Raw genomic sequence first — 54,468 nt, 5'->3', positions numbered from 1 at the left:
TTCGGTCGGCGACGCGGTGGGCCTCATCGCCCGGGGTGTCGCGATCGCTGCCGCGGCCGTGCTGATCGGCCTGATCCCCGTGGTGGGTGCCGTGCTCAGCACCATCTTCGCGGTGCTGTTCACCGGCTGGCTGCTGGCGGACGAACTCTCCTCGCGCGCGCTGACGGCGCGCGGGATCGGTCGGGCCGCGCGGCGCCGACTGCTGCGGAGCCACCGGTCCCGCGTTCTCGGTTTCGGCGTCGCGACGCAGCTCTGCTTCCTCGTCCCGCTCGGCGCCGTCGCCACCATGCCGGCCGCCGTGGCCGGATCCACGCGTCTGGCACGTTCGCTGCTCGACGACGCGACCGCGCCCTGATCGAGAGGGGCGCGCTGTCGCGAGGCGGCACCCGCGTGCCCGTGGCGCACCGGAGGCCGCGGACTGCTCGGTCCGCGGCCCCGGTTGCCTGCTCACATCCGCGCGTATCGCGCCCGGGCGAAGCAGAAGAGGCCGTAGATGATCAGGCCCGCGGCGACGACCCAGAGGATCACCGCGCCGAACGGGAGCTCTGCGAGCGTGTGCAGCGCGGCATCCAATCCTCCCGCGGCCTCGGCATCGTGGGTCAGCGCCGCGACGACGAACAGGACCCCCGTCACGCCGACAGCGATCCCCTTGGCGACGTAGCCCACGATGCCGAAGGTGACGATGCCCTTGCGGGCGACGCCGGCCGGCAGCTCCAGGTGCTTCTCGAACGCGCGGGTGAACCCGCGGACGATGAATGCGATGCCGATGCCGAGCACGATGAGCCCGACGAGGACGAGGAGGATGAGCCCGCCCGGCGTGCTCATCAGCTGCGCGCTGAAGGTCTGCGTCGACTGCGACGAGTCCGAGCTGCCGCCGAGGGCGTAGACGATCGCGGTGATCGCGATCGCGATGTACACCACGGCGGTGCCGATGTACTTGATCCGGTGGCCCCACTTCTTCTTCGAGTCGGCCTCGCGCTCGAGGAAGGCCTCGGCGATCTGCCAGGCGGCGAGCGCGACGAGCCCGATCGCGATCGCCCAGAGGAGCAGTACGCCGGCCGGCGTGTCGCGGATGGTCTCCATGGCGCCGCCCTGGTCAGCCTCGCCGCTGCCGCCCATCGCGACGGTGATCGCGATCGCGCCGATGACGATGTGCAGGATGCCCAGGACGACGTAGCCGATGCGGGCGATGGTACGGAACACGGGTGATTCCTGCGCGGCCCGCGCCGCGCTTTTCGCAGTGGTCATGCGCGAAGCGTATCCAGGCGGCGCGGCGCGAAACGGGGGGTTGAAATCCAGCGCGGAACCACTCACGACTCCCGCGGCGGGGAGGCGGCCATGGCTCGCCTCACCCGCAGCGCCTGCACCGCGCTCCATACCAGTGTGGCGACCGCCACGCCTTCGAGCATGCCCGCGATCACGTCGCTCAGCCAGTGCGCGTAGAGGTACGTCCGGCTCCACATCATGAACAGGATCCACAGCGCACCGAGCAGCCACACGTACCAGCGACGCAGGAGCAGGCCGAGGGTGACCGCGAGGGTTGTCGCGACGGCGGTGTGACCGGACGGGAACGACGTCGCCACGGTCTCGGCCAGCGAGTTCTCCGGGCGCACGCGAGCGATGATGGCGGCCATCGGCGCCCCGATCGCGACGACGGTGATGATCGCGAGCGCGAGGTTCGCGGCATCCCATCGCCGTCGTCGCCAGAGGAAGACGCCCACCAGCACGATCCCGATGATGATCACACCGATCGTCCCGCCCACGATGGCAGGAACCCACGCGACGACGATGCCGACATCGCTGTAGGTGGCGACCATGAGGTCGTGCCACCACACATCCATCGGCAGCGGGTTGTGCCCGCCGAGCGCCACGATGAATCGCAGCACCACGAACGCCACGGTCGCCAGGACTCCGACGACCAGCACGATCCCTCGATGCGGATCCGGGTGCGGGAGCGACTGCTCGCTCTCCAGCGCCGCGGATCGATCGCCGTACTGCTCCTCGGTGTCGCTCACGGCACCATTGTCGGCGAGGCGCACCCCAGACGGGAATCATCAGCGCGCCCTTGCCCGCGAAGGGGTGCCTGGCGTAAGAGCGTCCTCCCTCACCCCTCCGACGCTGTCGTCACCCGCCCCCATTGACGCGTGCGCCGCACACTGCTCTGATGAGCGCATGGAGGCGGTCGTCGACGTCGACTACGTGGTCGTCGGGGCGGGGGCGATGGGGATGGCGTTCGTCGACGCCCTCACCGCTCACGATCCCGACGTCTCGGTCGCGATCGTCGATCGCCGCCACGGCGCGGGTGGCCACTGGCTCGACGCCTACGGCTTCGTCCGCCTCCACCAGGCGTCGGCCTTCTACGGCGTCGCCTCCACGCTGCTCGGCGGCGGCCGCGTGCAGGAGGACGGTCCCGAGCGCGGCCTCCACGAGCGCGCGAGCGCGGCAGAGGTGTGCGCCTACTATGACCGGGTGCTCGGGCGTCTCACCGCCACGGGCCGTGTCGCCTTCCACGGCCGTTGCGAGTACCTCGGCGACGGCCGTTTCGTCTCGCTGCTGAGCGGCGCGCGCTGCCACGCCCCCGGGGCACGCATCGTGGACGGGCGGTACCTGGCGCCCGACATCCCGTCGCTCACTCCCGCCCCCTTCGCGGTCGACGACGGGGCGCGGGTCGTCGCCGTCAACGAGCTGGTCCGGCTGACCGAGGCACCCGAGCACTTCGTCATCGTCGGCGCCGGCAAGACCGCCACCGACACCTGCGTGTGGCTGCTGCACAACGGCGTGCGGCCGGACGCGATCACCTGGGTGAGGGCACGCGATCCCTGGCTCTTGAACCGCGCGGTCGTCCAGCCCGACCCGGCGATCTTCCTCGGCATGGCGGCCGAGACGATGGCGGCTGCTGCGGCGGCCTCGAGCGCCGACGACGTGTTCCTGCGGTTGGAGGATGCCGGCGTCATGCTGCGCATCGATCGCGGGGTCACGCCGACCATGGCCAAGACCCCCACGCTCGCCACGTGGGAGCTCGACCTCGTGCGCGAGATCGGCGACGTCATCCGCCGCGGACACCTGCGCGCCGCCGCGCCCGGCCGCCTGCGATTCGCAGACGGCGACGTGCGCGTACCCGCCGGCGCGCTCGTGGTGCACTGCGCAGCCGAAGGCCTGAAGTACCCCGGGCTGCGGCCCATCTGGACCCCCGACGCGATCACGCCGCAGCCCGTGCGGGTCGGGTTCCCCTGCTTCGGCGCCGCCCTGGCCGGCTATGTCGAGGCCACGCGCGACGATGACGACGAGAAGAACCGCATCTGCCGGCCGTCGCCCTATTCCGACACTCCGGCGGACTGGGCGATGATGCAGGTGATCGGCGGCGACGCGTCGCTCGCGATGACGAGGGAGACGGACCTGCGCGACTGGTCGAACACCACGCCGCTCAACCCCTCCCGGATCCCGCCGGAACGCGCCGACGATCCGGCGGTGCTCGCGGCGCGCACGCGCCTGAAGGAGCACATCATCCCCGGTCGTGAACGCCTCGCGGAGTTCGCCGGCCGCGGCTGAGGAAAGCACCCACCGGGTGCGCGAAGCGCCCGCGTCGGCCAGGATGGTCTCCGTCACTCCCCCGACCGCGACGGTCACTCCTCCGACGAAGGAGCAGCTGCGATGACGAAGTACATGATCTCTTTTCCAAGCTCCGCCGTGGTGCTGACGGAGCAGGAGTTCCCGGCCGTCGCCAAGGCCTCGTATGCCGTGGTGCAGGAGGCGAAGGATGCCGGCGTCTGGGTCTTCGGAGGCGGGATCGACGAGAGCATCGCGCCGGTCATGGTCGATGAGTCGGGCAACGTCACGCAGGGCACCTACGCGGACACGACCCATCTCGAGGGCGGCTACTCGGTGCTGGAGCTACCCTCGTACGAGGCGGCGCTGGAGTGGGCGGCGAAGATGGCGGTCGCGACCCACTGCGCGCAGGAAGTGCGCGCGTTCCAGGACGACCCGGAAGGCTGAGTGCTCGGGCTTCCGCCGGGGCTCAGCGTCGCCGGGTCGGCGAGGCAGGTGCCTCAGTCCCAGTCGAGGTAATCCTCGATCGGCCACGCCGTCGCACCCACGTGCGTCACGGGGAACAGGTGGCCGGCGCCCTCGACGCTCACGACGCTGACGCGGTCGGGGGCCGACGCCCGCAGCTGCTCGCCGTTGGCCGGCGGCGTCATGCGGTCTTCCGCGCCCTGCACCACGAGCACCGGCACTGCGGGGGCCAGGGACGACCACTCGAGCTCGGGAGTGGCCAGCTGCGCGCCGCGCTGCAGCGACTCCACTGCCGCATCGCGGGCCTGCTCGGGGATCTCCGAGCCCTCGGCGTGCAGCTCGTCGGTGAGCTCGGCGCCCTCGACGCCCAGCAGGAGCACGCCGCTGACGAGTTCGGGGTGGTCGAGCGACACGGCGCGCGCGACGGATCCGCCGAACGCGTGGCCGCCGACCCAGGCGCTGCCGATGCCGAGGTGGCGCATCACATCCGCGACGTCCTGCGCGAGGTCGTGCATCGTGACGTCCTGGTCGGCCGCGCTCGAGGGGTGGCGCGGGCCGATCCGCACGATGTGGAAGTCCTCTTCGACGAGGGCATGGGCGAGCGGGCCGAGGTAGCTGATGTTCAGTCCCAGCCCGGGCAGCAGCACGAGGGTGGGACCGACGACCTTGTCGTCGGCGTACGGGATGGCGCGGCCCTCGGGCTCGAAGATCTGGGTGTCAGCCACGGTGTTCTGTTCCTCTCGCGGGGGCTGGACGGTACTCGGCGCCCGAACGGGCGGGGTGTCGGCTCAGACGTTGAACCGGAACTCGACGACGTCGCCGTCCTGCATGACGTAGTCCTTGCCCTCCAGGCGGGCCTTGCCCTTGGCGCGGGCCTCGATGACCGAGCCGGTCGCGACGAGGTCGTCGTAGGAGATGACTTCGGCCTTAATGAAGCCCTTCTCGAAGTCGGTGTGGATCACGCCGGCCGCCTGGGGCGCCTTCCAGCCCTTGCCGATGGTCCAGGCGCGCGCCTCCTTGGGGCCGGCCGTCAAGTAGGTCTGCAGCCCGAGCGTGTCGAAGCCGATGCGGGCCAGCTGGTCGAGGCCCGACTCGTCCTGCCCTGTCGACGCCAGCAGCTCCGCGGCGTCCTCCGGGTCGAGGTCGATGAGCTCGGATTCGATCTTCGCGTCCAGGAACACGGCCTGGGCCGGAGCGACCAGTGCCGCGAGCTCGGCCTTGCGCGCGGCATCCGTCAGCACCGCCTCGTCGACGTTGAACACGAAGATGAACGGCTTCGCCGTCAGCAGGCCCAGTTCCTTGATGGGAGTCAGGTCGATCCCCGACGCGGACAGCAGCTCGCCGCGCTGGAGCGCCTCGCGCGCCTCGACCGCCGTCGCGAGGACGGCCGGATCGAGCTTTCGCCCCTTGACCTCCTTCTCGTAGCGCGTGATCGCGCGCTCGAGGGTCTCGAGGTCGGCGAGCTGCAGCTCGGCGTTGATCGTCTCCATGTCGCTGCGCGGGTTCACCGCACCGTCGACGTGGACCACGTCGTCGTCGGCGAAGCCGCGCACCACCTGCGCGATGGCGTCGGCCTCGCGGATGTTCGCGAGGAACTTGTTGCCGAGCCCCTCGCCTTCCGACGCGCCGCGGACGATGCCCGCGATGTCGACGAACGACACCGCCGCCGGCAGGATGCGCTCCGAGCCGAAGATCTCGGCGAGCTTGTCGAGCCGCTCGTCGGGCAGGTTGACCACGCCGATGTTGGGCTCGATCGTCGCGAACGGGTAGTTCGCGGCGAGCACCTGGTTCTTGGTCAGCGCGTTGAAGAGGGTCGACTTGCCGACGTTGGGGAGACCGACGATTCCGATGGTGAGAGCCACGGGCATCCAGTCTAGATGGCCCGACCGCGACGCCTCGCCGGGCGGACGCTTCAGTGGCCTGCCGAGAAGATGACGACGGATGCCGCGGCCCGCGGCATCCGCCGTCCCCACGTCAGTCGGGGTCGACGCGCCATCTCATGAGCACATTGCCCGATTCCTCCCACGCTCGGGTCTCGAGGAGCTTGAGGGCGACGGGAGGGCGGGAGTCGAACAGCGGCACGCCCGTGCCGGCGATGAGGGGGAAGGTCACGAGGTGCAGCTCGTCGACCAGGCCGGCGTGCATGAGGTCGTTCCACAGGATCCGGCCGAGGAGGATCAGGATGCCGCGCCCGTCGCTCCGCTTGAGTGCGGCGATCTCCGACCGCGCGTCGGCGACGGGCACGATGCGGACGTTCCGATAGGGCGCGATGTCGTCCTCGGTGATCGTGTCGGACACCACGATCTTCTCGATCTCGAGGATCAGCTCGGCGAACTCGCGACGGATGGCGGTGGCCTCGGGATCCTCGCGCACGCCCGTCCAGTAGCCGAGGTTGCCGAGGGCCGAGCGACGCCCCGAGAGCACGAGCGTGTTCGAAGCGCGCATGAGGCCGGTGGTGTAGTGGTCGAAGGTGTCGGCCCCGCGATAGTCGGGATGCTGGTGCTCGAAGAAGGACACGATGTCGTGGTCGTCGTCTTCGTAGCGGCCGTCGACGGTGACGAAATTGCAGACGGTGAGGGTGCGCACGGCGCAACCGTACGCCACGGGCACGACACCGCGCTCGCCGGCCGCGACGCGACGGCAGCAGCCCGGCTGGTGCGGGCGGGGCCTCGGCCGCCCGGCTCGAGCCGTTGCCCCGACGCTGAGCCGGCGGGATACTGACCGCGTGGACGAGTGCTGCGCACCGCAGACGCCGGAGGACTTCGACCGCGAGTTCAACGCGCGGTTCGCCCGCCGCCTGGCGCGGCGCTACCGGCGCGAGGGTCTTACGCCCAGCGCCCGGCTCGTCCTCGAGTTCGCCGAGGCGGTCGGCCTCGAGGGCTCGTCGGTGCTCGAGATCGGCGGCGGCATCGGCGACATCCAGCTCGAGGCGCTCAAGCGCGGCGCGTCCCACACGACGAACGTCGAGCTGTCCTCCGCCTACGAGCCCGAGGCGACGCGGCTGCTCGAGGATGCGGGCCTGCGCGATCGCGTGACACGGATGCTGGGGATCGACCTGGCCGGGACCCCGGAGGCCGTCGAGCCCTCGGACATCGTCGTGCTGCATCGCGTGGTCTGCTGCTACCCGGACTACGAGGGTCTCCTCGGCGCCGCCGCCGGACGAGGACGGCGCGCCGTGGTGTTCAGCCACCCGACGTACAGCCTGTTCGCGCGCGTCATGGCCCGCGCGATCAACGCGGTGTACACACTGACCGGCAACCCGTACCGCGCCTTCGCGCACACGCCGGACGGGATGATCGCCGTCCTGCGTGGACGCGGCTTCGAGCCGCGCTACCGCGGTCGCAGCGGACCGTGGCACGTCGTGGGCGCGGTGCGGGCGTAGGCCGCCCACGTCGTCGCGGTGGTCCCGGGTGCACCGGACCGCGGTGCGCGCGGACCGCGTGCGCCGCAACTCGCCTCAGGGGCGGATGCCGCGGTAGGCGTGCGTGACGTACGGCAGGTCGACGACCTCCGCGCCGGTGGCGTCGGTGATCCGGCGCTCGTCGAACAGCGCTGCGACCGCGGTGAGGATGGCGGCGCGCTCGGCTTCGGGCGCGGTGATGATGTAGCTGCGCGAGGCGACCATGTCGAGCAGCGCCGCCCGCGAGATCGGGCGCGTCCAGGTCCACGTGCGGGCTTCCAGCCCTGCGAACGGGTCGGCGACCCGGGGTCCGTCGCCCGCGAGCATCTCCTCGGCGTGGCTGCCGTGCATCGCCGCGGTGAGCCGCGCGACCCACGGATCGGACTCGTCGCGGATGTTCCACACCAGTCCCAGCACGCCACCGCTGCGCAGCACCCGGCCGGCCTCGGCCGACGCGGCGACCGGATCGACCCAGTGCCACGCCTGCCCGAGGAGCACCGCGTCGACGGACGCGTCGGGCAGCGGCATCCGCTCTCCCGTCCCCACGAAGGTGGGAACGCCGTGCACGTGCTCCCGCAGGGCGGCGAGCATCTCGGCATCGGGGTCGATGGCGACGACTTCCGCGCCCGCCTCGACGATCGTGCGGGTGAGCTTGCCGGTGCCGGCGCCGACGTCGGCCGCCCGCACCGCGCGTCCGGGCTCGCGGGCCGGGCCGAGCAGCCACTCCACCGACTCGCGCGGGTAGTCCGGGCGTCCGGCCTCGTAAGCGCGGGCGGCGGCACCGAATGACAGCGACATCTCCTCGCGACCGGCCATGCCCCGACTCTATGACGGAGGTGGCCGCTCGGCGCGCCTTCCGGCGGACCGGCGGTGCCCGGGTGAGTCTGGGGAGGTGCCACTGGACTTCACCGCGATCGACTTCGAGACGGCGAACTCCAGCAACGCCTCGGCGTGCGCGGTCGGGCTCGTCCGCGTGCGCGACGGGCGGATCGTCGATAAGACCGGGTGGCTGATCCGTCCCCCGGCCGGCCACGACGTCTTCTTCGAGCTGAACGTGCGCATCCACGGCATCCGGTCCGAGGACGTCGCCGACGCCGCGACCTGGACGCAGCAGCTGGCTCCCCTCGCCGCCTTCGTCGGAGACGACATCCTCGTCGCCCACAACGCCGGCTTCGACATGGCGGTCCTCAAGCGCGCGTGCGACGCGACCGGCGACGAGTGCCCGCCGTACCGGTACGCGTGCAGCCTGCAGGTCGCCCGCAAGGTGTACCGGCTGGAGTCCTACCGGCTTCCCTTCGTCGCCGCCGAGGCCGGCTTCGCCGACTTCCCGCATCACAACGCCACCGCCGATGCGCTCGCGTGCGCCCACGTGATGATCGACGCCGCGCGCCGTCTCGGGGCCGCCGACATCGAGTCGCTGGCCGGGGCCGTCGGCGTGCGGGTGTCGCAGATCGCGGTCGCCGAGGCGCCGGCGGTCTCGTTCGCCGTGGCGTAGCCGCGATCGGATGCCGCCGCGCGGGGTCGCGGCGATGTCGGAGGCATCCTGCACGCTGGAGGCATGGACGCAGTCGTGATCAGTGTGGTGGTGATCGCCTGCCTCGCCATCGGCGCGGTGGCGGGGTGGGCGGCCGGACTGGCGCGCGCGGCCGCGCGGGGGGCTCGCGAGCACGCCGACCTCACCGCCCGTCTGGCGGCGTCGGATGCCTCACGCCAGGGCGTGCAGGCGCAGCTGGAGCATCAGCAGCTCCTCTACCGCGACCTCGCCTTGCAGGCCCGGCACGATCAGGCGGCCCGCGAGGAGCGCGAGCGGCGCGAGCAGTCGGTGCTGCGGGCGCTCGCGCCGGTGCAAGAGACTTTGGCTGCCATGCACAGCAAGGTCGACGAGCTCGAGCGCGACCGCCACACGCAGTTCGGCACGCTCGCCGAGCAGCTGCGGCGCGCCCACGAATCCGACGAGGCGCTGCGCGCCACCACCGAGTCGCTCGCCGGAGCCCTGCGCTCGGGCAGCACGCGCGGCGTGTGGGGCGAGACCCAGCTGCGGCGCGTCGTGGAAGCGGCCGGGCTCACGCGGCATGTCGACTTCGAGCTGCAGACGTCGATCACGACGGACGCCGGCGCCGGGCGCCCCGACATGGTGATCCGGCTGCCCGGTGAGAAGGCGATCGCCGTCGATGCGAAGGTGCCGCTGGACGCCTTCCTCGAGGCGAGCGCGATCCCGCTGACCGCCCAGGGTGCCGAGGCCGCTCGGCGGCGAGCGCTGCTCGACAAGCACGTCAAGGCCGTGCGGGCGCACGTCGACGCCCTGGCCCGCAAGACGTACTGGGCCGGGCTGTCGTCGAGCCCCGAGTTCGTGGTCTGTTTCGTGCCCAGCGAGTCGCTCCTCGCGGCCGCGCTCGAAGAAGACCCGTCGCTCCTCGACTACGCGTTCGGCAAGCGCGTGGCGCTCGCGTCGCCCGTCAACCTCTGGGCGGTGCTCAAGACGGTCGCCTACACCTGGACCCAGCAGGACGTCTCACACGAGGCCCGCGCGCTCTTCGACCTGGGCAACCAGCTCTACGAGCGGCTCGGATCCCTCGCATCGCACGCCGACGATCTCCGCCGCGCCATCGAGCGCACGGTCGACAGCTACAACCGCTTCGCCGGTTCTCTCGAGACCCGCGTCCTGGTCAGCGCGCGCAAGTTCCCCGGCATCGATGCGACGAAGCTCGACGCGGTGAGCGAGCCCGCGGCCATCGAGAAGAGCCCGCGACGCCTCACGGCCCCGGAGCTCCTCGAGGAGACGCTCGATGGCATCGACGACGCACCGGAGCACACCGTGACGGCCGAGCTCGGCGACGTGCGCGCGCGTCTCGCGGCCCCCCGGGACTGACGACCGGCGGAACCGCAGCGCGAGGTCAGGCGCCGCCGGGAACGAAGCTCAGCAGGACGATCACGGCCGCCGAGACGCCGACGAACGCGCCGATCATCCACCACGCGCTGATCTCGTGGCCCTCGTCGCGGCGCACGCGCAGCAGCACGTCGGGCCGTCGGGCAGGGTCGATGGCGTTGGCGACGACCGCTTGCGCGCCCGTCTGGGCCGACGGTTCAGCTGGCTGGGCAGACATCGTCAACTCCTCGCGTCGGAAACACTCCGTGCCTCCATCGACACCACAGACGATTCTGCCAGAGTTCGCGGCCGTGACGATCACGAAACCGTCACGGCAGCATCACGTGTCGCACGTGCCCCACCGGCCCGCTGGAGCCGCCGCGGGACGCCCGAGCTCAGAGCCACTTGGAGACGAGATGCTCCGACGAGATCCGGCGCAGGGTGCCCGAAGCGCCGCGCAGCACGACGCTCTCGGTGTAGACGTAGCCGCCTTCACGTCGGACGCCCGCCACCAGCGCGCCGTCGGTGACCCCGGTCGCGACGAAAATCGTGTTGTTGCCCTTGACCAGATCGTCGGCCTCGTACACATAGTCGTCGAGCCGCAGGCCGGCATCGATGCCGCGCTGCTTCTCATCGTCGTCGCGCGGCCACAGCCGGCCCTGGATGTGCCCGCCGAGCGCCTTGATCGCGCACGCGGTCACGATGCCCTCCGGGCTGCCACCGACACCGACGCACATGTCGGTGCGGGCGTTGTGGCGGGCGGCGTTGATGCCGCCGGCGACATCGCCGTCGCTCATCAGTCGGGTGCCGGCGCCCGCCTCGCGGATCTCCTCGATGAGCCGCTCGTGGCGCGGGCGATGCAGAACCGAGACGACGAGCTCGTCGACCGGCTTGTCGAGCGCCTTCGCGAGGCGGCGGATGTTCTCGCCGATGGGCAGGCGGATGTCCACGACGCCGACACCGGCCGGCCCCGTCACCAGCTTGTCCATGTAGAAGACGCTCGAGGCGTCGAGCATCGTGCCGTGGTCCGAGACGGCGATGACCGAGAGGGCGTTGTTGCGCCCGGCGGCGGTCAGCGAGGTGCCGTCGATCGGGTCGACCGCCACGTCGGCGCGAGGTCCGCGGCCGTTGCCGACCCTCTCGCCGTTGTAGAGCATGGGCGCCTCGTCCTTCTCGCCCTCGCCGATGACGATCGTCCCGTCGAAGTTCACGGTGGTGAAGAACGCCCGCATCGCGTCCACCGCGGCGCCGTCGGCAGCCTCCTTGGCGCCACGGCCGATGAACGGAACGGCGCGGATCGCCGCGGCTTCGGTCGCACGCACCAGTTCCAGCGCGAGGTTGCGGTCGGGGTGGAGGGGACTCATGTCCGCGGTCAAGCTCACCATGACGGTCAGCCTAGCCAGCCTGACGCCCGATTCCGCGGAATTTCACGTCGGAGCAACTGAAGGAATCCCGATTCTTTCCGATAGTGCAGGGACCGAGTTTTCCCCGGCAGGTGAGCCGCCGGGCGACGGTCGCCTCAACCGGGGCTTGGGTAGAGTTTGCGGTGACGCCCGCATCGATCACGAGGAGCACTCATGCCCGTCGCCACCCCGGAGCAGTACGCCGACATGCTGGACCGCGCGAAGGCCGGTGGCTTCGCGTATCCCGCCATCAACGTCTCCAGCTCGCAGTCGATCAACGCGGTCCTGCAGGGCCTCACCGAGGCAGGATCCGACGGCATCATCCAGGTCACCACCGGTGGCGCCGACTACTTCGCCGGCCACACCGTCAAGGCGCGGGCCGCCGGCGCGCTGGCGTTCGCGAAGTTCGCCACCGAGGTGGCCAAGAACTACCCGATCACGGTCGCCCTGCACACCGACCACTGCCCGAAGCCCGCTCTGGCGGACTTCGTCCTGCCGCTCATCGAGGCGTCCGAGGAAGAGGTGAAGGCCGGGCGCAACCCGATCTTCCAGTCGCACATGTGGGACGGCTCCGCGGTGCCGCTCGATGAGAACATCGAGATCGCGAAGGACCTCCTCCCCCGCCTCAAGAACATCAACGCGATCCTCGAGGTCGAGATCGGCGTCGTCGGCGGCGAAGAGGACGGCGTGAAGCACGAGGGCTCCAACGAGGCGCTCTACACGACGGTCGCCGACGTGACAAAGGCCGTCGAGGCGCTCGGTCTCGGCGAGAACGGCCGCTACATCTCGGCCCTCACCTTCGGCAACGTCCACGGCGTCTACAAGCCCGGCAACGTCAAGCTCCGCCCCGAGCTCCTCGGCGAGATCCAGGAGGGCATCGCCTCGAAGTTCGGCACCGGCCCGAAGCCGCTCGACCTCGTCTTCCACGGCGGCAGCGGCTCGACCGACGGCGAGATCGCGCTGGCGGTCGCCAACGGCGTCGTGAAGATGAACGTCGACACCGACACGCAGTACGCGTTCACGCGCTCGGTCGCCGGCTTCATGTTCCAGAACTACGACGGCGTGCTCAAGGTCGACGGCGAGGTGGGCAACAAGAAGGCCTATGACCCGCGCGCGTGGGGCAAGATCGCCGAGTCGGCGATGGCCGCCCGCGTGGTCGAGGCGACCCAGCAGCTCGGCTCGCACGGCAAGAGCCTCGCCGCGTAACGACAGCGAGAACAGCGGATGCCGCGACCCGGGCCTCACCAGAGGCGCGGGCCGCGGCATCCGTCGCCTCAGGGAGTGGCTCGGTCTACTCGGGGTCGGCGTAGCGATCGAGGAGCCCCGGCGCATCCTCGGGACGGTGCACGACGACGATCTCGTCGCCCGCCTGCACGTGCCCGGCGCGCACGACGCGCAGATACGGCCCGAGGCGACGCTCGTGCGAGAACCTCTTCACCCAGCCTCGGGCCTCCGGTCCGCCCACCCAACGCGCGAACGTCGCGCAGGGTGTGCGGGGCATGGTCACCTCGACCTCGACCCGCTCGCCGATGCGCCACCGCTCGCCGATGCGCGCGGCGTTGACGTCGAGGCCCTCAACACGCAGGTTCTCGCCGAACCAGCCGGGCGGGAGCTCACGTCCGAGCTCGGACTCCCAGTACGCGGCGTCCTCCGTCGAGTACGCGTAGAGCGCCTTGTCGAGGCCGCCGTGGTGCTTGCGGCTGGCCTGCACGTCGCCGCGCACGCCGTAGGGACCGATGCGCACCGCCCCCTCGACCGGCCCCTTGTCGATGGCCGTCACGCCCACGCTCCCCGAGTCCGGACGCAGCTGACGGACGGCGCAGACGGCGACGAGGCGGGGCATCCGCTCATCCTAGCGACGGCATGCCCGGCAGCAGCCGACCTCGCACGGTTCACCCGGGGGGCCCGACGGCGCGCCGCTTCCGCACGACTCAGCGCGGCTCGCCGCGCAGCAGCACCCGCCCGTCCGAGACGGCGCGCACCTCGATCGAGGCGATCTCATCGCGGTCCAGAGCGGTGCCGGCATCCAGCCGCGCGGTCGTTCCCGGACCCGCACGCCACGACGACAGCTCGCTCGACGTGCCGTCGGTCGAGGTGACCACGAGCACATAGGGCCATTCCTGGCCGGCGGAATACGGGTCGCTGCTGGGCGGGTAGTGGCACACCATCTCGATGCGCGTTCCCCACGGGGCTTCGGTCAGCTCGACCTGCGCCGTCAGGGCCACGTCGGTCACCGGCTCCAGCGCCACGACCTCCTCGGGGACGGCGACAGGGTCGACGGCCGAGGTCACCGCGAAGCCCACGACGACGGCGAGCGTCGCAGCCGCCACGAACCCGCCGCCCCAGGCCAGGAGACGCCGGCGCCGCGCATCCCGCGTGCCGCGCGCTACGACGCGCTCGCGTGCGCCCTGGGCCGGACCCGCGCCCACCGCCGGCTCCAGCAGCGATTCCGCACGCACTGGGTCGACGCGCGCCAGCAGGCCCAGCGTGGGTGCGAGCTCGCCGATCGCTTCGCGGCACAGGACGCACTCGTCAAGGTGCGCCTCGTAGCTGCGGCGGTCCTCGACGCTGAGCGCGCGCACGACGTACGCCGCATCCCAGTCGGCGAAGTCGATGTGCTCCGTGTTCATCGCGTCACCCCCTTCTCCTGCAGGGTGAGCCGGAGGGCGCGGAGCCCATAGTGGAGGCGCGATTTGACGGTGCCCTCCGGAATGTCGAGATCGCCGGCCATCTCGGCGACCGTTTGTCCTCGGTAGTACGCGCGGATGACGACGGCGCGATGCTCCGTCGTCAGTGCGGCGAGCGCCTCCTCCACGAGGATGGCTTCGAAGAGCGCGTCGGTGGCATCGGGCGTCGTCCGCTCGGGAACCTCGGCGACATCGATCTCACGACGTCGGTGCGCGCTGCGCGCCTCGTCGATGACGAGGTGGCGGGCCACCGTGAACATCCACGACCGCGTCGTCGACGGGTCCTGCTCGAGGATCCGAGGGGTGCGCCATGCCCGCAGCATGGTCTCCTGCACGATGTCGTCTGCGCCCGCGCGGTCGCCGGTGAGGTGCACGACATAGCGCCAGACCGGTGCCGCGTGGGCGTCGTAGAGCGCGGCGAGCCGCGTGGCGTCGCGGTTCGCGGCGCTGTCGCGGCGTTCCACGCTGTCGTGCGGCATCCGTCACCTCCCGCAGGAGACACGAGACGCGCCACCCGGAGGTTCAGGTGATCCGCGCGACCCCGCGCCGTCCTCCCGAGTATGCACCGCCCGCGGCGAGCGCGGGCGTCGGCGCGTCGCCGACGGGCTCAGCCGGCGCCGCCCGCCCTCTCGAAGAGCGCCTGCCACACGGCGGGGTCGTTCATGAGCGGAATCGCCATCAGGGCGCCCGCGAGGAAGATGAACGCGATGCCGCCGACCAGCGGGATCCACCACGTCAGACGCCCGGCCCGCATGCTCCACACCGAGACCGCGGCGGTCGCGCACCAGCCGATGATGAGGACGAGCACCGCCGCGATGCCCCACGCCCTTCCGGCGGCAGGATCGGACAGCTCCGCCTCGACGCCGAGCGTCGCCAGGATCGACTCCGCGTACGCGGCGTAGTCCAGGAACGCGGGCACCGTCGAGATGACGTTGACCAGGCCGTACGCGAGGAGCGCGAATGTGACGATGCGGTCGACGGGCCGCTGACGCTTCTCGACGACAGGTGGAGCCTGCGGGATGCCGGGCTCCGGAGCATCCGTCATGATCGGCGTCAGCGCCTCCAGCTGCCAGGGCGCGGGCTCCTGGATGCGCGCTCGCTGCTCCTCAGGGGTGGCGTACTCGCCGTACTGCGGGCGCGGCCGTGCGGTCTCGACGCTCGGCGTCGGCGTGACCGCGCGACCGACGTCACCGGCGGAGGCCTCGCTCATGCGCGGGTCCGGCCGCCGAGGGCGCGGTCGTCGCGCTTGCCCGCGGCATCCGTGCGGAGCTCCTTCGGCAGCGAGAACTGGAGGTCCTCTTCAGCCGTGCGCACCTCCTCCACGTCGCGGTAGCCCGCGGCCGCGAGGTCTTCGAGGACCTGCTGCACGAGCACGTCCGGAACGGAGGCGCCGCTGGTGACGCCGACCGTCTCGACGCCCTCGAGCCACGCCTGCTCGACCTCGTCGGCGTAGTCGACGCGGTACGCGGCCTTCGCGCCGTACTCCAGCGCGACCTCGACGAGCCGCACGCTGTTGGACGAGTTGGCCGAGCCGACCACGATGACGAGGTCGGCGTCCTTGGCGACCTTCTTGATCGCCACCTGGCGGTTCTGCGTGGCGTAGCAGATGTCGTCCGACGGCGGATCCTGCAGCTGCGGGAACCGCGCGCGCAGGCGCCGCACCGTCTCCATCGTCTCGTCGACGGAGAGGGTGGTCTGCGAGAGCCAGACGACCTTCGACGGGTCGCGCACCTCGATGGTGTCGGCCTCGTCCGGAGAGTTTACGATCGTGACGTGGTCGGGCGCCTCACCGGCGGTGCCCTCGACCTCCTCGTGGCCGACGTGGCCGATGAGCAGGATCTCGAAGTCGTCGCGGGCGAACCGCACGGCCTCGCGGTGCACCTTCGTGACCAGCGGACACGTCGCATCGATCGCGCGGAGACCCCGATCGGATGCCGCGTTCACGACGGCCGGCGACACCCCGTGCGCGCTGAACACGACGTGGGCGCCCTCGGGAACCTCGTCGACCTCCTCGACGAAGATCGCGCCCTGCTGCTCGAGCTCGGTGACGACGTGGATGTTGTGCACGATCTGCTTGCGCACATACACCGGCGCGCCATAGCGCTCGAGCGCCTTCTCGACGGCGATGACCGCGCGGTCCACACCCGCGCAATAGCCGCGGGGGGATGCCAGCAGCACCCGCTTCTGTCCGGTCCCGGCGATATCCTGGAGCGGTTCGCGCCGCCGCGGGATGCGGGGGACGGGCATGCTCACAGGGGGCCGACTCGCAGGGGTCTGTCCCACAGTGCTGGTGCTCACTCCTCGATTCTACGGGCGGCCCGCTGAGCGGAGCCTCGGTGCGGACACGCCCGCGCTCGGGCACGAAAGGACCGAATGACGAGTTTCCAGCCGGCCGCCGTCCCCGGCGAGCCGCCGCCCGCCGATTCGGTGCGCCCCCGCGACTCGACGCCGCAGGCCCCGACATCCGTCGCCCGTCTCAACGACACCATCCGCGGCTTCGTGCAGACGTGGGGGTCGGTGTGGGTCGAGGGCGAGATCACGGCGTGGAACCAGCGCGGCGGCAACGTCTTCGGCCGCCTCAAAGACCTCGCCACCGACGCCACCATCTCGTTCCGCATCTGGTCCTCCACCCGCGAGCGTCTGCCCGGCGACCTCAAGGTCGGCGACCACGTGATCGCGTGCGTCAAAGCGGACTACTTCGTCAAGAACGGCGATTTCAGCTTCTCGGTCTCGGCGATGCGCCACGTCGGGCTCGGCGACCAGCTCGAGCGGCTGGAGCGTCTTCGGGTGCAGCTGCGGTCGGAGGGCCTGTTCGATCCGTCACGCAAGAAGCCGCTTCCGTTCCTGCCGCACCTCATCGGCCTCATCACCGGCGAGAACTCGGATGCCGAGAAGGACGTGCACCGCAACGCCGAGCTGCGCTGGCCGCAGGTGAAGTTCGTGACGAAGTACGCCGCCGTGCAGGGCGAACGCTGCGTGCCCGAGACGATCGCGGCGCTCAAGGCGCTGGACGCGGCACCCGACATCGATGTCATCATCATCGCGCGCGGCGGCGGCGACCCGCAGACCCTGCTGGGATTCAGCGACGAGCGCCTCGTCCGCGCCGTCGCCGCGGCATCCACCCCCGTCGTCAGCGCGATCGGCCACGAGAACGACCACCCGCTCCTGGACGATGTGGCCGACCGCCGGGCGTCCACACCGACCGACGCGGCCAAGCGCGTGGTGCCCGACGTCGCCGAGCAGCGGGCGCTCGTGGCGCAGCTGCGCGCGCGGCTGACCTCGCGCCTGACGCAGCGCCTGACCCACGACATCGCACAGCTGGAGCAGCTGCGGTCGCGCCCGGTGCTGCGCACCCCCGACACGCTGCTGACCGCGCGCGCGCACGAGGTGGAACTGCTGGCCGCGCGCGGCCGGGACCGCGTCGACCGCGCACTGCAGACCCACGACCGCCGCACCGCCGAGCTGCGTGCCACCCTGCGCGCGCTCTCCCCCGCCTCGACGCTCGCCCGCGGCTACGCCATCGCCCACCTCGCCGACGGCGTCATCGTCCGCGACGCCGCGCAGGCACCGGCATCCACCCCCGTCGTCGTCACGGTCGGCCGCGGATCGTTCGCCGCGCACTCCGACGGGGAGGTATCCGAAGGTCGCGTGCCGCCGCATGCGGCGGGGCCCGGTGAGGACGGGGCCTCGCCCGCGCCGAACTAGACTGGGACCATGACCGAGCCCAGCGGCGCCCAGAGCGACGTCGCGACCCTCTCGTTCGAGCAGGCGCGCGACGAGCTGGTCCGCGTGGTCGCCGAACTCGAGCAGGGCGCACCCACCCTCGAGCACTCCCTCGCCCTGTGGGAGCGCGGCGAGGCGCTGGCCGCACGCTGCGAGGAGTGGCTGCTCGGCGCCAAGCGCCGGCTCGAGGCCGCGCGCACGTCGGCCGATCGCGGCGACGGGCATACGCGCGAGGACGGGGTGCTCTGATGGCTCGCGAACCCCGCATCGTCGCCGAACTCGGCCGGCCCGAGACGCCCGAGGAGACCGCCGACCGCAAGGCCGCGTCGTCGCGCGTCTACCGCTCGAGCCAGAACGTCCGCAACCTCATCGCCGCGCTCCTGGCGACCCTCGCGGTGGTGGCGGTCATCATCTTCGCAGTGCCCCGCGGCTCCGCCCCCGAGCGTGAGCCCGTCGATGTCGCCGCGGTCGCCGAGCGCATCGCGGCCTCCGAAGGACGCACCGTGATCACGCCGGAGATGTCGGAGGGCTGGGTGGTGAACCGCGCCGGCATCGAGGGCAGCGGCTCCGCGCGGGCGTTCACCGTCATCTACGCGCCGGAAGGCGAGGACGATCGCGGCTTCCTGCGCGTGGCGCAGGGATTCGACGCCGAAGAGTCCTGGCCCGCGCGCGTGCTCTCGGGGGCGGCCCCGCAGGACACGGTCACGATCGACGGCATCACGTGGGATCGTTACGACCTGGATCCCGACCGCAGCGGCAACATCTCGGTCGCGCTGGCGACCGATGCCGGCAACGACATCGTGCTCATCTACGGCTCCGCCGCCGAGGACGCACTCGAAGAGACGGCGCGCTCCGTCACCGAACAGATCACCGCATTGCGCGAGGAGGCCGAGTGACCGACCAGCCCACACCCGCGAAGGCCTGGCAGGAGATGCAGCGCGGCAACGCGCGATTCGTGGCCGGTGAGCCGCGTCACCCCCGCCAGGACGTCGACACCCGACACGAACTCGCGGGAGGGCAGCGTCCTCGCGCAGCCCTCTTCGGCTGCGCCGACTCACGCCTGGCGGCCGAGATCATCTTCGACAAGGGGCTCGGCGATCTGTTCGTGGTGCGCAACGCGGGGCAGGTGGTCTCCGACTCGGTCGTCGGCAGCCTCGAATACGCGGTCGCCGTCCTGGAAGTCCCGCTGATCGTCGTGCTCGGCCACGACGCCTGCGGCGCGGTGCGCGCGGCGATCGACAGCACGGACGCGGATGCCGACCCGCTGCCGCCCCACATCTGGCGGCTGATCTCCCCGATCGTGCCCGCCGTGCGCCGAGTCCAGCGCGCGTCCGCCGTCGACGGCGTCTTCCCCGACACCATCGACGCAGAAGAGGTCGGCCGCGAGCACCTCCGCGACACGGTCGGCGAGCTGCTGAACTCGTCGGAGCTGATCAGCGCCGCCGTCGCCGAGGGGCGTCTGGCCATCGTGGGCGCCAACTACCGGCTGGCCGAAGGCACCGCGGTGCCCGACGTGATCGTCGGCATCACCGAATCGGCCTGAGTACGACTCCCCCTACCCCCTGTACCGATACGTGAGGAACGACGACGTGACCGACACCGAGTACCGCATCGAGCACGACACCATGGGCGAGGTGCGCGTGCCCAAGAACGCGCTCTACGCCGCCCAGACCCAGCGCGCGGTCGAGAACTTCCCGATCTCGGGCGACCGCCTGGAGCCGGCGCAGATCGTGGCGCTCGCGCGCATCAAGAAGGCCGCCGCGCTGGCGAACAAGGAGCTCGGCACGCTCGACGGTGCCATCGCCGACGCCATCGCCGGCGCTGCCGACCGCATCATCGCGGGCGAGTTCGCCGACCAGTTCCCGATCGACGTCTACCAGACCGGCAGCGGAACGTCGTCGAACATGAACATGAACGAGGTGCTGGCGACGCTCGCGACGCAGTCGCTCGGCGCGACCGTCCACCCCAACGACCACGTGAACGCGTCGCAGTCCTCGAACGACGTGTTCCCGACCTCCGTGCACATCGCCGTCACGCAGGAGATCATCGACGACCTCATCCCCGCGCTCGACCACCTCGCGGTCGCGCTCGAGGCGAAGGCCGACCTGTGGAAGACGGTCGTCAAGTCCGGCCGCACCCACCTGATGGATGCGACCCCGGTCACGCTCGGCCAGGAGTTCGGCGGCTACGCCCGCCAGATCCGGCTCGGCATCGAGCGGGTGCAGGCGGTCCTCCCCCGCGTCGCCGAGGTTCCGCTGGGCGGCACCGCGGTCGGCACAGGCATCAACACGCCGCTCGGGTTCCCGCAGCGCGTGATCGAGCTGATCGTCGCCGACACCGAGCTGCCGATCACCGAGGCCAAGGACCATTTCGAGGCGCAGGCCAACCGCGACGGCCTGGTCGAGGCATCCGGCGCACTGCGCACCGTCGCCGTGTCGCTCACCAAGATCAACAACGACCTGCGGTGGATGGGCTCGGGCCCGAACACGGGTCTCGGCGAGCTGCACATCCCCGACCTCCAGCCGGGTTCGTCGATCATGCCAGGCAAGGTCAACCCGGTCATCCCCGAGGCGACGCTGATGGTGTGCGCGCGAGTCATCGGCAACGATGCGACCGTGGCGTGGGCGGGCGCGTCCGGTGCCTTCGAGCTCAACGTGGCGATCCCCATCATGGGCAGCGCGGTGCTCGAGTCGATCGAGCTGCTCGCGAACACGTCGCGCGTGCTGGCCGACAAGACGATCGCCGGCCTCGAGGCCAACGTCGAGCGCGCCGCCGCCTACGCCGGCATGTCGCCGTCGATCGTGACGCCGCTCAACAAGCTCATCGGGTACGAGGCCGCGGCGAAGATCGCCAAGCACTCGGTCGCCAAGGGCATCACGGTGCGCGAGGCCGTGATCGACCTCGGCTACGTGGAGCGGGGCGAGCTCACCCTCGAGCAGCTCGACGAGAAGCTCGACCTGCTTTCGATGACCCACCCGGGCTGAACGCCCGCACTGTGCCGGAAGCCCGTCGCGGGCGGGATAATCGGGACATGGCCCGCACGCCCCGCCCGGTACCCGCGCGTGTCAGGATCCTCGCAGCGATTCTGGCCGTCGCGTGCGTCGGCCTGGCCATCGTGGGCAGCGTGACGTTCCTGGTGCAGCGGGAGCAGGCGCTGAACAGCGTGAACGAGCGGCTCGAGAGACAGGTCGAGTCGCTCAAGGAGGTCGCGGGCGGCGACGCACCCGACGCCTCCGACGGTGCACCGGAGGCGACTGTCGATCTCAATGAGAATGAATTCCAGTCGATCGACGACTACCTTTTCGCCGTCGTCGGCCGGCTGGTTCCCGCACGCAACGAGGCAGCGGTCGCCCTCATCGACGGACAGCCGCGGTGGCGACCCTCCACCCTGTCGGGCTTCCGCATCGACGGGAACCAGGAGCTGATCGACCGCGCGATCGAGGTGTCAGCCGGCGGGGAGACCAAGAGCGGCACCGTGGTGACCGATGACGGCTCGCTCCGCTACATCGCCGTTCCGGTGACGATGGAGGGCGACCCGCGTCAGGGCCTCTACATCCGCGCCGTCGACCTCGGAGCCGAGCTGCAGCCCGTCACGCTCGCCATGACGACGTACGTCATCGCGGCCCTGGCGGTCCTCGCCGCGATCGGGGTGGTGGGCTGGTTCGTCACGGGTCGTCTGCTCTCCCCCATCCGCCACCTCCGCGAAACGGCGGACGCCATCTCCATCACCGACCTCTCGCCGCGTCTGAACGCGCAGGGCAACGATGACATCGCCGATCTGTCGCGTACCGTCAACTCGATGCTGGACCGGCTGGAAGGCTCGGTCGACGGGCAGCGCCAGCTGCTTGACGACGTGCGGCACGAACTGAAGACGCCGATCACGATCGTGCGCGGTCATCTCGAACTCATGGACCCGCGGGACTCCCTCGACGTGGCGTCGGCGCGCGAGATCGGGATCGCGGAGCTCGACCGGCTCGCACGTCTGGTCGAAGACATCGACCTGCTCGCAACGGCGGAGGCCGACTCGTACGCGCTGGCGGAGGTGGACCTGACCGCCCTGACCGCGCGCGTCGGCGAGCTCGTCGCCGTGATCCCAGGTCATACGTGGACCGTCGAGGCCAGCGCGGGCGGCTTGACCACCGGCGATCAGGACCGTCTGCTCCAGGCGTGGCTCCAGCTGGCCGACAACGCCGCGAAGTACACCCCGGTGGGCAGCCCCATCGAGATCGGAAGCGCCCACGATGCCGCCGGCAGCCGCTTGTGGGTGCGCGACCACGGCCCCGGCATCCCCGCCGACGCCCGATCCCGCATCTTCCGTCGCTTCGACCGAGCCCACGTCAAACGCGCCGTGGGCGGTTCGGGGCTGGGCCTTGCCATCGTCGACGCCATCGCGAAGGGTCACGGCGGTCACTGCGTCGTGACCGACACACCCGGCGGCGGCGCCACATTCACCATTCATCTCCCGCCGACCGAGGCGGAACTGCCGGCACCGGTGCGGGCAGGGGATGTCGTGCTGCAACGGGAGGCTGCGGGATGACGAAGATCCTCATCGTGGAGGACGAGCCGCGGATCGCCGCGTTCGTCAGTCGCGGCCTGGAGGCGGCCGGCTACGAGACGCTCGTCGTCGAGGATGGCGCCGAGGCGCTCGAGGCGGCACTGCGCGGGGATGGCGATCTGGTGCTGCTGGACGTCGGGCTGCCGACGATGGACGGCTTCGAGGTGCTGCGCGAGCTGCGTGCCCGCGGCTCGGCGGTGCCCGTCATCATGCTCACCGCGCGCTCGAGCACCCGCGACACCGTCACCGGATTGGATGCCGGGGCGAACGACTACGTGCCCAAGCCCTTCACGTTCGAAGAGCTCCTCGCCCGGGTGCGCTCGCGCCTGCGCGAGAGCGTGCCGCAACCCGGTGTCTCGATCGCGCACGGCGACGTCGTGCTCGACATCCTGGCTCGTCGGGCGACCGTCGGAGGCCGGGAGGTCGATCTCTCGGCGCGGGAGTTCGCGCTGGCGGAGCAGTTCCTGCGCAACCCCGGTCGGGTGCTCAGCCGTGAGCTGCTCCTGAGCCGCGTGTGGGGCCTGGACTTCGACCCGGGATCCAACGTCGTCGACGTCTACGTGCGTTACCTGCGTGGAAAGCTGGGCCCCGATCACATCGTGACCGTCCGCGGCGCCGGCTATCGCTGGGAGTGACCGGCGCCGACGGCCGCGTGCTGATCCCCGGGCACGAAGAAGCCCCCGGTGCTGGGGGACACCGGGGGCTGTGAAGGGCCGGACTGGGGGATCCGGCCTTTAATCAGTCGCGCCTGTCTGGGGAATTGCGCGACTGGTCTTTCTTCGCGTCGGGACCGGCGCCGTTGCCGTTTCCGACGTTCGATCCCGCGTGAGCGGGACGCTTCGCACTCTCCGCCGGGCGCTCGGCCGGGCGGTCGTGGACGTTCTTCTGCTGTTCGCGCGTGGCCTGCTGCTCGTGCTGCGCGCTCTGCTGCTCCTGCTCGACGCGCTGCTGTTCTTCCTGAACGCGCTGCTGCTCCTCCTGGACCCGCTGCTCCTCCTGGACCCGCTGCTCTTCCTGGACGCGCTGCTCCTCCTGGACGCGCTGCTCCTCCTGGATCCGCTGCTGCTCGAGCCGCACGACGCGTCGCTGCTCGAACTGCCGCCCGACCAACCCCCGACGCTCGGCGGTGAGGTCGTCCTGAGCCGGGAGCTCCGCGATCCCGCTCTTCTGCGTCTCGGCTTCGCGCTCGAGCCGCGCGACGAGTGCGTCGATGCGACCCGACGACCAGCCCTGCGCTGCCGCCCAGGCGCGCAGCGCGTCCCACGAGCCGGCGGCGCGCGCGGCGGCGATGGCCGACTCGAGATCAGCGGGCGCCGCAGGCGCCACGGGCGTGACGGTCGTGGGGATATCGGGGACGGTGGCGGGCGTAGCGGGCGTGCGGGCGGTGCTCACCGATGGAGCAGTGTCGACGACGACGGGTGCGGGGGCCTCGACCACCTCGGCTTCCGCCGAAGGCACGTGGAGATCCGGCACGGCGGACGGAGCCGCCGACGGCGTCGGGCGCGGAGTCGACGAAGGCGACGCGGCGGACGGCACGACGACGTGGTCGGCCGAGACGGTCGTCGCGGGCGAGTCCGACAGCGCAACGGTGTTGGTGAGGGCGACGACGGTGACGACGGCAACGCTCGCAGCGACGGCGGTCATGCCGCCGACCACGAGTCCCGTGCGTGCGTCCACGTCTCGCCTGACCTCCGTTGTGCGCGGATTCGTTCCCCTCACCAATGGTGACAGACCGATCGCGTCAGATGAGCCACTGGCCATGAGACTCTTCTCATGCTAGCGACCGGCAGCGGGCCGGGATGAGGCATCCCGGCCCGCTGCATCACAGGGGCGATTCCGCGCGGGATCAGGCGAGTTCGCCGGCCTCCAGCAGGTCGGTGACGAGTGCGGCGATCGCGGACCGCTCCGAGCGCACGAGGGTCACGTGGCCGAACAGCCCGTGCCCCTTCAGCGTCTCGATGACGGACGCGACACCGTCGTGCCGCCCCACCCGCAGGTTGTCGCGCTGACCGACGTCGTGGGTGAGCACGACCCGGGAGTTCTGTCCGATCCGGCTCAGCACCGTCAGCAGCACATTGCGCTCGAGCGACTGCGCCTCGTCGACGATCACGAACGCGTCGTGGAGCGACCGGCCCCGGATGTGGGTCAGCGGGAGCACCTCGAGAAGCCCGCGTTCGACCACCTCCTCGAGCACGTTCGCCGAGACGACCGAGCCGAGGGTGTCGAACACCGCCTGCCCCCAGGGATTCATCTTCTCCTGCTGGTCGCCCGGCAGGTAGCCCAGCTCCTGCCCGCCCACGGCGAAAAGCGGGCGGAACACGATGATCTTCCGCTGCTGCTGCCGTTCGAGCACCGCCTCCAGCGCCGCGCACAGCGCCAGCGCCGACTTGCCGGTGCCGGCCCGTCCGCCGAGAGACACGATCCCGACCTCGGGGTCCAGCAGCAGGTCGATCGCGATGCGCTGCTCCGCCGACCGCCCATGCAGCCCGAACACCTCGCGGTCGCCGCGGACCAGACGGTACTCCCCGTCGCCGACCACCCGGCCGAGCGCCGAGCCGCGCTCGGAGTGGATGATGAGCCCCGTGTTCACGGGCAGCCCGCGCACCTCGTCGCTGGATGCGACCTCGCTCTCGTAGAGGTCGCTGATGTCGTCGCCCGACACATCGAGATCGGAGATCCCGGTCCAGCCGGAGTCGACAGCCTGCTCGGCGAGGTACTCCTCGGCCGTGATGCCGAGCGACGCCGCCTTGACCCGCATGGGAAGGTCCTTCGAGACGACGGTGACCTCCTGGCCATCCTGCGCGAGGTTCATCGCGATCGCGAGGATGCGGCTGTCGTTGTCGCCGAGGCGCATGCCCGAGGGCAGCACCGTCGCATCGGTGTTGTTCAGCTCGACGCGGAGGGTGCCTCCTGCGCCCACCGGAACGGGGAAGTCGAGGCGGCCGTGCTCGACCCGCAGCTCATCGAGGTGGCGCAGGGCCTGCCGGGCGAAGTAGCCGATCTCGGGGTCATGTCGCTTGCCTTCGAGCTCGGTGATCACCACCACGGGGATCACGACGCTGTGCTCGGCGAAGCGGAAGAACGCCCGCGGATCGCTCAGCAGCACGGACGTGTCGAGAACGTAGGTGCGCAGATCCTGTTCGGATCCGGCGACCTGCTCGAGGTCCTGACTGCGCTGCTCGTGTGGTGCTCGTGTGGTCACAACCCACTCCCGCCCCGGGTGGTTCACCCGGCAGTCACGAGTCGACCATGGGTCACGAGTCGCGATCCGGAAGGCCGACTCGACCGGGCTCCTTGCCCGATGCGATCACGCTACGACCGCCCGACGACATCGGGGGCACCCGACACGCCCGAAGATGTGACGTGTCGGTTAACGGATGCCGTCACCCTCGCGCACAGCCCGCCCCCTGCCCGCACATCCACGGCCGGTGGACGACGGTCCGCGGAGCGTCGCCCCCCGCCGGGTCACCAGACGCGCGCGGAGGAGAAGGCGGCCAGCGCGTCGCCGAAGAGGCGCAGCGTGTCGGCGCCGGTGCCCACGTGCGGGGCGACGCGGATGCGGCCGGACCGTGTGGTCACCGTGAGGCCGTGGTTCGCGAGGGATGCGGCCAGCGGAGCCGCATCCTGCGCCGCAGGTTCCAGCGTCACGATGCCCGCCCGACGCTCAGCATCGCGCGGCGTGACCACGGGCACCTCGTAGCGGTCGGCAAAGAACATCACGTCGGCGGTCCGGGCCGAGAGCACCGACTCGATGTTCCCGACGCCGGCGTCGACGACTTCTCGCAGCGCCGTAGCCAGCCGGGCCGCGGCGAGTGTATCGGGACCGGAGATCGAGAACGCCTGAGCCGACGCCGACGGCGCCGGCACCGCGTCGACCGGCAGGTCGCCGTCGATCCCGCGGAACCCCGACAGCACCGGGGCGATCCGCTCCAGCGCCCGCTCACCGAACCACGCGAATCCCGTGCCGCGGCCGGCGCGCAGCCATTTGTAGCCGTGGCCGCACACGACGTCCGCCGCGAGGTAGTCGGCCTCGACCATGCCGAACCCCTGGATGGCGTCGACGATCAGGAGGCGATCGCCGATCACCTCACGCAGAGCCGACAGGTCGGCCCGGTAGCCGGTCCGGAAGTCCACGAGGCTGACGGCGACGGCCCGGGTGTCATCCGACAGCGCGGCGCGCACGACGTCAGGGGTCATGAAGCCGTCCGCCGGCTCCACCCACTGCAGCCGCAGCGAGCCGAACGCGTCGGAGGCGCGCGTCGCGGCGACCGTGAGGCTCGGGAACTCGCCGCGGCCGAGCATCAGCCCCCCTGCGAGTCCGTAGATCGCGTGCATCAGCCCGTAGGTCGTCGAGGGCTGCAGCACGACCTGTGCGGCATCCGTTCCGATCAGCTCGGCGACGAGCTCGCGCGCCTCGCGCACGTGGTCGCCGACGAGCTCGATGCTCGTTCGCCGTCCCGTGCCGAGCAGCTCGGTGTCTCCCTGCGCCTCGCTGCGGACCGCAGGCGAGAGCGGGCCGAAAGCCGCCCAGTCCAGATATCCCGGTTCCCCATCGAACGACGCCAGATACGAATCCAGATCGGTCACGCCGATCATTCTGGCAGAGCCGCGCCCCCGCGTGCGCGCGCGGTCCTACCCGCCGAATCGACGGTCCCGCGACGCGAAATCACGGATGGCGCGCAGGGAGTCCACCTCACGCAGATCGGGGCCCAGCGCTTCGACGAAGGAGAAGCTCCGAATGGGATAGACGCCGTCGGCCTATCCGCCGAATCGACGGTCTCGCGACGCGAAATCACGGATGGCGCGCAGGAAGTCCACCTCACGCAGATCGGGGCCCAGCGCTTCGACGAAGGAGAAGCTCCGAATAGGATAGACGCCCTCGGGCTACCCGCCGTATCGACGGTCCCGCGACGCGAAATCACGGATGGCGCGCAGGAAGTCCACCTCGCGGAGATCGGGACCCAGAGCTTCGACGAAGTAGAACTCCGAATGCGCCGACTGCCAGAGGAGGAAGTCGCTCAGGCGCTGCTCCCCCGAGGTGCGGATCACGAGGTCGGGATCGGGCTGACCGCCGGTGTAGAGGTGCTCGCCGATCTGCTCCGGCGTGAGGCTCGCCGCGAGCTCCTCGAGCGAGCCGCCGCGTTCGTCGTGCTGCGCGATGATGCTGCGCACGGCGTCGACGATCTCGCCCCGGCCGCCGTAGCCCACGGCGAGGTTGACGTGCATTCCCGGGTTGCCGTGGGTGCGCGCTTCGACATCCGACAGCACCCGCGCGAGGTCCGGCGGCAGCCCGTCGGATCGGCCGACGTGCTTCACCCGCCAGTCGCGCTCGTGCGAGAGCTCGTCGGCGAGCTCCGCGATGATCTCGATGAGGTCGGAGAGCTCCTGCGAGTCACGCTTGCGAAGGTTGTCGTTCGAGAGCAGGTAGAGCGACACGACGCGGATGCCGACGTCATCGCACCAGCGCAGGAACTCCTTCATCTTGGCCGCGCCGGCGCGGTGACCGTGCGCCGCCGAGTCGTACCCGAGCTGCCGCGCCCAGCGACGGTTGCCGTCGATCATCATCGCGAGGTGGCGCGGCACCGATCCAGGGTCCAGCCGGCGGCGCAGACGGTTGATGTAGAGGCGGTAGAGGGGACCCTTGCCCTCGTTCGTCTCGCCGCGTGCCACACGCCTACGCTACCCCGCTCACGGCCAGTCCCCCAGCGTGGGACCCAGTGCCGGTGCCGGCGGCATGGAGTATGTTCCGCGCGCGGCATGCGCGGCGCTCTACGCTTAGGGGATGAGCCCCCGTCGCCGCCTTCCGCAGGCTCCCGAGGTGCCGGTGCTGCCGCTGATGGACGCGGCCGCTGTCGACGCGGCCGCCCCCGAGCTCAAACCGAGCTGGCGCGGATGGATCCACGCGGCGACCTTCCCGATCGCGATCGCCGCGGGCATCGTGCTCATCGCGCTCGCGCAGGGAGCGCCGGCCAAGTGGGCCTCCGCGGTCTTCATGGCCACGTCGCTCCTGCTGTTCGGAAACTCGGCGCTGTATCACCGGTTCAACTGGAAGCCGAAGACCAAGGCGATCCTCAAGCGCATCGACCACGCCAACATCCTGCTGCTCATCGCCGGCACCTACACTCCGATCGCGACGCTGGCGCTTCCTCCGCAGCAGGGCGCGCTGCTGCTGATCCTCGTCTGGAGCGGCGCCCTGCTCGGGATCCTCTTCCGCGTCTTCTGGATCAACGCCCCGCGCTGGCTGTACGTCGCCCTCTATCTCCTGCTGGGCTGGGCGGCCGTCATGTACATCGTCCCGCTGTTCCAGGCCAACGCGGCCATGATGGTCCTCGTCGCCGTGGGCGGCATCCTCTACACGCTCGGCGCGATCGTCTACGCGCTCAAGCGGCCCAACCCCTGGCCCGGCCACTTCGGCTTTCACGAGATCTTCCACGTGTGCACGGTGCTGGCGTTCCTCTGCCACTGGACGGCCTGCCTGCTGATCGCCCTCGATCCGCTGTCACCGTCGCTCGGCGTACCTGCCTGACAGCGGAGACGGATGCCGCGGCATCCGTCATCCCCTCCGCTGAGGGCCGCTCAGCCGCGGGGAGGGGTTCCGCCGCGGCGCCCCGGCTCGTCGTCGGGGTCGATGCTCTCATCGTCGACCTCTGTCGCCGAGGCCGCGCGCGCCGCCTGCTCCTCCGCGTCGAGCTGCTCCTGGATGTCGGCGCGGACGCGCCCCCGCCGGATCCGGCGCATCATGTCCCAGACGAGGAAGATCACCGCCACGGCGACGAGCGCGGTGATCACGAAGCCCCAGACGCCGGGGGTGACGAGGTCGGGGTCGACCTCGATCGTGGGCGTCGGTGTCGGAGTCGTCGCGGAGGTGAGGGCGACGATCGCGTGCTGCATGGGGTCCTCGCTCTGCCCGCGGGCAGCGGGCGTGTTCGTCGGGGTGCGCGCGAGCGCTTAGCCTGGAGTTCCAGCCTAATCTTCCGATCCGGCCCGACGAGAACCAGGAGCGGCGTGACCACGCAGGACGTGCTCGACGAGCGCTACGGCCGACGCCGGTCGCCCGCGCGCGCATGGATCATCGGCGGGGCCATCGCCGTCGCGGTCGCACTCGTGGCGCTGTTCGGCTGGTGGACCGTGCAGGGCGCTCTGGACTCCGTGGACTCCGACACCACGTCGTTCGACGTGAACGACGAGCACTTCGTGACCCTCGGGTTCCAGATCACCGCTCCCCCGGGCTCTGCCGTCGCATGCGCCATCGAGGCGCAGGACGAGGAGCACGGGGTCGTCGGGTGGCGCGTCGTAGAGATCCCGGCATCCGATCTCCACGCCCGCGCGTTCCGAGAGACGATCCCGACGACGGCCCTCGCCACGACCGGGTTCGTGAACTCGTGCTGGGTTCTGCCCTCGTAGACCGACGGGTTTGTCCCGGCCCCCGCTGTGACGTAGTCTGACGGGACACATCAGTCGAATCGCGCCCTGGCCGTGAGCCGGGGCGTTCGGTTTATGCCCGTGGCGCTCGCGCGCCGGCGGGCCCAACGAAGGAGTCAGCCGTGTCCACCGACGCCCCCGTGACCTTCCTCACCCAGGACGCCTACGACCGCCTGGCCGCCGAGCTCGAGCACCTCTCGACGACCGGCCGCGAGGAGATCGCCAAGCGCATCGAGGCCGCGCGCGAGGAGGGCGACCTCAAGGAGAACGGCGGGTACCACGCCGCCAAGGACGAGCAGGGCAAGCAGGAGGCGCGCATCCGCACGCTCCAGCACCTGCTCAAGACCGCGACGGTGAGCGAGGCTCCCGAGAGCAGCGGCGTCGTCGAGCCCGGCACCGTCATCACGGCGATCGTGGCCGGTGGCGAAGAGGTCTTCCTGCTCGGCAACCGCGAGATCGCCGTCGGCTCCGAACTCGACGTCTACAGCGAGGCGTCGCCGCTGGGCACCGCGATCCTCGGCCGCAAGGAGGGCGAGAAGACCTCCTACACCGCGCCGAACGGCCGTGAGATCGCCGTCGAGATCATCAAGGTCGAGACCTACAACGGTCAGTGACCCGGCGGGCCGACGGCCCGCCCTCCGGCATGCGCCGGCCGGCGACCCTCAATCGGGGACGACGGTCGGCGTGTACCCGGCGTCCTCGAGCACCGAGATCACGTGCGCCCGGTGCTCCTCCCCGCGGGTCTCGACGCTCAGCTGCAGGATCACCTCGCTGATCTGCAGACCCTGCCCGTGGCGCGTGTGCAGCACCTCGATGACGTTCGCGCCCGCGATCGCGAGCAGCTCCGACACGCGTGCGAGCTGGCCGGGACGATCCGGGAGCGGGATGCGCAGGGTCATGTACCGGCCGGATGCCGAGAGCCCGTGCGCGACCACGCGCTGCAGCAGCAGCGGATCGATGTTGCCGCCGGAGAGCACCGTCACGGTCGGGCCGTTCGCGACCACCTTGCCCGCGAGGATCGCCGCGACACCGACCGCGCCCGCCGGCTCGACGACCTGCTTCGCCCGCTCGAGGAGCACCAGGAGCGCGCGGGCGATGTCGTCCTCCGACACCGTGACCACCTCGTCGACGAGGTCCCGGATGATCTCGAAAGGCAGGTCGCCCGGCCGCGCGACCGCGATGCCGTCGGCGATGGTCGGAGACGTGCGCACCTCGAGCGGACGCCCGGCCTCCAGCGACGCCGGATAGGCGGCGGAGTTCTCGGCCTGCACGCCGACCACCCGAACGGTGCGCCCCTCGGCGGCGGCGCGGGCCTTCACGGCGGCGGCGACGCCAGCGACCAGGCCTCCCCCGCCGATGCCGAGCACGACGGTGTCGAGATCGGGGAGCTCGTCCATGAGCTCGAGACCGAGCGTGCCCTGGCCGGCGATCACGTCGGGGTGGTCGAACGGGTGGATGAAGACGGCTCCGGTGCGCTCGGCGAACTCCGCGGCGAGCCGCAGCGGCGTCTCGACCGTCGCCCCCTCGAGCACGACGTCGGCGCCGTAGCCGCGTGTGGCCAGCAGCTTCGGCACGGGCACGCCCAGAGGCATGAAGATGGTCGCCGGGATGCCGAGCGCCTTGGCGGCCATCGCGACGCCCTGGGCGTGGTTGCCCGCCGAGGCGGCGACCACGCCGCGCGCGCGCTCCTCCGCGGTCAGCCGCGAAAGCCGGTAGGTCGCCCCGCGGATCTTGAACGAGCCCGTGCGCTGCAGGTTCTCGAGCTTCAGGTGCACGGGGACGCCGAGGACGTCGGAGAGATGCTGCGACTCCTCCAGCGGCGTGTGCGAGATGACGCCCTCGAGGGTGGCGGCGGCATCCGCGAAGTCATCGAGCGTGGGCATGGCATACCCGGGCGTCGCCGGGACGGGCGCCGACTCGGCGGGTTCCGTCGCGGCGGGCTCCGTCGCGTCCGGAACCTGGTCGGCGGAAGACATGGCGGTGGTCACGAGCGGGCTCTCCTCTGCCGCGGCACGGTGCTCCAGATGAGATCGCCGCGGGGTCTCGCGCCGGTCTCCCACGCGCGTTCGGCGAGGTAGACGGCGACGACGTTGACGAAGGCGGCGAGCGGGACGGCGAACAGAGCACCCGGGATGCCGGCGATCATGGCCCCGCCGGCGACCACGAGCACGACGGCCAGCGGGTGCACCTTGACGGCGGACCCCATCAGCAGCGGCTGCAGGACGTGGCCCTCGAGCTGCTGGACGCCGAGCACGACGACGAGCATCCACAGGGCGATCCAGGGGCCGTTGTAGACCAGGGCCAGGAAGACGGCCACCGCGCCGGTGACCACGGCTCCGACGATCGGGACGAAGGCGCCGAGGAAGACGAGCACCGCGACGGGGATCGCGAGCGGAACGCCCAGGAGCGCGGCGCCCAGGCCGATGCCGATGGCGTCGATGGTGGCGACGAGCAGCTGCGTGCGCGCGTAGTTGACGACGGTGATCCATCCGGCCCGGCCGGCGCCGTCGGCGGCGGGCCGCGCCTTCTTGGGGAAGAGCCGCAGCGTCCACCGCCAGATGCCGGCGCCGTCGGCGAGGAGGCACAGGAGGATGAAGAGCGCCAGGACCGCACCGGTGACGACATGGCCGATCGTGGTGCCGATGGCGAGCGCACCCGACCACAGCAGCTCGGCCTGTTCCTGCACGAACGCCCAGCCCTGGTCGAGGAGGTCGTCGATCTGGTCCGCGCTCAGGTGCAGCGGCCCGTCGATGAGGTACTGGCGGAACTGCTCGACGGCGGCGACCGTGCTGGCCTGCACCGAATCCCACTGGCGCATGATCTGCCACACGACGAGCCACAGCAGCCCCGTCACGATCGCGATGGTGCCCACCACGGAGATCACGATGGCGAGCCAGCGCGGCACCCGGTGACGCAGCATCCAGGCGAACGCGGGCCACAGCAGGGCGGTGATCAGGATCGCCACCATCAGCGGGATCACCAGGAGCTTCAGCTGGATGACGAGCCACACCGCGATGCCGACCGCGACCGCGACCACGATGAGCCGCCAGGAGTACGCCGTGGCCACGCGCAGACCGCGCGGGACGGCGGCCGACGTCTCGGTCGAGACGACACGGCCGCGGTCGCGGACCGCGTCGAAGATCGAGCCGCGGGGCTTCTCGTCGGAGCCGCCCATCCGCCCAGTGCTCATTCGCCCAGTCTAGGCGCGTCGCATTCCGCGCCGGTCATGCACGCCCCAGTGGTGTCGGAGCCGGTGGCTAGGCTGGCGCGCGTGAGATCCACGCTCAGCGCCGCCGAGGCGCGCCGGGTCGCCCTTGCAGCCCAGGGGTTCGGTCGACCGCGCCCGGCCGCAGCCGGCACCCGCCAGCTCAACGGCGCCCTCGCCCGCATGAGCACCCTGCAGATCGATTCCGTCAACGTCTTCGCCCGGTCGCACTACATGCCGCTGTTCTCGCGCGTCGGAGCGTACGACACCGCGGCGCTGGACCGCCTGCTGTTCGGGCGGCGCGGGCCGTACGTCGAATACTGGGCGCACATGGCGGCGTTCATCCCGGCGACGGACTGGGGGCTCTTCGACTTCCGCATGCGGGCGATGCGCGCCAAGTACGGCTCGAAGCCGGGCGGGTGGTTCGACGCGAATCGCGACATCGTCGACTGGGTGCGGGCCGAGCTCGCCGACCGCGGACCGCTGCGACCTGCGCAGATCGAGCACGACGCCAAGAAGGCCGCGCGCGGGCCCTGGTGGGACTGGGATGTCGTCAAGCAGGCGCTCGAGCATCTGTGGCTCTTCGGCGAGGTGGCGATCGCCGGCCGCCGCGGCTTCGAGCGACGCTACGGCCTGGCCGAGCACGTCATCCCCCCGGAGGTGCTGGACACACCCGTCCCGCGCGAGGACGCGGTGTTCGAGCTCGTGCGGCGCGCCACGCGCGCTTATGGCGTGGCGACCGCCGCCGACGTCGCCGACTACTGGCGCATCGCCGACCGCAAGACGGTCACCGCCGCTCTCGACGACCTCGTCGATGCCGGCGAGCTGCATCCGGTCACGGTCGAGGGCTGGACCACCGCGGGCCGCCCCGCGAGGGCGTGGCTGCACGCGGATGCCGTCGTACCCCGGCGGATCGACGCCGCCGCGATCCTCACGCCGTTCGATCCGGTCGTGTGGTTCCGCGACCGCGCCGAGCGCCTCTTCGACTTCGAGTACCGCATCGAGATCTACACGCCGGCGCCCAAACGCCGGTACGGCTACTACTCTCTGCCCATCCTTATCGACGACGACGTGGTGGGTCGCGTCGACCTCAAGGCCGACCGCGCGGCCTCGACGCTGCTCGTCCAGTCGGCCTGGTGGGAGCACGGCAAGCCTGCCGATGCCGCGGCGCGGCTCGCCGACGAACTGCGCCTCGCGGCGGGGTGGCAGGGACTCGAGTCCCTCTCGGTGTCGCGCTGGGGCGACGCGGTCGACGACCTCGCCGGCGCCCTCCCCGAGGCGGCCCGTCACGATGCGGGCCCTGCGGAGCCCGTCCCGCTCGCGCCCGACGAGCCGGGAGAGCTCGCAGAGCCCGCGCCGGGAGAGCCCGGCGCACCCGAACGGCCTGGCGCACCCGGCCCGGACGCTTCGGAGCCGACGGAATGAAGGCGGGGCGCAGACGCGTCACGCCTGCGGAAGACCGACGATCTCGAGACCCAGCCACCGCGCGAGGTCGCGGAGCTCGCGGTCCACGGCCTCCCTCACCTCGTCGCTGAAGGGGTCGTCCTCGTGGACGGCGTGCACCCGGAGCACTCCGGCCTTGCGATCGGCTTTCGCGTCGAGCTTTCCGACGAAGCGGTCACCGTGCAGGATCGGCAGCGCGAAGTAGCCCCACCGCCGCTTCGCCGCCGGCTTGTACATCTCGAGCAGGTACTCGTAGCCGAACAGCTCCTCGAGGCGTCTCCGATCGAAGACGAGCCGATCGAACGGCGAGAGCAGCGCCGTTCGCGGGGCGAACGCGTCGGCCGCGGCGAGGGTCTCAGGATCGACCCGCCACACCCCCGGCGTGTCGTCGACCGTCGCCTCCTCGCCGATCTCTCCGACGTCGATCGGCTCCAGCGGCTGAGCCACCCCCTTGGCCCGGGCGATGCCCAGCGACGCCAGGCGCCGCTCGGCGCGCTCGCGAGCCGCCTCGTCGTCGGCGAGCACCGGCAGATCGGTCGGGTACACCCGATCGGCCACGTCGAACAGCCGCCCCGCGGCATCCCTCCCCGATACCGCGACGTCGCCGCAGAGCACGAGCATCTCGAGCAGCTGCATCGAATTGCGATTGTTGGTCCACCCCGTCGACCGCCACGAGACCTGCGCCGTGTCGGGGATGTCGGCGGCCCGCAGCGGTCCCTCCGCCCGCAGGCGCGCCATCACCTCGCGGCGGAACCTGTCGTTGGCGGCCAGCCACGCGCGCGCCTCGGCGGAGTGCGGCCGCTGCCGCATGTCGGGCAGCAGCAGCGGGAGGTCGGTCATCGTGCGGTAGAAACCGCCCCACTCGAACACTGCGCGGTCCTCTTCCACGAGCCGCACCAGGTCGGCGGGCTGGTACGGCCACCCGAGCCTGCTCCACAGGATGAGGTCGGCACTCGGCGCGATCGCCGCCGTCGGCTCGATGTTCACGACCGTGAGGGCGTCGATGGTCTCGACGATGCCGGCGGGGCGCTCCGCGGCGAGCAGCTGGGCCGTCACCGCGATGCGGCGCGCCTGCTCACGAGTCAGTCGGTGGGGCATGGGCCGACGCTACCGCCGGGGGCCGACAGCCATCGACGCCGGTGCGCTGCGCGAGTCCTCGACCCCAGCCGACTCAGAACTGCACGCGAGGCGGCTCCGAGATGGCGGCGCCGTCGATGACCTCGAAGAACTCGCGCTCGTGGAAACCGAGGTTGCGCGCGAACAGGTTGTTGGGGAACACCTTGATCTTGGTGTTCAGCTCCCGCACGCCGCCGTTGTAGAACCGGCGGGACGCCTGGATCTTGTCCTCGGTGTCGACGATCGACTGCTGCAGCTGCAGGAAGTTCTGGCTCGCCTGCAGCTGGGGGTAGGCCTCAGCGACCGCGAACAGCGACTTCAGCGCCTGCTGCATGCGCCCCTCGGCGGCGCCCGCCTCGGCCGGCCCGCTCGCCGACAGCGTGTCGGCACGCGCCTGCGTGACGCGCTCGAACACGGCCTTCTCGTGAGTGGCGTAGCCCTTGACCGCCTCGATGAGGTTCGGCAACAGGTCGGCTCGTCGCTTGAGCTGGACGGTGATGTCGCTCCAGGCCTCATCCACGCGCACGTTCAGCTGGACCAGAGAGTTGTAGGTGGCCCAGAGATAGATGCCGACGATGACGACGAGCGCCACCACGATGAGGACTGGGATCAGCCATTCCATTGCAGAGGCTCCGTTCGATAGTGCCCTCATCCTACCGACGCGCGCGAAGCCCGCATGTGGCCGATCCGCCTACTCTCAGCCGTTACCCACCGAGCACGCGGTCGAGGTACGGATTGCGGAACAGACGCTCCGGATCGAGCCGGTCGCGCAGCGCGAGGAAGTCGCCGAAGCGGGGGTAGCGCTCGCGGAGCACGTCCGAGCCGAGGGTGTGCATCTTGCCCCAGTGCGGCCGGCCGTCCCAGCGCAGCATGATCTCCTCGACGGCTTCGAAGTACTCGGTCGGATCTTCGCGCCAGTACCGGTGGACGGCGATGTAGCCCGATGCCCGGCCGTGGGCCGTCGACAGCCAGCGGTCGTCGGCAGCGGCGAAGCGCACCTCGATCGGGAACCCGATCCGCCAGCCGCGATCGTCGATGAGCGCGCGCATCGCGTCGAAAGCCGGACGCACGTTCTCGGCCGGCAGCGCGTACTCCATCTCACGGAACCGGACGGACCGGTTCGTCGCGAACACGCGGGCCGAAGCATCCGTGAACTCGCGATCGCCCCAGATCTTCGCGGAGAGCCGGTTGATGGGTGGGACCAGAGCGGGGATCGCCTTGCCTGTCGCGCACGCCATCCGGTGCAGACCCGTGCCCACCAGCGTGTCGTCGATCCACTTCCCCACCGGCGGGAGCGGATGCCGCGGCGCGCTCTCAGGCAGACGCGTGTTGGTCTTCGTCATCGCGCGGTCGGTGTGCGGGAACCAGTAGAACTCGAAGTGGTCGGCGGCGGCGACGCGGTCGTCGAGGGCGGCCAGCACGTCCTCGAGCGCTTCGGGCTGCTCGACGGCGTGGAGCACGAACGCCGGCACGCACTGGATCGTGACGTCGACGAGGATGCCGAGCGCGCCGAGTCCGAGCGCGACGGCCGGGATCAGCTCGGCGTTCTCGTCCTCGTCGACCCGCAGCAGCTCTCCGGACGCGGTGACGAGCGTCGCGCCGACGACCTGACCGGCGATGCCGGTGAACCTGGCCCCGGTGCCGTGCGTGCCGGTGGAGATCGCGCCCGAGATCGACTGGCGGTCGATGTCGCCGAGGTTCTCCATGGCGAGGCCGTAGGGCGCGAGCAGCGCCGGGATCTGGTGGAGGCGGGTGCCGGCGAGGAGCGTGACCCGCGCGCGGTCGACGTCGACCGAGACGAGGCCGCTGAGGTCGCGCAGCTCGAGCAGGACCCCGGGCGCCACCGCGATGCCCGTGAAGCTGTGGCCGGCGCCCACGGCCTTGATCGGGAGCCTCTGCGCCGCGGCGGCCGTCACCGCGCGCTGCACAGCCGCCACCGTGGGCGGGTACTCGACGCGCTGCGGGCGGACGGATTCGGAGCGGCCCCAATTGCGCCACACTCCGCCGGGACGGGTCACAGGAACGCCTTCCCCTCGCCGCGGTACGTCGCGAGCTCGCCGACGCGCGCGCCGGCCTCGACGACGTGATAGCGGTCCACGCGCTCTGCGAGCTCGCCGCTCTTCGAGTGACGGAACCACACGCGATCGCCCGTGCGCAGGCCGCGCGCCGCCTCTCCGCGCAGCGGCGTCTGCACCTCGCCCGCGCCTTCGCGAGGGGCCGTTCGCAGGCCGGCAGGCCACACCGGAAGCGGCTGACGCGACTCGACCGCCGGTCCTGACGCGATCCACCCGCCGCCCAGCACGGTGGCGACGTCAGGCTCCGGCTTGCGGACCACGTCGAGCGCGAACGCGGCGGCGGGCGCCGGATCGAAGGCGCGGTAGCCGTCGAAGAGGTGGCCGGCGAGCAGCCCGCTGCCGGCGGTGAGCTCGGTGACGGATTGATCGGATGCCGTCAGCTCGAGGGATCCCGTCCCGCCGCCGTTGACGAACTCCAGCGGGGCGATGTCGCGCAGGGCCGCGACGATCGCGGCGCGCCGCTCGAGCAGCTCGGCGCCGGACCGGCGCTGCATCCAGCGGATGGCGGCATCCCCCCGTCCCGTCGCATCCCCCTGGCCGGCGATCTGCGCCTCGTACATCATCAGCCCGACCAGGCGGAAGCCCGGCCGAGCGGCGATGGAGCGCGCCAGCGCGGCGACTTCGGCGGCCTCGTGCACGGGCGAGCGCAGCACGCCGATGTGACCCAGCCCGGGGGCGCGCCACGAGGCGTCGGCGTCGATGGCCACGCGGATCTCGGGCCGGGCACCGGGCGCGGCGACGGCATCGACGAGGTCGAGCTGGGCGAGGTCGTCGACCATGAGCGTGACGTGCGCCGCCGCCGCCTCTGAAGCGGCGAGAGCCGCGATCGCGGCGCGATCGGCCGTCGGGTAACCCAGCACGATGTCGTCGTGGGTGTCGGCGAGCCAGAGCGCCTCGGGAAGCGTGAACGCGAGGATGCCCTGGTAGCCGGGAAGCGCCAGCACGGCATCGAGCACCTCGCGTACGCGCACGGACTTGCTTGCGACGCGGATGGGCACGCCGCCGGCCCGCACGACGAGGTCGAGCGCGTTGTACCGCAGCGCCTCGGCGTTGATGGCGGCGATGGGGCCGCTGAGGTCCGCCAGGGCATGGGTCATGTCGCCCCAGTAGGCGGCGGGGTTCTCCCACGGCTTCGTCGCGGTGGGCGTGGACAGCAGATCGAGACTCATACGGCTCGCTTCGGGTGCGCGCGCATCGCCCCAGCCTAGAGCCAGCCGACCCCCGCCGATGACCGGCTGTGGAAGGGCCGAGACCCCTGCGCGCAGGCGAGCGCGACGCGGTCTATTCGCCGGCTCTCGCCGCCCGCTCCCGTTCGACGTCTTCTTCCGCCCCGTAGACGGCGATCGGCGGCGCCCCGAAGAGCAGCGCGGTGAATCGCCACCACCAACCGCTCTTCTGCCCGCCCGCGTCCGCCGTCTCGCGCCGGTCGTTGCCGTTCTCGCTCATCCCCGAGCTCCTTCGCGCGCTTTTCCCCAGATTAGCGGCAGATCTGGAAGATCACGAGGGGCGCTTCCGGCAGGCCGTGGTGAACGGTACCCCCGGTGGGATTCGAACCCACACTTGAGCGAGTTTAAGTCGCCTGCCTCTGCCATTGGGCTACGGGGGCCGGCCGCGCTCCCCCCGGGAACGCGGAAGCCGCAGGCTCATCTTCTCAGACGAGCCTGCGGCATCCGGTCGAACTCAGTTGGCGGCGACCTTCTCGGCGTCGGCCGTAGCCTTCGCGGCGGTCTTGCGCGCCGGCGCCTTGCGGGCGGGCGCGGCCGCCGGTGCGGCCTTCTCAGCCGGCGCCTCGACGGGCTGCGGCGGCCGCGGGCGCGCTGCGAACTCTTCGAAGACGTACCGCGGGTTCTGCACCGTCGACAGGTTCACCATGTCGCGGCCGAGCCAGAAGTTGTTCCACCAGCCCCACAGCACGCGCCACTTGCGCTCCCACGACGGCATGGCCAGGCCGTGGTAGCCGCGGTGCGCGAGCCACGCGATCGGGCCCTTCAGCGCGAGCTTGCCGGACTGGAACACACCGACCCAGAGGCCCAGGCCCGCGACTGCGCCGAGGTTCTTGTGGTAGTACTCACGGGGCAGCTCGCCGCGGAGCACCGCGACCAGGTTCTTCGCGAGGAGCTTCGCCTGGCGCACCGCGTGCTGGGCGTTGGGGACGCAGTAGCCGCCCACACCGCCGCCCGTGAGGTCGGGCACCGCCGACACGTCGCCGGCCGCCCAGGCGCCCTCGACGATCTCGTCCTCGGAGCCGACGCGCAGGTCGGCGCGGGTGCGGATGCGACCGCGCTCCTCGACCGGGAGGTCGCCGCCGCGCACCACCGTGGGGTTCGCCATGACGCCTGCGGTCCAGATGATGAGATCGCTCGGGATCGTCTCGCCGGTCGACAGCTCGATGTCGCCGCCGACGGCGCCGGTCACCTGCGTGTCGAGGTGGACGTACGCGCCGCGCTGAGCGAGGTTTTTCAGCACCCACTCGCTGGTCTTCAGCGACACCTCGGGCATGATGCGGCTCATCGCCTCGATGAGGTGGAAGTGCGTGTCGTCGAACGTCAGCTGCGGGTAGCTCTTGACGAGGGCGGATGCCAGCGAGCGCAGCTCTGCGAACACCTCGATGCCCGCGAAGCCGCCGCCGACGACGACGACCGTCAGCAGGCGGTCGCGCTCGGGGCCGGGGGGCAGCGTGGAGGCCTTGTCGAAGTTCGACATCAGCTTGTCGCGGATCGCGACGGCCTCTTCGATCGTCTTCAGGCCGATCGCGTTGTCGGCGATGCCCGGGATCGGGAAGGTGCGCGAGACGGCGCCGGCCGTGACGACGATCTGGTCGTACTCGAACTCGTAGGGCTCGCCCGCGATGGGCGTGATGGTCGCCACCTTGTTCGCGTGGTTGATGCCGGTGACCTTGGCGGCCACGACGTGGGTCCGCTTGAGGTGGCGTCGCAGCGCCACGACGGAGTGACGGGCCTCGATGGAGCCGGCCGCGACCTCGGGGAGGAACGGCTGGTAGGTCATGTAGGGCAGCGGATCGACGATCGTCACGTCCGCCTCGCCCTTGCGCAGATGCTTCTCGAGCTTCCAGGCCGTGTAGAAGCCTGCGTATCCGCCACCGACGATGAGGATCTTGGGCACGGTGTTGGTCACGGTTTGGAGTTCTCCTCCTGTGTCAGCGGCTCGGCGCGCGGGACGCCAATCGGATGCGTCGGACAGCAGCGGTGACGCCGAGCGCCACCAGTATAGCCGTCGTGGTGAGCAAGGCGAGCGGAAGGGTGCCGTAGAGGACGGTGCCGCCGTCGGGTAGAAGAGGCGAGGTGGCGCGCGTGGCGAGGTCGGCCTCGGGCAGGGCCGGGACCTCTACGGTGGGCGCCGGCTCGTCCGGCAGCGGGGCGACGGGCGCACGTCGGTACAGGCGCACCCAGTCCTCGAGATTGCCCATGGGGTTCGCGGTCACGCTCGCCACGCCGGGGGCCGAGACGGCGGCCGCCGCGTCGATCAGGCCGTAGCCGTAGAGCACGTCGGGCACGTCGGTCGCGCCGGCCGCGGGACGGGCGGTCTTCACGATGCGGTTGATGACGTTGTTCGCGTCGAGTTCGGGGTGAGCAGCCCGCACCAGGGCGGCGATCCCCGCGACGATGGGCGCGGCGCCGCTCGTGCCGTCCCATGAGACCAGCGTCGAGTCGGCCGACACGCCGACCAGTTCCTCACTGGGTGCGGAGACGCCGATGGTGATGCCCTGCGTCGAGGCGTCGACGCTGGCCCTGCCGGAGCGATCGACGCCGCCGACCGTGAGGACGCCGGGGATGGTCGCCGGTGCGCCCACGCGCGTCGTGCCGCTGCCCCGGTTGCCGGCGGCGACGACGATGACGACATCGTTCTCGAACGCGTAGAGGAAGGCGTCGTCCCAGCTCTCTGGCCAGTCCGGCACGTTCGTGGTCAGCGACATGTTGATGACGTCGGCGCCGTTGTCGACCGACCAGCGGATGGCGTCGGCGATCTGGTCGGAGAACGACCGCGGGGCCGACGATCCGAACGCGACGGACACCGACAGCAGCTGCGCCTCGGGGGCCACGCCGATCATCCCGGTGTCGGGCCCCGTGCCGCGGCCGGCCGCGAGCGAGGCCACCCAGCTTCCGTGGTCCTTGTCCACCGCACCGACCGGTGTGCGTCCGTCGGGCGAGCCCGCGCCCGAAACGTCCGTGCCGCCGGCGACCGCGCCGGCGAACTCGACGGGTCCGCGGCCGATCCCGGTGTCGATGACGGCGATCTTGACGCCCGCTCCGCGGGTGGTCTGCCACGCCTGCTCGATGCCGTAGTCGGCGAGCCAGTACTCGGCGGCGCGGACCGGGTCGGGCTCGGCGGGCGCCGCCTGGGCGGCTGTCGGCCCCGCCGCGACGAGGGTCGTCGCGACGGCTGCCGAGGCGGCTGCGGCCAGGAGGCGCCGGATCATCCGCCCGATCCCGGCTGCGCGCACACGCAGCGCTCGGGTGACCACGACGACAGCGCGAGCGCGCGATCGCCGATCGGGTTGACGCCCGGGCCTGCCGCGAGCGCGTGGCCGGCGAGAGCGTGCAGGCACTTCACCCGCGTCGGCATACCGCCGGCCGAGATGCCGGCGATCTCGTCGACCTCGCCGTACTGCGCGCGATCGCGCAGGTACGCCTCGTGGGCACGGCTGTAGGCGGCGGCGACCTCTTCGTCGGCGGCCAGCTCGTCGGACAGCTCGCGCATGACGTGGTCGGCCTCGAGCACCGACATCGCGGCGGTCGCCGCGGGGTGGGTCAGGTAGTAGAACGTGGGGAACGGCGTGCCGTCCGGCAGCCGCGGGGCGGTCGCCACCACCGTGGGATTGCCGCAGACGCACCGCGCCGCGATGCCGACGACGCCGCGCGCGGGGCGCCCGAGCTGCTCTCGGAGCACAGCCAGGTCGGCGTCGCTGACAGGGGGATATGGCGGGGTCGTCACAGAGCTGCTCCTTGGTCGGGCCCAGGCTACCGGGGCCACCTGGGACGGTGCTGGACCGTGGCCGCGCGGTCCGACGGCTGCGGGCAGGTCAGGGGGTCGGCGTCGACGACGGCTCCGGATCGGGCACCCCGATCGTGACGGGAGCGACGGTCTGCGCGAGCCCCGCCTCGGTCACCGAGCGCACCAGCTTGGTCATCCAGTCCGCGTCGGCGGCCTCGAGCTCGTCGCTCACCGGCGCCTGCTCCTGCGGCTCGAGCTCGGGCGGCAGGTCGTCGTCGACGAGGTAGACGACCTCACCCGGTTTGACGTAGTACAGCCGCTCCCGCGCCTGCGTGGTGATGTAGGCGGGATCCTCCCACCGCTCGCGCTGCGACTCGAGCTCGGCCACCTCTTCCCTGCTCAGCTGCACCGCCGCCTCCAGCGCCGCGATCTGCTGCCGCTGGTCGACGTACGTGCCGATCGTGGGGACGAGCACGAAGGCGGCGAGGACCACGAGGCCCATCATGATCACCATGAAGCCGGAGAGGCGGATGCCGCCGAGCCAGGCCCGCACATCGACCGGGCGCCGACCCGCCACAGGCCGTCGCCGGGGCGGTGTGCCCGTGCGGGGGGAACGAGAAGGGGGAGCCGTCGTCTTGGCCACGGCTCCCCCTTCTCGTCTTCGTCACGCTGTCAGCGCATCAGCCCTTGAACCGGGGGAACGCTCCGCGACCCGCGAACACCGCGGCGTCACCGAGCTCCTCTTCGATGCGCAGAAGCTGATTGTATTTCGCCACGCGCTCGCTGCGGGCGGGCGCGCCGGTCTTGATCTGACCCGCGTTCACGGCGACCGCGAGATCGGCGATCGTCGTGTCCTCGGTCTCGCCGGAGCGGTGCGAGAGCATCGACCGGTAACCGTTCTGGGTGGCCAGCGCGATCGCGTCGAGCGTCTCCGACAGCGTGCCGATCTGGTTCACCTTCACCAGCAGCGCGTTTCCGACGCCGAGGTCGATGCCCTTCTGCAGGCGCGTCGGGTTGGTGACGAACAGGTCGTCGCCCACGAGCTGCACCTTCGAGCCGATCTTGTCGCTGAGGGCCTTCCACGCGTCCCAGTCGTCCTCGGCGAGGGCGTCCTCGATGGTGACGACGGGGTAGTTCGCGACGAGGTCGGCGAAGTAGTCGGTGAGCTGCTCGGCCGACCACGGCTTGCCCTCGACGGTGTAGACGCCGTCCTTGAAGAACTCGGTCGCTGCCACGTCCAGGCCCACGCCGATGTCCTTGCCGGGCGTGAAGCCCGCCTTCTCGATCGCCTGGATCAGGAAGTCGAGGCCCTCGCGGTTGTTGGGGAGATCGGGTGCGAAGCCGCCCTCGTCGCCGAGGCCGGTGGCGAAGCCGGCGGACTTCAGCTCGCCCTTGAGCACGTGGTAGACCTCGGTCCCCCAGCGCAGCGACTCGGCGTACGTCTCGGCGCCGATCGGGGCGAGGAAGAACTCCTGGAAGTCGATGCCGTTGTCGGCGTGCTCACCGCCGTTGATGACGTTGAACAGCGGCACGGGCAGCACGTGCGCGTTGGGTCCGCCGAGGTAGCGGAACAGGGGCAGGTCGGCCGAGTCGGCGGCGGCCTTGGCGACCGCGAGCGAGACGCCCAGGATCGCGTTCGCGCCGGTGCGCGACTTGTTCTCGGTGCCGTCGGTGGCGATGAGGATCTCGTCGATGACGCGCTGCTCGCTCGCCTCGACACCCTCGATCGCGGGGCCGAGCTCGTCGATGACGGCCGCGACCGCCTTCAGCACGCCCTTGCCGCCGTAGCGGCTCTTGTCGCCGTCGCGCAGCTCGTACGCCTCGAAGGCGCCGGTCGACGCGCCGGAGGGGACGGCTGCGCGCTGGACGATTCCGTCGTCGAGCAGCACCTCCACCTCGACGGTCGGGTTTCCGCGCGAGTCGAGGATCTCGCGCGCGCCTACAGCCTCGATCTGTGCCACAGGGTTTCTCCTTGCTTGTGGAGCGTGAATCGTCGGAGCGTCGTCGGTCCGCCCCCGAGTCTAGTGAGGACGGATGCCGGGGCCACAGGCATCCGTCATCAACCGGCCGGCCGTTCCGTCGCCGGCCGTCACACGACGAGGGCGATCGCGATGCCGTCGTAGCCCTTCGCGTCGAGCGTCTGGATCGCGGTCGCGTCGAACCGCGGGTCACGGCCGAGCATCTCGAGTCCTCGCTGCACCCCGATGATCTGGGGATTCTCGGTCGCGGGGTTCGCCACCTCTCCCCCGCGCACGGTGTTGTCGACCATCACGACGGTACCGGGGCGGCCCAGGCGCGCTGCCCAGTCGAGGTAGATCGTGTTCGACTCCTTGTCGGCGTCGATGAAGACCAGATCGAACGGATCGCCTTCGTCCAGCGTCGGCAGCACCTCGGCCGCGCGCCCGAGCCTGATCTCGACCTTCTCCCCCACGCCCGCGCGATCGAGGTTGGCGCGGGCGAGGTCGGCGTTGCGGGGTTCGGCCTCGATGGTCACGACCCGGCCGTCGTCGGGCACTGCCCGCGCCAGCCAGATGGTGGAGTATGCGCCGAGCGTGCCGATCTCGAGCACCCGGCGCGCGCCCGACATGCGCGCGATGAGATGCAGCAGCTTGCCGTTGACGGGGGCGACCTCGATGGCCGGCAGCCCGGCGTCGTTCTGATCGGAGACCGCCTGCTCGAGACCGGGGTCGTGTCCGACGAGCAGCTCGGTGAGGTACGCGTCGACGCGTCGCCAGGTGTCAGGTGTGGGATCGGCCATGACCACAGCCAATCCGCACGCGGCGCCGGGCGTCAAGACCTCGCGGCGGCCCGTTCGACCAGCGCCTCCAGCAGCGCCGCACCTGTTTCGGCGTCGTCCACGGTCACGACGAACCGCCTGCCGTTGCGGCGGACCACCTCGATCGCCTCCCCGGTGCGCAGCACGACCCCGAACCGTCGTCCAGCTCCCATGCGCAGACCCCATCCGCCGAACTCCGGCATCGGGTTCACCTCGACCCTTGTCACCGCGGCGACGTCGCCGAGCGGGACCCGGAACCGTGGGAGGCCGAGCAGCGAGTGGACGTGGAGTCCGGTGTCGTCCACGCGCACGTGGAACGCGATGGTCGTCGCCGCGAACGCCAGCAGCACGAGGGCGAGTACGGTGAGCACCCCCGCGAGCACCGCGTCAGCACCGGCCACCCAGGCGATGACCGCCGCGAGTGCGACGACGAGGGCGGCCGCGACGACCGCGACCGCGGCGCTGGTCTTCATGGCGGTCGTGCGCACCCACACGGCGCGCTCGTGGGGGCCCAGCGCGAGCGGCGTCGCCGGCGACGGCTCTGCGGCGGCCGCGTCCTGGCGCGGCTGCAGGAACCACGCGCCGACGCCGGCGACCACCGCGGCGGCGAGCGAGGCGAACAGGGCCTGCCACACCGAGGGAGCGTCGTCCGCCGTGCCGAGGCCGGCCTGCAGGACGAAGGTCGTGGTGAAAGCGACGGTAGTCAGGGCCGACACCGCCGCCGCGGTGGCACCCATGAGCCGATACGTGGCCCCGCGCTCGCCGCGACGCAGGCCGGGCAGCGTGGTGAGGGTGATGAGAGCCGGGATGCCGAGCCCGAACCCGATGGTCGCCACCGGCTGCGTCCAGGCCGGGGCGAAGCCGTCGGCGACGCCCGCCCGGTTCCAGTGCACTGCCACGGTGGCCGGCACCTGCGGCAGGAACGCCAGCTGCACCACGACGCCGACGAGTACGAAGGCGACCGGCAGCCACAGCGCGACGAGCAGGAAGCGACCGACGACACGATCGGCGCGGGTCATCGGACGCCACCCCCCGAGAAGGGCGCTGCCACGGCGACGCGCGCCGGAGCGGGCATGCCCGCGCGGAACTGACGCAGCAGCACGATGGCCACGACCACGACCGCGAGGACGCCCCACGCGACGACGCCGAGCGCGCCGACGATCGCGAGGTCGGGAGCGGCGCCGGATGCCGCGAGCAGCAGCACGAGGCCGCCGACAGCGTTGAGCGAGCCGTGCGCGAGCACCGCCGGCCATAGCGACGCGCTGCGCAGGCGCAGCCAGCCGAGCAGCACGCCCCACGCGAGGCAGCCGCCGACCATGAAGAGCACGCCGGTGATGTCGGGACGGGCGAAGTTGTAGCCGAGCAGGATGATCGGGGCGTGCCACAGGCCCCACACCGCGCCGGTGATGAGCAGCGCGGGCCAGGGTCCCAGTGGCAGCAGCGCGGTCTGCAGCCAGCCGCGCCAGCCGAGCTCCTCGCCGAACGCGAGAGCGCTGTTGATGATCGCCGCCACCGGGATCATCGCGAGCTGGATCGCGACGAGGAGGCCGATCGGAGGCAGCGGCGTGCCGGCGGGCGCCGCAGCGGCGAGCTGATCGGCGAACGCGGAGAACTCCACGAGGTCCAGCCGCACGAGGCCGACGGCACCGGCCAGCAGCACGGTGGCGATCACCACCACGATCGGGAGCACGAGGCCGAGCGCCATGAAGAGCAGGAATCGCCCGACGGGCCGCAGCGGCCACATGCCGACGTGCCTCAGCCGCCCCGTGGCCGGGGCGCGGAACGCGAACATCACGATGAGCGTCGCGACCGCGGGCGTGAACATCATCACCGGCAGCAGCAGTCCCGTCAGCGGCGACGCGAGACCTTCGCCGAGCCAGAGCGGGACCGTCACGAGCCACGCCAGGCCACACGCGAGGAGGATGAAGGCGATCACGTCGCGCCAGGCGACGCGCGTGGGCGGGGTCGCGACGGCGGGCGTCCGGGGGTCAGCGGGGGGTGCGGTCGTCATGGGTGGCGATCTCCTTCACGAGGGCAGCGAGCGCGTCGGGCGGGAGCCCCGCCGTGCGCGCCCGCGCGACGAGGTCTTCGATGTCGTGGTGCAGGGACTCCAGCGTCGCCGCCTGCTCGGTGACCACAGCGCCGCGGCCGCGCCGGAGCTCGACGAGCCCCTCGTCGCGGAGGTCCTGATAGGCCCGCAGCACCGTGTGGACGTTCACGTGGAGCGCGGCGGCGATGTCACGGGCCGCCGGAAGCCTGTCGCCGGCGCGGACACGGCCGGCCGCGGCATCCGCTCGCACAGAAGCCGCGATCTGCGCGAACAGCGGCGCGTCGCTCTCGGGATCGACTCGGACTAACACGCATTAATTCTATGACAACTAGAACAAGTTGCGCCAGCAATTGTGGAGATCCGCCAACCGAATGCGTCGCGCCGCTGGCGACGGCCAAGCTGGGCCCATGCGTGTGACCCCCCGCCGCCTCGCCGTCGGCATGAGCCTGTGGATCCCGAACCTCTTCAGCGGTATTCGCGTGAAGCGGTTCGCCGCCGACTGGACCAGCGCGACCGTCGAGCTGCATGTCAATCTCTTCACCCGCAACTACGTGAAGACGGCCTTCGGCGGCTCGATGTCGGCGATGACCGACCCGTATTTCTTCATGCTCGTGATGCACCAGCTCGGCCGCGACTACGTCGTGTGGGACACGCGCGGCGAGATCGAGTTCGTGAAGCCCGGCCGCGGCGTCATCACGGCGCACTTCGAGGTGCCCCGTGAGAAGGCCGAGGAGATCCGCGAGCGCGCCCGCGGGGGCGCGAAGGTGCTCGAGTGGTTCGAGACCGACATCACGGATGCCGGGGGCGATGTCGTCGCCCGCGTGCGCCGCGAGGTGTACATCCGCGAGAAGAAGCGCGTGACGGCGGCCGCCGCCGCAGCGTAGTCGGCGACGTCACGCCGCCCACCGAGAGGCCGCCCCGGGCACGAGTCCCGGCGCCCCGGCAGGAAGCCTCCCTCCCCCACGCTCGGTGCCGAAAACCTGGCCCGTCGCGCGACACGCCGGGCGCCGTCGCGTTCGCCGGCGCGCCGCCGTCTCCGGCCAGGTTTTCGGACGCCCATAACGCCAGGTTCCGGACGCCTCGCGGCCAGGTTCACGGACCTCCCACGCGGCCAGGTCTCGGACGCGGGCGCGGTCAGACGTCGTCTACGCGCACGGCGGCGAGCGCGCCGACGATCGCCGGCAGCAGCGCCTCGGCGGTGCGGCGGTAGCCGAGTGCGCTCGGGTGGAAGCGGTCGAGGCTGAACATCTCGTCGGGCTGGGTCACGAAGAACGGGCCCACGGCACGCCGCAGCGAGACGGGCCGCGCGCCGCACCGAACAGCCGCCTCGGCCTGCGCGTGGGCGAGCTGGCGCGACAGCCGCGACCCGAGCGCGCGCAGCGGCTGCGGCACGGGGCGCAGTGCGCCCAGGTCGGGGCACGTGCCGACGACCACCGCGGCGCCGCGAGCGCGCAGGCGGACGATGGCCTCCTCGAGGTGGCGGACGGATGTCGCGACCGGTACGCGATGGGTGATGTCATTGCCGCCGACCACGATGACGGCGGCATCAGGCCGGTAGTCGGCCGGGAGCCCGTCGATCTGATCGGCGAGCACCGACGACTCGGCCCCCACGACCGCCGCCGTGCGCAGGCGTACCGGCCGGCGCTCCGCGCGCGCTATGCCTTTGGCGAGCCGCCCGCCCAGGGTGTCCTTCCGCCGCTCCGCGCCCAGGCCCGCGGCGATCGAGTCGCCGAGCACGACGAGCTCGAGCGGCGGCCCGTCCAGCCGTCGGCCCCACACGCGGTCGGCATCGAGCGCCTCCTCGCCGAGCGGCTTGCCGATTCGCCGGCGCGCGACCGCGGCCTGGCGAGTGAGCACGGCGCGGCCTCCGAGCAGCACCAGTCCGGCGCCGAGCGCGACACCGGCCGCGCCGATGACGGCGATCCTGGGCGCGATCTCACCCGAACGAGCCATGGCCCCATGCGACAACAGCCAGGTGAACGGATGCCGTCACCGGGGTGACGACGCGGTGCGCTGCCGCCCTGCCCTGCGCCGCGTGAACACCGTGCCGTGTCCGGCAGCGTCGGGGGCACCGTCTAGGGCGCGGCGAGCTCCTCGATCACGGCCGCGACACGGCGCTCGCGGGTCTCGGGCCGCTTGGCCTCGGCGACGCCGCGCGCGAGCTCCTTGCGACGCGAGAACGTCAGCGCGTCGAACGCGGCGCGCGCTCCTGCGGCGTCCAAGGCGGCTGTCAGCTCGGCGGGCACCTCGACCTCGCGCTCGGCCGTGTCGAGGTCGACGGTGGCGTCCACCTCGTCGCCGATGTCGACGCCGAGCTGTGCCCGCACCGCCTTCGACAGACCGATGACGTTGCGCCCGTCCATGACGGCGAGCCGCACGCGTGCGGTGCGCCCGCCGATGCCCACGACGACCGCGGCACGCTTGCCGCCGCCGAGCTCCGCCACCTGGTCGTCGGTCAACTCGATGGCCGTGGCCGGGCCGAAGGGCTCGAGCACGGTACGGATCTGCAGTGTCATGAGCCCATCCTGTCGGGCGCCGGCACGCGCCGGGAAGCCCTCATCGCGCGTTCGCCGTGGCGCGCTACCCTTCGGCCGTGACGTCCCCTTCGCTTCAGCGCCGCCTCGGCCTCGGCGACGCCGTGTTCATCGGACTCGGCTCGATGGTCGGCGCCGGTGTCTTCGCGGTGTGGGCACCGGCGGCGGATGCTGCGGGCACCGGTCTGCTCGTCGGCCTCGCGATCGCCGCGATCGTCGCCTTCGGCAATGCGACGTCGTCGGCCCAGCTCGCGGCGGCTCACCCGACCTCAGGTGGAACGTACGCCTACGGGCGTGCGGAGCTCGGCCCGTGGTGGGGGTTCGTCGCCGGCTGGGGGTTCGTCATCGGCAAGACCGCGAGCTGTGCCGCGATGGCCCTCACCTTCGCCGCCTACGCGGCGCCGGCCGGGTGGGAGCGTCCCGTCGCGATCGCCGCGGTCGTGGCGCTCACCGCGGTGAACTGGTTCGGCGTCACCCGCACCGCCGGTGCCGCCCGCGTCATCGTCGTCATCTCTTTCGGCGCTCTGGCGGCCGCCGTCACCGCCGCCTTCTCAGCCGGCGCGACACCGGAGTGGCTCTCGGCCGACGCGCTGTGGACGGGCGGCGGCTACGGCATCCTGCAGTCCGCGGGTCTGCTGTTCTTCGCGTTCGCGGGCTACGCGCGCATCGCCACCATGGGCGAGGAGGTGCGCGATCCGCGCCGGGTGATCCCCCGGGCCATCGTCGGCGCCTTCGTGATCGCCCTCGCCGTCTACGCGGTCGTGGCCGTCGCCGTGCTGAGCGCACTCGGCCCCGACGCGGTCGCGGCGTCGACCGAGCCGGTCGCGGAGGCGGCCGCACAGTCGGGGTGGGCGTGGATCGACCCGGTCGTGCGGGTCGGCGCGGCAGCGGCGTCGCTCGGCGCCTTGCTCGCCCTCATCGCCGGTGTCGGTCGCACCGCGTTCGCGATGTCGCGGGAGCGCGACCTGCCGGGCCTCCTCGACGCGGTGCACCCGCGCTGGCACGTGCCGCATCGCGCGGAGCTCGCCGTGGCTGCCGCGACGGTGATGCTCGTGGCATTCGTCGACCTGCGCGGCGCCATCGGCTTCTCGTCGTTCGGCGTGCTCCTGTACTACTTCGTCGCCAACCTCGCCGCGCTCCGGCAGCGGGGCGACGCCCGGCGCTACCCCGTCGCGCTGCAGGTCGTCGGCGGGATCGGATGCCTCGTCCTCGCCGCCACGCTCCCCTGGCAGTCCGTCGTGGCCGGCGTGCTGGTCGTCGGTGTCGGGGTGGTATACCGGGCGCTGCGCCTGCGCGGCAGGCTCACTCCCCCGGCGTGACGGCCGGGATCCCGCGGTCCCGGATCAGGTAGACCCACGGGAAGGCCCGGCACCCCACATCCCAGCCGTCGGCGCGCTCGGCCGCAAGCGAAGCGCGCCACAGGATGCGGCGATGCTCCCACTGCGTGTCGGTGCGCACCATCCGGTGGGCGAGCGTGCCCGCCTCGACCGTGTGCCATCCGGCGCGCCCCGCGAGTTCGAGCTCCGCCATCTCGTCGAAGGCCGTCACCGGCCCGAGCCAGCGCTCAGCGGTGCCATCGGCGGGGTCGTGCCGCGGCGATGCTCCCGATGTGCCGAAGCGCTGCTGCGCAGCCTGGCGCGTCATCCCCAGCTCCGCCCCGATGCGGGCCCAGCTCGCCCCGCCCGCCCGAGCGGCGGTCACGGCGCTGTGCAGGATCGCTCGCACCTCGGTCTCCGCACGGGCCCCCGCCGCGACGAGGGCGACATGCTCGTCAGCAGTCAGCGTCTGATCGGCGCCGACGCCGGCGTCCGCGAGGACGGCGCGGCCGATGGAATCGGCGAGATCGCTCACCCGCGTCCGTCCCGGCTCGGAAGCCACGTCCCCCGCGACGACGGCCGCCGCAGCCCGTTGGCGTAGCCCCAGAAGTACATGCCGACGGCGGCGAGGCCGATGCCGGCGCCGATGACGAGCCCACCGCCGAAGCCGTCCCAGTCGAACCCGACGCCGAGGATCACGAGCACGAGGCCGACGGCGATCGCGGCGACGGCCAGACTGACGATGCGTCCGGGTGTGGCGGACTCGCGAGAGGTCGAAGCATTCATGACGTCAACCTACTCTTGACAATGGAACGGCGTCAAGAATTCATTGACATCAACCGAGCGGCTTGACCTCGAGCGAGTCCGACGTCGTGCCCGGCGCCACGATTGCAAAGGCGGTGTAGCCGTCGGCCGCGCCCCGCTCGAGCAGCGCCTTGAGGTTCTTGGTCCGCTGCTCCAGGCGCACCCGCGAGCCCTGGCCGACCAGCCCGGCCTTCAGGGCGAGCAGCACTCCCTGCGACACGTCGCGGTCGTGCACCAGCACGACGGCCGGGGCCGCGGCATCCGTCCTCTCCGCCACCAGGTCGACGATGCGCTCGAAGCCGATCGAGAAGCCCACCGCCGGCGCGTCCTGGCCCAGGAAGCGGCCGATCATGCCGTCATAGCGACCACCGCCGCCCAGGGAGTAGTCGACCGACGGGTGCGCGAGCTCGAAGATCGTGCCGGTGTAGTAGCCCATGCCGCGCACCAGGAACGGGTCGAAGACGAGTGGGATGTCTCCGGCGAGCCCCTCGGAGGCCGCCTCGGCACCGGCTGCGGAGCCTGTCGAAGCGCACGCGGCCGCCACTGCCTCGCCGATTCCGACGAGGTGCTCGACGATCTCGGCGGGAGCATCGTCGGGCAGCGCCTTGCGGATCTGCCGCTCGCCGTAGGGGTTGTACTCGAGCGTCATCGGCCGGCGCAGGAAGGCGTCGAAGGCGTCGACCGCCGCGGGGGTCGCGCCCCGCTCGCGCAGCTCGGCGACGATGCCGTCGGGGCCGATCTTGTCGAGCTTGTCGATGGTGATGAGCACCCCGGGACGCTCCTCGGCCCCGAATCCGAAGCTGTCGAGCATCCAGTCGAGCACACGGCGGTCGTTGATGCGGACGCTGCCGCCCTCGAGTCCGAGGGCGTCGACGGCGTCGAGCGTCGCGACCACGAGCTCGGCCTCGGCGCGGGCCGAGGCATCCCCGATGATGTCGATGTCGCACTGCACGAACTGCCGGTAGCGGCCCTTCTGAGGACGCTCGGCCCGCCACACCGGCGCGATCTGGATCGCTCGGAACACCGAGGGCAGCTGGCCGCGGTTGGTGGCGTAGAACCGCGCGAGCGGGACCGTCAGGTCGTAGCGCAGGCCCAGGTCGGTGAGGCTCGCCGGGTCGTCAGCGGCGGCGCGGATCGCGTCGGCGTCGAGGCCGCGCTTGAGCACGTTGTACGCGAGCTTCTCGTTGTCGCCGCCGATGCCCGCGTGCAGCCGCGAGTACTCCTCCATGACCGGCGTCTCGATCTCGTCGAACCCGTGCGCGCGGTAGCGCTCGCGGATGACGGCGAGCACGCGCTCGCGACGGGCCTTTTCAGCGGGGAGGAAGTCGCGCATGCCGCGCGGCGGATTGACGGATGCCACGCCCTTATCTTTCCAGGTCCGGCCGAGGTCCTCCGTCCCCGGCCGGTCCCGGTGCCCTCTCAGGCCGAGCCGTCGTCCTCGGTCCCGGCGGGACCCTGCGGCGTGTCCGGCGTCGCCTCGGCGGCGCGCATATCGCGCTCGAGGCCGCGTAGGCGCTCGCGCAGGGCGCGCTCGGCGTCCCACCCGTTCGCCCGGGCGGTGGCGACGAGCTCCAGCAGGACCTCGCCCAGCTCGGCCTCGCTCGTCGGCCCGCCCACGTTCTCCCCGTGAGACGACAATCGAGGGACGAGACCTCGGGATTCGCCCGCGGTCTCGTCCGCCGGCTGAGGTCTCAGCGACGGGCGGAGCGGGAGGGCGGGGTCGAGGCCGACCTGGGACGCCTTCGACAGGAGCTTCTGCGCCAGCGCGAGGCTCGGCATCCGCTCGCTCACGCCGTCGAGGACGGAGCGGCGCTGGTGCTTCTCTGCGGCCTTCGCGGCGTTCCAGTGGACGAGCACCTCCTCGGGCGTCGTCGCCACCGCGTCGCCGAAGACATGCGGATGCCGCCGCACCATCTTCTCGGTGAGCCCCCGTGCGACGTCGTCGATGTCGAAGGGATCGTCCTCGTCGCGCGAGGCGATCTCGGAGTGGAACAGCACCTGCCACAGCAGGTCGCCGAGCTCTTCGCGCAGCTCCTCGCGCGTGCCGTCCTCCACGGCGTCGATGAGCTCGGAGCTCTCCTCCACGAGGTAGGGCACGAGCGCGCGGTGGTCGACCTGCTGCGTCCACA

General features: G+C 71.4%; 60 protein-coding genes, 1 tRNA gene and 1 pseudogene (2 of these 62 only partly in view). 20 read left to right on the top strand and 42 right to left on the bottom strand.

Annotation, left to right across the window (positions count from 1 at the left end; genetic code table 11):
- Nucleotides 1-355, top strand: partial view of an EI24 domain-containing protein gene (locus IM767_RS13620; protein WP_109210968.1) — the end only. The gene continues 383 nt to the left of window position 1, outside the view; only the last 355 of its 738 coding nucleotides appear in the window; the start codon falls outside the window, past its left edge; the stop codon is at nt 353-355.
- Nucleotides 356-447: 92 nt separating this feature from the next.
- Here the strand turns inward: IM767_RS13620 and IM767_RS13615 are convergent, their stop codons facing one another.
- Both IM767_RS13615 and IM767_RS13610 read right to left on the bottom strand, forming a co-directional pair.
- A complete protein-coding gene (locus tag IM767_RS13615; RefSeq protein WP_109210917.1) occupies nt 448-1,248 on the bottom strand; it encodes a DUF1206 domain-containing protein in 801 nt (266 codons plus the stop codon).
- A 62-nt stretch (nt 1,249-1,310) separates the two neighbouring features.
- Nucleotides 1,311-2,015: a phosphatase PAP2 family protein gene (locus tag IM767_RS13610; RefSeq protein ID WP_239453354.1), complete on the bottom strand. Its 705-nt coding sequence runs from the start codon at nt 2,013-2,015 to the stop codon at nt 1,311-1,313.
- Nucleotides 2,016-2,172: 157 nt separating this feature from the next.
- Between IM767_RS13610 and IM767_RS13605 the strand changes: the two genes are divergently transcribed.
- Together IM767_RS13605 and IM767_RS13600 are read left to right on the top strand one after the other, a co-directional pair.
- Nucleotides 2,173-3,549 (top strand): NAD(P)-binding protein, encoded by a 1,377-nt coding sequence (locus tag IM767_RS13605; RefSeq protein WP_109210916.1) that lies wholly within the window; start codon nt 2,173-2,175, stop codon nt 3,547-3,549.
- 102 nt (nt 3,550-3,651) lie between these two features.
- Nucleotides 3,652-3,993 carry a YciI family protein gene (locus IM767_RS13600; protein ID WP_109210915.1) on the top strand — a complete coding sequence of 114 codons (342 nt, stop codon included), beginning with the start codon at nt 3,652-3,654 and terminating at the stop codon, nt 3,991-3,993.
- A 53-nt stretch (nt 3,994-4,046) separates the two neighbouring features.
- On the opposite strand, the gene IM767_RS13595 is transcribed toward IM767_RS13600, so the two are convergent.
- From IM767_RS13595 to IM767_RS13585, 3 genes are all read right to left on the bottom strand, one after another.
- Complete coding sequence (locus tag IM767_RS13595) at nt 4,047-4,736, bottom strand: alpha/beta fold hydrolase (protein WP_109210914.1); 690 nt, start codon at nt 4,734-4,736, stop codon at nt 4,047-4,049.
- Between the two features lie 63 nt (nt 4,737-4,799).
- Nucleotides 4,800-5,873 (bottom strand): redox-regulated ATPase YchF, encoded by a 1,074-nt coding sequence (ychF, locus tag IM767_RS13590; RefSeq protein WP_109210966.1) that lies wholly within the window; start codon nt 5,871-5,873, stop codon nt 4,800-4,802.
- Nucleotides 5,874-5,985: 112 nt separating this feature from the next.
- Entirely contained in the window at nt 5,986-6,597 is a 612-nt protein-coding gene (locus IM767_RS13585) for a dihydrofolate reductase family protein (RefSeq protein WP_109210913.1), read from the bottom strand.
- Between the two features lie 139 nt (nt 6,598-6,736).
- Between IM767_RS13585 and IM767_RS13580 the strand changes: the two genes are divergently transcribed.
- Complete coding sequence (locus IM767_RS13580; RefSeq protein ID WP_194398890.1) at nt 6,737-7,393, top strand: SAM-dependent methyltransferase; 657 nt, start codon at nt 6,737-6,739, stop codon at nt 7,391-7,393.
- Nucleotides 7,394-7,468: 75 nt separating this feature from the next.
- On the opposite strand, the gene IM767_RS13575 is transcribed toward IM767_RS13580, so the two are convergent.
- Nucleotides 7,469-8,227: a class I SAM-dependent methyltransferase gene (locus tag IM767_RS13575; protein WP_109210912.1), complete on the bottom strand. Its 759-nt coding sequence runs from the start codon at nt 8,225-8,227 to the stop codon at nt 7,469-7,471.
- Between the two features lie 76 nt (nt 8,228-8,303).
- On the opposite strand from IM767_RS13575, the gene IM767_RS13570 reads away from it, so the two are divergent.
- Both IM767_RS13570 and IM767_RS13565 read left to right on the top strand, forming a co-directional pair.
- Nucleotides 8,304-8,906, top strand: a complete 603-nt coding sequence (locus tag IM767_RS13570; RefSeq protein WP_109210911.1) for a 3'-5' exonuclease — start codon at nt 8,304-8,306, stop codon at nt 8,904-8,906.
- A gap of 63 nt (nt 8,907-8,969) precedes the next feature.
- Nucleotides 8,970-10,280: a DNA recombination protein RmuC gene (locus IM767_RS13565; RefSeq protein WP_109210910.1), complete on the top strand. Its 1,311-nt coding sequence runs from the start codon at nt 8,970-8,972 to the stop codon at nt 10,278-10,280.
- A gap of 25 nt (nt 10,281-10,305) precedes the next feature.
- On the opposite strand, the gene IM767_RS13560 is transcribed toward IM767_RS13565, so the two are convergent.
- Nucleotides 10,306-10,515: a UDP-N-acetylmuramyl pentapeptide phosphotransferase gene (locus IM767_RS13560; protein ID WP_109210909.1), complete on the bottom strand. Its 210-nt coding sequence runs from the start codon at nt 10,513-10,515 to the stop codon at nt 10,306-10,308.
- Nucleotides 10,516-10,672: 157 nt separating this feature from the next.
- Complete coding sequence (gene glpX / locus IM767_RS13555) at nt 10,673-11,662, bottom strand: class II fructose-bisphosphatase (RefSeq protein WP_109210908.1); 990 nt, start codon at nt 11,660-11,662, stop codon at nt 10,673-10,675.
- Between the two features lie 192 nt (nt 11,663-11,854).
- Here glpX and fbaA point away from each other — a divergent pair, with 192 nt between their 5' ends.
- Nucleotides 11,855-12,886, top strand: coding sequence for a class II fructose-bisphosphate aldolase (gene fbaA, locus IM767_RS13550; protein WP_109210907.1), 1,032 nt, complete (start codon nt 11,855-11,857; stop codon nt 12,884-12,886).
- 85 nt (nt 12,887-12,971) lie between these two features.
- Here fbaA and IM767_RS13545 read toward each other — a convergent pair whose 3' ends face one another.
- From IM767_RS13545 to IM767_RS13525, 5 genes are all read right to left on the bottom strand, one after another.
- The gene (locus IM767_RS13545; protein ID WP_109210906.1) at nt 12,972-13,523 is read right to left on the bottom strand and encodes an MOSC domain-containing protein; all 552 of its coding nucleotides are present in this window, start codon (nt 13,521-13,523) and stop codon (nt 12,972-12,974) included.
- 88 nt (nt 13,524-13,611) lie between these two features.
- The gene (locus IM767_RS13540) at nt 13,612-14,310 is read right to left on the bottom strand and encodes an anti-sigma factor (protein WP_109210905.1); all 699 of its coding nucleotides are present in this window, start codon (nt 14,308-14,310) and stop codon (nt 13,612-13,614) included.
- Nucleotides 14,307-14,846: a sigma-70 family RNA polymerase sigma factor gene (locus IM767_RS13535; RefSeq protein WP_109210904.1), complete on the bottom strand. Its 540-nt coding sequence runs from the start codon at nt 14,844-14,846 to the stop codon at nt 14,307-14,309. The genes IM767_RS13540 and IM767_RS13535 overlap by 4 nt, the downstream gene beginning before the upstream one ends.
- A gap of 128 nt (nt 14,847-14,974) precedes the next feature.
- Nucleotides 14,975-15,577 carry a DUF6264 family protein gene (locus tag IM767_RS13530; RefSeq protein WP_109210903.1) on the bottom strand — a complete coding sequence of 201 codons (603 nt, stop codon included), beginning with the start codon at nt 15,575-15,577 and terminating at the stop codon, nt 14,975-14,977.
- A complete protein-coding gene (locus IM767_RS13525; RefSeq protein WP_194398894.1) occupies nt 15,574-16,614 on the bottom strand; it encodes a 4-hydroxy-3-methylbut-2-enyl diphosphate reductase in 1,041 nt (346 codons plus the stop codon). The genes IM767_RS13530 and IM767_RS13525 overlap by 4 nt, the downstream gene beginning before the upstream one ends.
- A 126-nt stretch (nt 16,615-16,740) precedes the next feature.
- Here IM767_RS13525 and xseA point away from each other — a divergent pair, with 126 nt between their 5' ends.
- The 7 genes from xseA to IM767_RS13490 are packed head-to-tail and all read left to right on the top strand — an operon-like array spanning nt 16,741 to nt 23,280.
- Nucleotides 16,741-18,072, top strand: coding sequence for an exodeoxyribonuclease VII large subunit (gene xseA, locus IM767_RS13520; RefSeq protein ID WP_109210901.1), 1,332 nt, complete (start codon nt 16,741-16,743; stop codon nt 18,070-18,072).
- 9 nt (nt 18,073-18,081) lie between these two features.
- Nucleotides 18,082-18,339, top strand: coding sequence for an exodeoxyribonuclease VII small subunit (locus IM767_RS13515; RefSeq protein ID WP_109210900.1), 258 nt, complete (start codon nt 18,082-18,084; stop codon nt 18,337-18,339).
- Entirely contained in the window at nt 18,339-18,986 is a 648-nt protein-coding gene (locus tag IM767_RS13510) for a DUF4245 family protein (RefSeq protein ID WP_109210899.1), read from the top strand. Before IM767_RS13515 ends, IM767_RS13510 begins: the two co-directional genes overlap by 1 nt.
- A gap of 35 nt (nt 18,987-19,021) precedes the next feature.
- Entirely contained in the window at nt 19,022-19,633 is a 612-nt protein-coding gene (locus IM767_RS13505; RefSeq protein WP_194398893.1) for a carbonic anhydrase, read from the top strand.
- Between the two features lie 46 nt (nt 19,634-19,679).
- Nucleotides 19,680-21,074, top strand: a complete 1,395-nt coding sequence (locus IM767_RS13500; RefSeq protein ID WP_109210897.1) for a class II fumarate hydratase — start codon at nt 19,680-19,682, stop codon at nt 21,072-21,074.
- A gap of 47 nt (nt 21,075-21,121) precedes the next feature.
- The gene (locus tag IM767_RS13495; protein ID WP_109210896.1) at nt 21,122-22,627 is read left to right on the top strand and encodes a sensor histidine kinase; all 1,506 of its coding nucleotides are present in this window, start codon (nt 21,122-21,124) and stop codon (nt 22,625-22,627) included.
- Nucleotides 22,624-23,280 carry a response regulator transcription factor gene (locus IM767_RS13490; protein ID WP_109210895.1) on the top strand — a complete coding sequence of 219 codons (657 nt, stop codon included), beginning with the start codon at nt 22,624-22,626 and terminating at the stop codon, nt 23,278-23,280. Before IM767_RS13495 ends, IM767_RS13490 begins: the two co-directional genes overlap by 4 nt.
- 103 nt (nt 23,281-23,383) lie before the next feature.
- Here IM767_RS13490 and IM767_RS13485 read toward each other — a convergent pair whose 3' ends face one another.
- The 5 genes and pseudogenes from IM767_RS13485 to IM767_RS13470 form a co-directional block, all read right to left on the bottom strand.
- Entirely contained in the window at nt 23,384-24,322 is a 939-nt protein-coding gene (locus tag IM767_RS13485; protein WP_109210894.1) for a superantigen-like protein SSL4, read from the bottom strand.
- A gap of 169 nt (nt 24,323-24,491) precedes the next feature.
- Nucleotides 24,492-25,847: an RNA 5'-3' helicase PhoH2 gene (locus IM767_RS13480; protein ID WP_109210893.1), complete on the bottom strand. Its 1,356-nt coding sequence runs from the start codon at nt 25,845-25,847 to the stop codon at nt 24,492-24,494.
- Between the two features lie 263 nt (nt 25,848-26,110).
- Nucleotides 26,111-27,241: an aminotransferase class V-fold PLP-dependent enzyme gene (locus tag IM767_RS13475; protein WP_109210892.1), complete on the bottom strand. Its 1,131-nt coding sequence runs from the start codon at nt 27,239-27,241 to the stop codon at nt 26,111-26,113.
- A 162-nt stretch (nt 27,242-27,403) separates the two neighbouring features.
- Nucleotides 27,404-27,502: pseudogene (locus tag IM767_RS20825) on the bottom strand (isoprenyl transferase); the annotation flags it as partial.
- 27 nt (nt 27,503-27,529) lie between these two features.
- Nucleotides 27,530-28,315 carry an isoprenyl transferase gene (locus tag IM767_RS13470; RefSeq protein WP_109210891.1) on the bottom strand — a complete coding sequence of 262 codons (786 nt, stop codon included), beginning with the start codon at nt 28,313-28,315 and terminating at the stop codon, nt 27,530-27,532.
- A gap of 112 nt (nt 28,316-28,427) precedes the next feature.
- Here IM767_RS13470 and trhA point away from each other — a divergent pair, with 112 nt between their 5' ends.
- On the top strand, nt 28,428-29,171 hold the full coding sequence (trhA, locus tag IM767_RS13465; protein WP_194398889.1) for a PAQR family membrane homeostasis protein TrhA: 744 nt from the start codon (nt 28,428-28,430) through the stop codon (nt 29,169-29,171).
- Between the two features lie 50 nt (nt 29,172-29,221).
- Here the strand turns inward: trhA and IM767_RS13460 are convergent, their stop codons facing one another.
- Nucleotides 29,222-29,536 (bottom strand): hypothetical protein, encoded by a 315-nt coding sequence (locus IM767_RS13460; RefSeq protein ID WP_109210890.1) that lies wholly within the window; start codon nt 29,534-29,536, stop codon nt 29,222-29,224.
- A gap of 114 nt (nt 29,537-29,650) precedes the next feature.
- On the opposite strand from IM767_RS13460, the gene IM767_RS13455 reads away from it, so the two are divergent.
- Entirely contained in the window at nt 29,651-30,049 is a 399-nt protein-coding gene (locus tag IM767_RS13455) for a DUF4307 domain-containing protein (protein ID WP_109210889.1), read from the top strand.
- 140 nt (nt 30,050-30,189) lie between these two features.
- Nucleotides 30,190-30,681 carry a transcription elongation factor GreA gene (greA, locus tag IM767_RS13450; RefSeq protein ID WP_109210888.1) on the top strand — a complete coding sequence of 164 codons (492 nt, stop codon included), beginning with the start codon at nt 30,190-30,192 and terminating at the stop codon, nt 30,679-30,681.
- 48 nt (nt 30,682-30,729) lie between these two features.
- Here greA and ilvA read toward each other — a convergent pair whose 3' ends face one another.
- Both ilvA and IM767_RS13440 read right to left on the bottom strand, forming a co-directional pair.
- Entirely contained in the window at nt 30,730-31,950 is a 1,221-nt protein-coding gene (gene ilvA, locus IM767_RS13445) for a threonine ammonia-lyase (protein ID WP_109210964.1), read from the bottom strand.
- 101 nt (nt 31,951-32,051) lie between these two features.
- Nucleotides 32,052-33,242: an AI-2E family transporter gene (locus tag IM767_RS13440; protein ID WP_109210887.1), complete on the bottom strand. Its 1,191-nt coding sequence runs from the start codon at nt 33,240-33,242 to the stop codon at nt 32,052-32,054.
- 96 nt (nt 33,243-33,338) lie between these two features.
- Between IM767_RS13440 and IM767_RS13435 the strand changes: the two genes are divergently transcribed.
- Nucleotides 33,339-34,697: a winged helix-turn-helix domain-containing protein gene (locus IM767_RS13435; protein ID WP_109210886.1), complete on the top strand. Its 1,359-nt coding sequence runs from the start codon at nt 33,339-33,341 to the stop codon at nt 34,695-34,697.
- A gap of 18 nt (nt 34,698-34,715) precedes the next feature.
- Here the strand turns inward: IM767_RS13435 and IM767_RS13430 are convergent, their stop codons facing one another.
- The 15 genes from IM767_RS13430 to IM767_RS13360 all read right to left on the bottom strand — a co-directional run bounded on the left by IM767_RS13430 (nt 34,716) and on the right by IM767_RS13360 (nt 47,995).
- A complete protein-coding gene (locus IM767_RS13430) occupies nt 34,716-35,813 on the bottom strand; it encodes a DNA glycosylase AlkZ-like family protein (protein ID WP_109210885.1) in 1,098 nt (365 codons plus the stop codon).
- Nucleotides 35,814-35,886: 73 nt separating this feature from the next.
- Complete coding sequence (locus IM767_RS13425) at nt 35,887-36,453, bottom strand: LemA family protein (protein WP_109210884.1); 567 nt, start codon at nt 36,451-36,453, stop codon at nt 35,887-35,889.
- 82 nt (nt 36,454-36,535) lie between these two features.
- Nucleotides 36,536-37,849, bottom strand: a complete 1,314-nt coding sequence (locus tag IM767_RS13420) for a D-arabinono-1,4-lactone oxidase (protein WP_109210883.1) — start codon at nt 37,847-37,849, stop codon at nt 36,536-36,538.
- Nucleotides 37,846-39,075, bottom strand: coding sequence for an alanine racemase (locus tag IM767_RS13415; protein ID WP_109210882.1), 1,230 nt, complete (start codon nt 39,073-39,075; stop codon nt 37,846-37,848). The genes IM767_RS13420 and IM767_RS13415 overlap by 4 nt, the downstream gene beginning before the upstream one ends.
- Nucleotides 39,076-39,187: 112 nt before the next feature.
- Entirely contained in the window at nt 39,188-39,352 is a 165-nt protein-coding gene (locus IM767_RS13410) for a hypothetical protein (RefSeq protein ID WP_162564306.1), read from the bottom strand.
- An 87-nt stretch (nt 39,353-39,439) separates the two neighbouring features.
- Nucleotides 39,440-39,512, bottom strand: a tRNA-Leu gene (locus IM767_RS13405).
- Nucleotides 39,513-39,586: 74 nt separating this feature from the next.
- Nucleotides 39,587-41,029 (bottom strand): NAD(P)/FAD-dependent oxidoreductase, encoded by a 1,443-nt coding sequence (locus IM767_RS13400; protein WP_109210963.1) that lies wholly within the window; start codon nt 41,027-41,029, stop codon nt 39,587-39,589.
- Nucleotides 41,030-41,063: 34 nt separating this feature from the next.
- The gene (locus tag IM767_RS13395) at nt 41,064-42,344 is read right to left on the bottom strand and encodes a S8 family serine peptidase (RefSeq protein WP_198425930.1); all 1,281 of its coding nucleotides are present in this window, start codon (nt 42,342-42,344) and stop codon (nt 41,064-41,066) included.
- On the bottom strand, nt 42,341-42,859 hold the full coding sequence (locus IM767_RS13390) for a DUF501 domain-containing protein (protein ID WP_109210880.1): 519 nt from the start codon (nt 42,857-42,859) through the stop codon (nt 42,341-42,343). Before IM767_RS13390 ends, IM767_RS13395 begins: the two co-directional genes overlap by 4 nt.
- Nucleotides 42,860-42,947: 88 nt before the next feature.
- The gene (locus tag IM767_RS13385) at nt 42,948-43,436 is read right to left on the bottom strand and encodes an FtsB family cell division protein (RefSeq protein WP_194398888.1); all 489 of its coding nucleotides are present in this window, start codon (nt 43,434-43,436) and stop codon (nt 42,948-42,950) included.
- A gap of 103 nt (nt 43,437-43,539) precedes the next feature.
- Entirely contained in the window at nt 43,540-44,820 is a 1,281-nt protein-coding gene (gene eno / locus IM767_RS13380) for a phosphopyruvate hydratase (RefSeq protein ID WP_109210879.1), read from the bottom strand.
- A gap of 128 nt (nt 44,821-44,948) precedes the next feature.
- The gene (locus tag IM767_RS13375; RefSeq protein ID WP_109210961.1) at nt 44,949-45,617 is read right to left on the bottom strand and encodes an O-methyltransferase; all 669 of its coding nucleotides are present in this window, start codon (nt 45,615-45,617) and stop codon (nt 44,949-44,951) included.
- Nucleotides 45,618-45,649: 32 nt separating this feature from the next.
- Nucleotides 45,650-46,654 (bottom strand): DUF1648 domain-containing protein, encoded by a 1,005-nt coding sequence (locus IM767_RS13370; protein ID WP_109210878.1) that lies wholly within the window; start codon nt 46,652-46,654, stop codon nt 45,650-45,652.
- Nucleotides 46,651-47,646, bottom strand: coding sequence for a CPBP family intramembrane glutamic endopeptidase (locus tag IM767_RS13365; protein ID WP_109210877.1), 996 nt, complete (start codon nt 47,644-47,646; stop codon nt 46,651-46,653). Before IM767_RS13365 ends, IM767_RS13370 begins: the two co-directional genes overlap by 4 nt.
- Nucleotides 47,624-47,995, bottom strand: coding sequence for a GntR family transcriptional regulator (locus IM767_RS13360; RefSeq protein WP_109210876.1), 372 nt, complete (start codon nt 47,993-47,995; stop codon nt 47,624-47,626). The genes IM767_RS13365 and IM767_RS13360 overlap by 23 nt, the downstream gene beginning before the upstream one ends.
- A gap of 97 nt (nt 47,996-48,092) precedes the next feature.
- On the opposite strand from IM767_RS13360, the gene IM767_RS13355 reads away from it, so the two are divergent.
- Nucleotides 48,093-48,569 carry a DUF4442 domain-containing protein gene (locus tag IM767_RS13355; protein WP_109210875.1) on the top strand — a complete coding sequence of 159 codons (477 nt, stop codon included), beginning with the start codon at nt 48,093-48,095 and terminating at the stop codon, nt 48,567-48,569.
- Between the two features lie 250 nt (nt 48,570-48,819).
- Here the strand turns inward: IM767_RS13355 and IM767_RS13350 are convergent, their stop codons facing one another.
- Both IM767_RS13350 and IM767_RS13345 read right to left on the bottom strand, forming a co-directional pair.
- Entirely contained in the window at nt 48,820-49,638 is an 819-nt protein-coding gene (locus IM767_RS13350) for an SGNH/GDSL hydrolase family protein (RefSeq protein WP_109210874.1), read from the bottom strand.
- A 122-nt stretch (nt 49,639-49,760) separates the two neighbouring features.
- A complete protein-coding gene (locus IM767_RS13345) occupies nt 49,761-50,201 on the bottom strand; it encodes a YdeI/OmpD-associated family protein (RefSeq protein ID WP_109210873.1) in 441 nt (146 codons plus the stop codon).
- A gap of 77 nt (nt 50,202-50,278) precedes the next feature.
- Here IM767_RS13345 and IM767_RS13340 point away from each other — a divergent pair, with 77 nt between their 5' ends.
- Nucleotides 50,279-51,538, top strand: coding sequence for an APC family permease (locus tag IM767_RS13340; RefSeq protein WP_109210960.1), 1,260 nt, complete (start codon nt 50,279-50,281; stop codon nt 51,536-51,538).
- Here the strand turns inward: IM767_RS13340 and IM767_RS13335 are convergent.
- The 4 genes from IM767_RS13335 to IM767_RS13320 all read right to left on the bottom strand — a co-directional run.
- On the bottom strand, nt 51,522-52,070 hold the full coding sequence (locus tag IM767_RS13335; protein WP_109210872.1) for a hypothetical protein: 549 nt from the start codon (nt 52,068-52,070) through the stop codon (nt 51,522-51,524). The genes IM767_RS13340 and IM767_RS13335 overlap by 17 nt on opposite strands.
- Nucleotides 52,067-52,321 (bottom strand): hypothetical protein, encoded by a 255-nt coding sequence (locus IM767_RS13330; RefSeq protein ID WP_109210871.1) that lies wholly within the window; start codon nt 52,319-52,321, stop codon nt 52,067-52,069. The genes IM767_RS13335 and IM767_RS13330 overlap by 4 nt, the downstream gene beginning before the upstream one ends.
- A 49-nt stretch (nt 52,322-52,370) precedes the next feature.
- The gene (locus IM767_RS13325; protein WP_198425950.1) at nt 52,371-53,672 is read right to left on the bottom strand and encodes a histidine--tRNA ligase; all 1,302 of its coding nucleotides are present in this window, start codon (nt 53,670-53,672) and stop codon (nt 52,371-52,373) included.
- Nucleotides 53,673-53,758: 86 nt separating this feature from the next.
- On the bottom strand, nt 53,759-54,468 hold the 3' portion of the coding sequence (locus tag IM767_RS13320) for a nucleoside triphosphate pyrophosphohydrolase (RefSeq protein WP_109210869.1). It continues 118 nt past the right edge of the window; 710 of the gene's 828 nt are visible here — the last part of the coding sequence; the start codon falls outside the window, past its right edge; the stop codon is at nt 53,759-53,761.

The organism is Microbacterium ureisolvens, assembly GCF_015278315.1.
In the GTDB taxonomy this organism is placed as follows: domain Bacteria; phylum Actinomycetota; class Actinomycetes; order Actinomycetales; family Microbacteriaceae; genus Microbacterium; species Microbacterium ureisolvens.
Note: the sequence above shows the minus strand (reverse complement) of the source record. Positions and strands in the feature narration are given on the sequence as shown.

Excerpts from the sequence above, each read along its gene's own strand:
- IM767_RS13615 (WP_109210917.1), bottom strand. The coding sequence starts at position 1,248 with ATGACCACTGCGAAAAGCGCGGCGCGGGCCGCGCAGGAATCACCCGTG.
- IM767_RS13605 (WP_109210916.1), top strand. The coding sequence starts at position 2,173 with ATGGAGGCGGTCGTCGACGTCGACTACGTGGTCGTCGGGGCGGGGGCG.
- IM767_RS13600 (WP_109210915.1), top strand. The coding sequence starts at position 3,652 with ATGACGAAGTACATGATCTCTTTTCCAAGCTCCGCCGTGGTGCTGACG.
- IM767_RS13575 (WP_109210912.1), bottom strand. The coding sequence starts at position 8,227 with ATGGCCGGTCGCGAGGAGATGTCGCTGTCATTCGGTGCCGCCGCCCGC.
- IM767_RS13565 (WP_109210910.1), top strand. The coding sequence starts at position 8,970 with ATGGACGCAGTCGTGATCAGTGTGGTGGTGATCGCCTGCCTCGCCATC.
- IM767_RS13560 (WP_109210909.1), bottom strand. The coding sequence starts at position 10,515 with ATGTCTGCCCAGCCAGCTGAACCGTCGGCCCAGACGGGCGCGCAAGCG.
- glpX (WP_109210908.1), bottom strand. The coding sequence starts at position 11,662 with ATGGTGAGCTTGACCGCGGACATGAGTCCCCTCCACCCCGACCGCAAC.
- fbaA (WP_109210907.1), top strand. The coding sequence starts at position 11,855 with ATGCCCGTCGCCACCCCGGAGCAGTACGCCGACATGCTGGACCGCGCG.
- IM767_RS13545 (WP_109210906.1), bottom strand. The coding sequence starts at position 13,523 with ATGCCCCGCCTCGTCGCCGTCTGCGCCGTCCGTCAGCTGCGTCCGGAC.
- IM767_RS13540 (WP_109210905.1), bottom strand. The coding sequence starts at position 14,310 with ATGAACACGGAGCACATCGACTTCGCCGACTGGGATGCGGCGTACGTC.
- IM767_RS13535 (WP_109210904.1), bottom strand. The coding sequence starts at position 14,846 with ATGCCGCACGACAGCGTGGAACGCCGCGACAGCGCCGCGAACCGCGAC.
- IM767_RS13530 (WP_109210903.1), bottom strand. The coding sequence starts at position 15,577 with ATGAGCGAGGCCTCCGCCGGTGACGTCGGTCGCGCGGTCACGCCGACG.
- IM767_RS13525 (WP_194398894.1), bottom strand. The coding sequence starts at position 16,614 with ATGCCCGTCCCCCGCATCCCGCGGCGGCGCGAACCGCTCCAGGATATC.
- xseA (WP_109210901.1), top strand. The coding sequence starts at position 16,741 with ATGACGAGTTTCCAGCCGGCCGCCGTCCCCGGCGAGCCGCCGCCCGCC.
- IM767_RS13515 (WP_109210900.1), top strand. The coding sequence starts at position 18,082 with ATGACCGAGCCCAGCGGCGCCCAGAGCGACGTCGCGACCCTCTCGTTC.
- IM767_RS13510 (WP_109210899.1), top strand. The coding sequence starts at position 18,339 with ATGGCTCGCGAACCCCGCATCGTCGCCGAACTCGGCCGGCCCGAGACG.
- IM767_RS13505 (WP_194398893.1), top strand. The coding sequence starts at position 19,022 with ATGCAGCGCGGCAACGCGCGATTCGTGGCCGGTGAGCCGCGTCACCCC.
- IM767_RS13495 (WP_109210896.1), top strand. The coding sequence starts at position 21,122 with ATGGCCCGCACGCCCCGCCCGGTACCCGCGCGTGTCAGGATCCTCGCA.
- IM767_RS13490 (WP_109210895.1), top strand. The coding sequence starts at position 22,624 with ATGACGAAGATCCTCATCGTGGAGGACGAGCCGCGGATCGCCGCGTTC.
- IM767_RS13475 (WP_109210892.1), bottom strand. The coding sequence starts at position 27,241 with ATGATCGGCGTGACCGATCTGGATTCGTATCTGGCGTCGTTCGATGGG.
- trhA (WP_194398889.1), top strand. The coding sequence starts at position 28,428 with ATGAGCCCCCGTCGCCGCCTTCCGCAGGCTCCCGAGGTGCCGGTGCTG.
- IM767_RS13460 (WP_109210890.1), bottom strand. The coding sequence starts at position 29,536 with ATGCAGCACGCGATCGTCGCCCTCACCTCCGCGACGACTCCGACACCG.
- ilvA (WP_109210964.1), bottom strand. The coding sequence starts at position 31,950 with ATGCCCACGCTCGATGACTTCGCGGATGCCGCCGCCACCCTCGAGGGC.
- IM767_RS13440 (WP_109210887.1), bottom strand. The coding sequence starts at position 33,242 with ATGGGCGGCTCCGACGAGAAGCCCCGCGGCTCGATCTTCGACGCGGTC.
- IM767_RS13430 (WP_109210885.1), bottom strand. The coding sequence starts at position 35,813 with ATGCCCCACCGACTGACTCGTGAGCAGGCGCGCCGCATCGCGGTGACG.
- IM767_RS13425 (WP_109210884.1), bottom strand. The coding sequence starts at position 36,453 with ATGGAATGGCTGATCCCAGTCCTCATCGTGGTGGCGCTCGTCGTCATC.
- IM767_RS13415 (WP_109210882.1), bottom strand. The coding sequence starts at position 39,075 with ATGAGTCTCGATCTGCTGTCCACGCCCACCGCGACGAAGCCGTGGGAG.
- IM767_RS13410 (WP_162564306.1), bottom strand. The coding sequence starts at position 39,352 with ATGAGCGAGAACGGCAACGACCGGCGCGAGACGGCGGACGCGGGCGGG.
- IM767_RS13395 (WP_198425930.1), bottom strand. The coding sequence starts at position 42,344 with ATGATCCGGCGCCTCCTGGCCGCAGCCGCCTCGGCAGCCGTCGCGACG.
- IM767_RS13375 (WP_109210961.1), bottom strand. The coding sequence starts at position 45,617 with ATGGCCGATCCCACACCTGACACCTGGCGACGCGTCGACGCGTACCTC.
- IM767_RS13370 (WP_109210878.1), bottom strand. The coding sequence starts at position 46,654 with ATGACCCGCGCCGATCGTGTCGTCGGTCGCTTCCTGCTCGTCGCGCTG.
- IM767_RS13365 (WP_109210877.1), bottom strand. The coding sequence starts at position 47,646 with ATGACGACCGCACCCCCCGCTGACCCCCGGACGCCCGCCGTCGCGACC.
- IM767_RS13355 (WP_109210875.1), top strand. The coding sequence starts at position 48,093 with ATGCGTGTGACCCCCCGCCGCCTCGCCGTCGGCATGAGCCTGTGGATC.
- IM767_RS13350 (WP_109210874.1), bottom strand. The coding sequence starts at position 49,638 with ATGGCTCGTTCGGGTGAGATCGCGCCCAGGATCGCCGTCATCGGCGCG.
- IM767_RS13345 (WP_109210873.1), bottom strand. The coding sequence starts at position 50,201 with ATGACACTGCAGATCCGTACCGTGCTCGAGCCCTTCGGCCCGGCCACG.
- IM767_RS13330 (WP_109210871.1), bottom strand. The coding sequence starts at position 52,321 with ATGAATGCTTCGACCTCTCGCGAGTCCGCCACACCCGGACGCATCGTC.
- IM767_RS13325 (WP_198425950.1), bottom strand. The coding sequence starts at position 53,672 with ATGCGCGACTTCCTCCCCGCTGAAAAGGCCCGTCGCGAGCGCGTGCTC.